Source organism: Bordetella bronchialis, from assembly GCF_001676705.1.
GTDB lineage: Bacteria > Pseudomonadota > Gammaproteobacteria > Burkholderiales > Burkholderiaceae_B > Bordetella_C > Bordetella_C bronchialis.
This window is the reverse complement of sequence record NZ_CP016170.1, coordinates 57,672-113,459: the sequence shown is the minus strand read 5'-3', so window position 1 is coordinate 113,459 and position 55,788 is coordinate 57,672. Positions and strand designations below refer to the sequence as shown.

General features: G+C 67.9%; 53 protein-coding genes and 1 riboswitch (2 of these 54 running past the window's edge). Of the genes, 30 read left to right on the top strand and 23 right to left on the bottom strand.

Going from position 1 to position 55,788, the window contains the following annotated elements; translation table 11 throughout:
* Positions 1–911, bottom strand: partial view of an acetylornithine transaminase gene (locus BAU06_RS00505; RefSeq protein WP_066342758.1) — the 5' portion only. Its footprint begins 280 nt before the window's first position; 911 of the gene's 1,191 nt are visible here — the first part of the coding sequence; it begins with the start codon at positions 909–911; the stop codon falls past the left edge of the window.
* A gap of 391 nt (positions 912–1,302) precedes the next feature.
* Here BAU06_RS00505 and BAU06_RS00500 point away from each other — a divergent pair, with 391 nt between their 5' ends.
* The gene (locus tag BAU06_RS00500; protein WP_066357594.1) at positions 1,303–2,580 is read left to right on the top strand and encodes an allantoate amidohydrolase; all 1,278 of its coding nucleotides are present in this window, start codon (positions 1,303–1,305) and stop codon (positions 2,578–2,580) included.
* Here BAU06_RS00500 and BAU06_RS00495 read toward each other — a convergent pair.
* A complete protein-coding gene (locus tag BAU06_RS00495) occupies positions 2,577–3,863 on the bottom strand; it encodes a M20/M25/M40 family metallo-hydrolase (protein WP_066342755.1) in 1,287 nt (428 codons plus the stop codon). The two genes, BAU06_RS00500 and BAU06_RS00495, sit on opposite strands and share 4 nt — an antisense overlap.
* A 106-nt stretch (positions 3,864–3,969) precedes the next feature.
* Between BAU06_RS00495 and BAU06_RS00490 the strand changes: the two genes are divergently transcribed.
* The 6 genes from BAU06_RS00490 to BAU06_RS00465 all read left to right on the top strand — a co-directional run bounded on the left by BAU06_RS00490 (position 3,970) and on the right by BAU06_RS00465 (position 9,146).
* Positions 3,970–4,656, top strand: coding sequence for a GntR family transcriptional regulator (locus BAU06_RS00490; protein ID WP_066342753.1), 687 nt, complete (start codon positions 3,970–3,972; stop codon positions 4,654–4,656).
* 350 nt (positions 4,657–5,006) lie between these two features.
* Positions 5,007–6,023, top strand: a complete 1,017-nt coding sequence (locus tag BAU06_RS27240; RefSeq protein ID WP_066342751.1) for a methyl-accepting chemotaxis protein — start codon at positions 5,007–5,009, stop codon at positions 6,021–6,023.
* 300 nt (positions 6,024–6,323) lie between these two features.
* Positions 6,324–7,106: a transporter substrate-binding domain-containing protein gene (locus BAU06_RS00480; RefSeq protein WP_066342749.1), complete on the top strand. Its 783-nt coding sequence runs from the start codon at positions 6,324–6,326 to the stop codon at positions 7,104–7,106.
* Between the two features lie 6 nt (positions 7,107–7,112).
* Entirely contained in the window at positions 7,113–7,781 is a 669-nt protein-coding gene (locus tag BAU06_RS00475; protein ID WP_066342739.1) for an amino acid ABC transporter permease, read from the top strand.
* The gene (locus BAU06_RS00470) at positions 7,778–8,434 is read left to right on the top strand and encodes an amino acid ABC transporter permease (protein ID WP_066342736.1); all 657 of its coding nucleotides are present in this window, start codon (positions 7,778–7,780) and stop codon (positions 8,432–8,434) included. The genes BAU06_RS00475 and BAU06_RS00470 overlap by 4 nt, the downstream gene beginning before the upstream one ends.
* Entirely contained in the window at positions 8,415–9,146 is a 732-nt protein-coding gene (locus BAU06_RS00465; RefSeq protein ID WP_066342734.1) for an amino acid ABC transporter ATP-binding protein, read from the top strand. Before BAU06_RS00470 ends, BAU06_RS00465 begins: the two co-directional genes overlap by 20 nt.
* A gap of 11 nt (positions 9,147–9,157) precedes the next feature.
* Here the strand turns inward: BAU06_RS00465 and BAU06_RS00460 are convergent, their stop codons facing one another.
* A complete protein-coding gene (locus BAU06_RS00460) occupies positions 9,158–10,171 on the bottom strand; it encodes a DSD1 family PLP-dependent enzyme (RefSeq protein ID WP_335617500.1) in 1,014 nt (337 codons plus the stop codon).
* Positions 10,172–10,567: 396 nt separating this feature from the next.
* Here BAU06_RS00460 and BAU06_RS00455 point away from each other — a divergent pair, with 396 nt between their 5' ends.
* Positions 10,568–11,029: a Smg family protein gene (locus BAU06_RS00455; protein ID WP_066342731.1), complete on the top strand. Its 462-nt coding sequence runs from the start codon at positions 10,568–10,570 to the stop codon at positions 11,027–11,029.
* Positions 11,030–11,104: 75 nt separating this feature from the next.
* Positions 11,105–11,998, top strand: coding sequence for a tRNA glutamyl-Q(34) synthetase GluQRS (gene gluQRS, locus BAU06_RS00450; protein ID WP_066342725.1), 894 nt, complete (start codon positions 11,105–11,107; stop codon positions 11,996–11,998).
* On the opposite strand, the gene BAU06_RS00445 is transcribed toward gluQRS, so the two are convergent.
* Positions 11,986–14,724: a GDYXXLXY domain-containing protein gene (locus tag BAU06_RS00445; protein ID WP_066342723.1), complete on the bottom strand. Its 2,739-nt coding sequence runs from the start codon at positions 14,722–14,724 to the stop codon at positions 11,986–11,988. The two genes, gluQRS and BAU06_RS00445, sit on opposite strands and share 13 nt — an antisense overlap.
* A 61-nt stretch (positions 14,725–14,785) precedes the next feature.
* On the opposite strand from BAU06_RS00445, the gene BAU06_RS00440 reads away from it, so the two are divergent.
* Entirely contained in the window at positions 14,786–17,494 is a 2,709-nt protein-coding gene (locus BAU06_RS00440; protein ID WP_066342721.1) for a DNA topoisomerase III, read from the top strand.
* A gap of 44 nt (positions 17,495–17,538) precedes the next feature.
* Positions 17,539–18,972, top strand: coding sequence for an aldehyde dehydrogenase family protein (locus BAU06_RS00435; RefSeq protein ID WP_066342720.1), 1,434 nt, complete (start codon positions 17,539–17,541; stop codon positions 18,970–18,972).
* Positions 18,973–19,107: 135 nt separating this feature from the next.
* Here BAU06_RS00435 and ilvB read toward each other — a convergent pair whose 3' ends face one another.
* Positions 19,108–20,922, bottom strand: coding sequence for a biosynthetic-type acetolactate synthase large subunit (gene ilvB, locus BAU06_RS00430; RefSeq protein WP_066342719.1), 1,815 nt, complete (start codon positions 20,920–20,922; stop codon positions 19,108–19,110).
* Between the two features lie 104 nt (positions 20,923–21,026).
* On the opposite strand from ilvB, the gene BAU06_RS00425 reads away from it, so the two are divergent.
* The 4 genes from BAU06_RS00425 (at position 21,027) to ribB (ending at position 24,859) form a co-directional block, all read left to right on the top strand.
* Complete coding sequence (locus BAU06_RS00425; protein WP_066342718.1) at positions 21,027–21,500, top strand: Lrp/AsnC family transcriptional regulator; 474 nt, start codon at positions 21,027–21,029, stop codon at positions 21,498–21,500.
* Positions 21,501–21,579: 79 nt separating this feature from the next.
* Positions 21,580–22,071: an SET domain-containing protein gene (locus BAU06_RS00420; RefSeq protein WP_066342715.1), complete on the top strand. Its 492-nt coding sequence runs from the start codon at positions 21,580–21,582 to the stop codon at positions 22,069–22,071.
* A 241-nt stretch (positions 22,072–22,312) separates the two neighbouring features.
* Positions 22,313–23,629 carry an FG-GAP repeat domain-containing protein gene (locus tag BAU06_RS00415; RefSeq protein ID WP_066342714.1) on the top strand — a complete coding sequence of 439 codons (1,317 nt, stop codon included), beginning with the start codon at positions 22,313–22,315 and terminating at the stop codon, positions 23,627–23,629.
* 253 nt (positions 23,630–23,882) lie between these two features.
* Positions 23,883–24,038: riboswitch (FMN riboswitch) on the top strand.
* 104 nt (positions 24,039–24,142) lie between these two features.
* Positions 24,143–24,859: a 3,4-dihydroxy-2-butanone-4-phosphate synthase gene (ribB, locus tag BAU06_RS00410; RefSeq protein ID WP_066342712.1), complete on the top strand. Its 717-nt coding sequence runs from the start codon at positions 24,143–24,145 to the stop codon at positions 24,857–24,859.
* 81 nt (positions 24,860–24,940) lie between these two features.
* Here ribB and BAU06_RS00405 read toward each other — a convergent pair whose 3' ends face one another.
* From BAU06_RS00405 to panE, 3 genes are all read right to left on the bottom strand, one after another.
* Positions 24,941–25,471, bottom strand: a complete 531-nt coding sequence (locus BAU06_RS00405; RefSeq protein WP_066342710.1) for a nucleoside 2-deoxyribosyltransferase — start codon at positions 25,469–25,471, stop codon at positions 24,941–24,943.
* 55 nt (positions 25,472–25,526) lie between these two features.
* A complete protein-coding gene (locus BAU06_RS00400; RefSeq protein ID WP_066342709.1) occupies positions 25,527–25,976 on the bottom strand; it encodes a nuclear transport factor 2 family protein in 450 nt (149 codons plus the stop codon).
* Between the two features lie 71 nt (positions 25,977–26,047).
* On the bottom strand, positions 26,048–26,980 hold the full coding sequence (gene panE / locus BAU06_RS00395) for a 2-dehydropantoate 2-reductase (RefSeq protein ID WP_066342708.1): 933 nt from the start codon (positions 26,978–26,980) through the stop codon (positions 26,048–26,050).
* 230 nt (positions 26,981–27,210) lie between these two features.
* Here panE and BAU06_RS00390 point away from each other — a divergent pair, with 230 nt between their 5' ends.
* Complete coding sequence (locus tag BAU06_RS00390; RefSeq protein ID WP_066357581.1) at positions 27,211–27,627, top strand: VOC family protein; 417 nt, start codon at positions 27,211–27,213, stop codon at positions 27,625–27,627.
* A gap of 36 nt (positions 27,628–27,663) precedes the next feature.
* Here the strand turns inward: BAU06_RS00390 and BAU06_RS00385 are convergent, their stop codons facing one another.
* The 3 genes from BAU06_RS00385 to BAU06_RS00375 form a co-directional block, all read right to left on the bottom strand.
* Positions 27,664–27,960, bottom strand: coding sequence for a TFIIB-type zinc ribbon-containing protein (locus tag BAU06_RS00385; RefSeq protein ID WP_066342707.1), 297 nt, complete (start codon positions 27,958–27,960; stop codon positions 27,664–27,666).
* A gap of 133 nt (positions 27,961–28,093) precedes the next feature.
* Positions 28,094–28,996 carry a phytanoyl-CoA dioxygenase family protein gene (locus BAU06_RS00380; protein ID WP_066342706.1) on the bottom strand — a complete coding sequence of 301 codons (903 nt, stop codon included), beginning with the start codon at positions 28,994–28,996 and terminating at the stop codon, positions 28,094–28,096.
* 203 nt (positions 28,997–29,199) lie between these two features.
* Positions 29,200–30,072, bottom strand: a complete 873-nt coding sequence (locus BAU06_RS00375; protein WP_066342704.1) for an alpha/beta hydrolase — start codon at positions 30,070–30,072, stop codon at positions 29,200–29,202.
* 190 nt (positions 30,073–30,262) lie between these two features.
* Between BAU06_RS00375 and BAU06_RS00370 the strand changes: the two genes are divergently transcribed.
* On the top strand, positions 30,263–30,547 hold the full coding sequence (locus BAU06_RS00370) for an acylphosphatase (RefSeq protein WP_066342703.1): 285 nt from the start codon (positions 30,263–30,265) through the stop codon (positions 30,545–30,547).
* On the opposite strand, the gene BAU06_RS00365 is transcribed toward BAU06_RS00370, so the two are convergent.
* Positions 30,535–31,473, bottom strand: coding sequence for a LysR family transcriptional regulator (locus BAU06_RS00365; RefSeq protein WP_066342702.1), 939 nt, complete (start codon positions 31,471–31,473; stop codon positions 30,535–30,537). The two genes, BAU06_RS00370 and BAU06_RS00365, sit on opposite strands and share 13 nt — an antisense overlap.
* Positions 31,474–31,632: 159 nt before the next feature.
* Between BAU06_RS00365 and BAU06_RS00360 the strand changes: the two genes are divergently transcribed.
* The 7 genes from BAU06_RS00360 to BAU06_RS00330 all read left to right on the top strand — a co-directional run bounded on the left by BAU06_RS00360 (position 31,633) and on the right by BAU06_RS00330 (position 39,576).
* Positions 31,633–32,754 carry a mandelate racemase/muconate lactonizing enzyme family protein gene (locus tag BAU06_RS00360; RefSeq protein ID WP_066342701.1) on the top strand — a complete coding sequence of 374 codons (1,122 nt, stop codon included), beginning with the start codon at positions 31,633–31,635 and terminating at the stop codon, positions 32,752–32,754.
* Positions 32,751–33,842, top strand: coding sequence for a mandelate racemase/muconate lactonizing enzyme family protein (locus tag BAU06_RS00355; protein ID WP_066342700.1), 1,092 nt, complete (start codon positions 32,751–32,753; stop codon positions 33,840–33,842). The genes BAU06_RS00360 and BAU06_RS00355 overlap by 4 nt, the downstream gene beginning before the upstream one ends.
* A gap of 63 nt (positions 33,843–33,905) precedes the next feature.
* A complete protein-coding gene (locus tag BAU06_RS00350; RefSeq protein WP_197509400.1) occupies positions 33,906–35,096 on the top strand; it encodes an ABC transporter substrate-binding protein in 1,191 nt (396 codons plus the stop codon).
* Positions 35,097–35,111: 15 nt separating this feature from the next.
* Positions 35,112–35,969, top strand: coding sequence for a branched-chain amino acid ABC transporter permease (locus BAU06_RS00345; RefSeq protein ID WP_066342698.1), 858 nt, complete (start codon positions 35,112–35,114; stop codon positions 35,967–35,969).
* On the top strand, positions 35,969–37,846 hold the full coding sequence (locus BAU06_RS00340; RefSeq protein ID WP_197509398.1) for a branched-chain amino acid ABC transporter ATP-binding protein/permease: 1,878 nt from the start codon (positions 35,969–35,971) through the stop codon (positions 37,844–37,846). Before BAU06_RS00345 ends, BAU06_RS00340 begins: the two co-directional genes overlap by 1 nt.
* On the top strand, positions 37,827–38,648 hold the full coding sequence (locus BAU06_RS00335; RefSeq protein WP_082987887.1) for an ABC transporter ATP-binding protein: 822 nt from the start codon (positions 37,827–37,829) through the stop codon (positions 38,646–38,648). Before BAU06_RS00340 ends, BAU06_RS00335 begins: the two co-directional genes overlap by 20 nt.
* Positions 38,626–39,576: an SMP-30/gluconolactonase/LRE family protein gene (locus BAU06_RS00330; protein WP_066342697.1), complete on the top strand. Its 951-nt coding sequence runs from the start codon at positions 38,626–38,628 to the stop codon at positions 39,574–39,576. The genes BAU06_RS00335 and BAU06_RS00330 overlap by 23 nt, the downstream gene beginning before the upstream one ends.
* Before the next feature lie 283 nt (positions 39,577–39,859).
* Here the strand turns inward: BAU06_RS00330 and BAU06_RS00325 are convergent, their stop codons facing one another.
* From BAU06_RS00325 to BAU06_RS00310, 4 genes are all read right to left on the bottom strand, one after another.
* The gene (locus BAU06_RS00325; RefSeq protein ID WP_082993459.1) at positions 39,860–42,271 is read right to left on the bottom strand and encodes a xanthine dehydrogenase family protein molybdopterin-binding subunit; all 2,412 of its coding nucleotides are present in this window, start codon (positions 42,269–42,271) and stop codon (positions 39,860–39,862) included.
* A complete protein-coding gene (locus tag BAU06_RS00320) occupies positions 42,268–42,774 on the bottom strand; it encodes a (2Fe-2S)-binding protein (RefSeq protein WP_066342695.1) in 507 nt (168 codons plus the stop codon). Before BAU06_RS00320 ends, BAU06_RS00325 begins: the two co-directional genes overlap by 4 nt.
* 66 nt (positions 42,775–42,840) lie before the next feature.
* Positions 42,841–43,731 carry an FAD binding domain-containing protein gene (locus tag BAU06_RS00315; RefSeq protein ID WP_066342694.1) on the bottom strand — a complete coding sequence of 297 codons (891 nt, stop codon included), beginning with the start codon at positions 43,729–43,731 and terminating at the stop codon, positions 42,841–42,843.
* A gap of 126 nt (positions 43,732–43,857) precedes the next feature.
* Positions 43,858–44,859: a tripartite tricarboxylate transporter substrate binding protein gene (locus BAU06_RS00310; RefSeq protein WP_066342691.1), complete on the bottom strand. Its 1,002-nt coding sequence runs from the start codon at positions 44,857–44,859 to the stop codon at positions 43,858–43,860.
* Between the two features lie 274 nt (positions 44,860–45,133).
* On the opposite strand from BAU06_RS00310, the gene BAU06_RS00305 reads away from it, so the two are divergent.
* Positions 45,134–45,832, top strand: a complete 699-nt coding sequence (locus BAU06_RS00305; RefSeq protein WP_066342689.1) for a UdgX family uracil-DNA binding protein — start codon at positions 45,134–45,136, stop codon at positions 45,830–45,832.
* Between the two features lie 136 nt (positions 45,833–45,968).
* Here the strand turns inward: BAU06_RS00305 and BAU06_RS00300 are convergent, their stop codons facing one another.
* The 5 genes from BAU06_RS00300 to BAU06_RS00280 form a co-directional block, all read right to left on the bottom strand.
* Positions 45,969–46,298, bottom strand: coding sequence for a DUF4148 domain-containing protein (locus tag BAU06_RS00300; protein WP_066342683.1), 330 nt, complete (start codon positions 46,296–46,298; stop codon positions 45,969–45,971).
* A gap of 620 nt (positions 46,299–46,918) precedes the next feature.
* On the bottom strand, positions 46,919–47,242 hold the full coding sequence (locus BAU06_RS00295) for a DUF4148 domain-containing protein (protein WP_066342596.1): 324 nt from the start codon (positions 47,240–47,242) through the stop codon (positions 46,919–46,921).
* Positions 47,243–47,572: 330 nt separating this feature from the next.
* Entirely contained in the window at positions 47,573–47,875 is a 303-nt protein-coding gene (locus BAU06_RS00290; RefSeq protein ID WP_066342681.1) for a DUF4148 domain-containing protein, read from the bottom strand.
* A gap of 237 nt (positions 47,876–48,112) precedes the next feature.
* Positions 48,113–49,582, bottom strand: a complete 1,470-nt coding sequence (locus BAU06_RS00285) for a heavy metal sensor histidine kinase (protein ID WP_066342680.1) — start codon at positions 49,580–49,582, stop codon at positions 48,113–48,115.
* Entirely contained in the window at positions 49,555–50,250 is a 696-nt protein-coding gene (locus BAU06_RS00280) for a heavy metal response regulator transcription factor (protein WP_066342679.1), read from the bottom strand. The genes BAU06_RS00285 and BAU06_RS00280 overlap by 28 nt, the downstream gene beginning before the upstream one ends.
* 178 nt (positions 50,251–50,428) lie before the next feature.
* Between BAU06_RS00280 and BAU06_RS00275 the strand changes: the two genes are divergently transcribed.
* From BAU06_RS00275 to BAU06_RS00255, 5 genes are all read left to right on the top strand, one after another.
* Positions 50,429–51,055: a hypothetical protein gene (locus BAU06_RS00275; protein WP_066342677.1), complete on the top strand. Its 627-nt coding sequence runs from the start codon at positions 50,429–50,431 to the stop codon at positions 51,053–51,055.
* Between the two features lie 239 nt (positions 51,056–51,294).
* Positions 51,295–51,840 (top strand): cytochrome b/b6 domain-containing protein, encoded by a 546-nt coding sequence (locus BAU06_RS00270; protein WP_231934139.1) that lies wholly within the window; start codon positions 51,295–51,297, stop codon positions 51,838–51,840.
* Positions 51,833–52,594, top strand: coding sequence for a molybdopterin-dependent oxidoreductase (locus BAU06_RS00265; protein WP_066342676.1), 762 nt, complete (start codon positions 51,833–51,835; stop codon positions 52,592–52,594). Before BAU06_RS00270 ends, BAU06_RS00265 begins: the two co-directional genes overlap by 8 nt.
* Positions 52,595–52,902: 308 nt before the next feature.
* Positions 52,903–53,208 carry a DUF4148 domain-containing protein gene (locus BAU06_RS00260; protein ID WP_066342674.1) on the top strand — a complete coding sequence of 102 codons (306 nt, stop codon included), beginning with the start codon at positions 52,903–52,905 and terminating at the stop codon, positions 53,206–53,208.
* Between the two features lie 303 nt (positions 53,209–53,511).
* Positions 53,512–54,504, top strand: a complete 993-nt coding sequence (locus BAU06_RS00255) for an XdhC family protein (protein WP_066357569.1) — start codon at positions 53,512–53,514, stop codon at positions 54,502–54,504.
* Positions 54,505–54,523: 19 nt separating this feature from the next.
* On the opposite strand, the gene BAU06_RS00250 is transcribed toward BAU06_RS00255, so the two are convergent.
* Together BAU06_RS00250 and BAU06_RS00245 are read right to left on the bottom strand one after the other, a co-directional pair.
* The gene (locus BAU06_RS00250; RefSeq protein ID WP_066357568.1) at positions 54,524–55,423 is read right to left on the bottom strand and encodes a polysaccharide deacetylase family protein; all 900 of its coding nucleotides are present in this window, start codon (positions 55,421–55,423) and stop codon (positions 54,524–54,526) included.
* Between the two features lie 92 nt (positions 55,424–55,515).
* On the bottom strand, positions 55,516–55,788 hold the 3' end of the coding sequence (locus BAU06_RS00245; protein ID WP_066342672.1) for an ABC transporter ATP-binding protein. The gene runs 438 nt beyond the window's last position; the window shows 273 of its 711 coding nt (coding positions 439–711); the start codon falls outside the window, past its right edge — the gene reads right to left on this strand; it ends in the stop codon at positions 55,516–55,518.

The following is a 55,788-nucleotide window of genomic DNA, read 5'->3' as shown; positions in this document are numbered from 1 at the left end:
TGGACGGTATCCAGGAAGCCCGGGGCATTGAGCACGTCGAACACCGCCACGCCCACGGCCGTCATCAGCGGGTTGCCGTTGTAGGTGCCGCCTTGTTCGCCATGCGAGAACACGCTGATATCCTGGCGCGCCAGCAGGGCCGCCAGCGGCACGCCGCCGCCGATGCCCTTGCCCAGCGTCATGATGTCCGGCGTGATGCCGTACTGCTGGTAGCCGAACATGGTGCCGATGCGGCCCATGCCGGTCTGCACTTCATCGACGATCAGCAGGATGCCGTGCTGGTCGGCCAGCTTGCGCAGGCCTTGCATGAATTCCACGGTGGCCGGGATGACGCCGCCTTCGCCCTGCACGGGTTCCAGCATGACGGCCACGGTCTGCGCGTCGATCAGCTTGCGCACCGATTCCAGGTCGTTCAATTCGCCCTTGGGAAAGCCGTCCACCTGCGGGGCGAACATCTTGTCCCAGCCGGGCTTGCCCGAGGCCGACATGGTCGCCAGCGTGCGGCCATGGAAGCTGTGGTTCATCGTGATGATTTTGTAGGCGCCGTTGCGGTTCACGCGGCCCCACTTGCGCGCCAGCTTGATGGCGCCTTCGTTGGCCTCCGCGCCGCTGTTGGCGAAAAAGACGCGATCGAACACCGACGCCTTGGTCAGGCGCTGCGCCAGCTGCAGGGACGGTTCGTTGTAGTAGGCGGGCGAAGGATTGATCAGCTTCGCCCCTTGCTCGTTCAGGGCGCGCAGCATTTCCGGCGCGCCGTGGCCCAGGCAGTTCACCGCCCAGCCCTGGATGAAGTCCAGGTATCGCTTGCCCGTGTTGTCCTCCAGCCAGGATCCCTCGCCTCGCACGAACACGAGGTCCGGGCGGGAGGTGATCTCCATGAGGGTGTTGACGTTGTACTGGCTGAATTCCATGGCGGTTCCTGGTTGAAGGAAGGGAAAAGTTGCCGGCCGCGGGGTATGCGACGGGCAAGGGAGTAAATTTATCACCCACGGGCGACGCGATAGGGATCCGGGCCCCGGGAATTTGAGGCGGCGCGGTAAAAATGCATCAGCGCGCGGCCGGCCGGCCGTAGGCGCCAGCGCATGCCGCGCGCCCGTTGCGCATCGGCGGGCGCCGGCGGGGGCGAGGCGGCCGCGAGCTTCTGTATACAAATTTTGTGTAATAGCGTTAAATCTGCGCTTTGCCGCCGCGGCGCGGCCACGGCGGCGATGCGGATTCGGGCGCGCCATGCGGGGCCGGATCCCGACGCGGATCCCGCCGCGGCGCGCCACCGATCGATTCCTTCCTTACGCGGAGCCCGACATGTCCCCTATCGCTTTACCCGCGCGCGGCGAGCGCGTCCTGCGTTGGGCCGATGCGCTGGCACGGCATTCCGATCACGCGGAACACCTGACCTGCGCCTATATGACGCCCGCCCATCGCGCGGTCGCCGCCCTGCTCGAGACCTGGATGCGCGAAGCGGGTTTCGACGAAGTGCGCCACGATGCGGTGGGCAATGTCATCGGCCGCTACCGCGCGGCGCCGGGCCAGCGCGACGCCATGCTGGTCGCGACCGGCAGCCACTACGACACCGTCCGCAACGGCGGCCGCTACGATGGCCGCCTGGGCATCCTGCTGCCCATCGCCATCGTCGCGGACCTGCACGCGCAGGGGCGCCGCCTGCCCTTCGACCTGGAGGTGATCGGCTTCGCCGAGGAAGAAGGCCTGCGCTTCGGCGGCAGTTTCCTGGGATCCTCGGCCTATGTCGGCCGCTTCGACCCCGGCGTGCTCGACCATGCCGATGCCGACGGCGTGCCGCTGCGCGAGGCGCTGCGCCAGGCCGGCTTCGATCCGGCCCGGGCGGGCGCGCCGGCCGAGCCGCCGGCCGGGCTGGTCCACTATTTCGAAATCCATATCGAGCAGGGCCCGGTGCTGCTGGACCGCGGCCTGGCGGTGGGCGTGGTCAGCGCCATCGCGGGCAGCGTGCGGCGCCTGTTGACGCTGCATGGCCGCGCCAGCCACGCGGGTACCACGCCCATGGGGCTGCGCCACGACGCCGCCTGCGCCGCCGCGGAGATCGTCCTGGCGGTGGAGCGGCGCTGCGGGCGTACCGAGGGCCTGGTAGGCACCGTGGGCCGCCTGGAAGTGCCCAACGGCTCCATCAATGTCATCCCCGGATGCTGCCAGCTTTCGCTGGACGTCCGTGCCCCGGACGACAAGGTGCGCGATGCCGCACTGGCCGATATCGACGCCGAGATCGCCGCCATCTGCCACCGGCGCGGCGTGCGCCATGCGATGGAGGAGATCATGCGCGTTCCCGCCACGCCCTGCGCGCCGGCCCAGCGGGCGCTGTGGTCCGCGGCGATCGCCGCGCACGGCGTGCCGGTGCATGAGCTGCCGTCCGGCGCCGGCCACGACGCCATGATGGTGGCCAATGTGGCGCCCGTCAGCATGCTGTTCGTGCGCTGCGGCAATGGCGGCATCAGCCACAACCCGCTGGAAAGCGTGACCTCGGAAGACGTGCAGCTGGCGGGGCAGGTCGCCGAGACCTTCCTGCTGGGCCTGGCGCGGGTGCTGGAACAGCCGGCGCGTCAGGCCTAGTCCCGCGCCGCGCCGTCCAGCAATTCGTCCAGCGCCAGCGCCACCACCCGGGTGGCCTTGCGCAGGTCTTCCAGGCGCAGGTTTTCGTCGGCGTTATGGCCGCCGGCCTCGATCAGCGTGCGCGGACCGGCGCCGTACAGCACCGTGGGGATGCCGCGCTCGGAATAATGCCGGGCGTCGGTATATAGCGGCACGCCATGCACGGGAATCTCGGCGTCCATCGCCGCCCGCGCGTGGCGCCGCAACGGTTCGATCAAACGTTCGGCCCCCGCCAGCTGGGTCAGTGGCCGCGCCAGCATGATGCGGCGCAGCTCGGCCGCGCATCCCGGCCGGCTGGCGATAGCGGTCTCGACGACATGGCGCAGCTCGGCCTCGGCATCGAGGTCTGCCTCTTCGGGAATCATGCGCCGGTCGACGCGGAAGACGACGCGGTCGGGCACGACGTTGGTGTTGATGCCGCCCTCGATCAGGCCGACGTTCAGTGTGGGCCAGCCGATGCCCGGCGTGGCCGAACGGCGCCGCGCCAGTTCGGCGCGAAAGGCGTACAGCACCTGCAGCACGTGGGTGGCGGCCTCCAGGGCGTCGGCGCCGGTTTCCGGCATGGCGGCGTGCGCTTGCCGGCCCCGCACGCGGATCTCCACGTGCAGACAGCCATTGTGCGCGGACGTGATGGCGTAGCCGAAGCCGGCGGACAAGGCATAGTCGGGCCGGCTATGGCCTTGCTCCAGCAGCCAGCGCGGGCCGATGTCGCCACCGGCTTCCTCGTCGAAGGTGAAGTGCAGCTCGACCGCGCCGCGATAGGCGGCGCCCTGGCGCTGCGCCTCGCGCAGCGCGAGCAGCGCCCAGGTATAGGTCGCGAAGTCCGACTTGGAAACCGCCACGCCACGGCCGTACATGACCGGGCCGTGGCGCGGGTCGGTTTCGATCTCCGCGCCGTAGGGATCGCGCGTCCAGCCTTCGCCTGGGGGCACCACGTCGCCATGGGCGTTCATGGCGATGACGGGCCCCTCGGCGGCAAAACGGTGCCGCACGATCAGGTTCACCGCCGACCGCATGCCGTTCGCCCGCACCTGCCCGGCCGGTACTTCGTAGGCTTCCACCTGCAATCCCAGCGCTTCCAGCAGGGCTTGCGCGCGCCGCGCGATGGGCGCGCAGTCGCCGGGCGGATTGTCGGAGGGCACGCGCACGAGTTCGCGCAGGAAGGCGATCTGGTCGGCGTGCCGGTCGTCCAGGAAGGCGGAAAGCAGGGCAGCATGGGCGGTCATGCGGGCACTGTAATGCATGTAAATTTTGTATGCAATCTCTGTCGCCTGGAATTGGTTAGACTCTTGCTTTACCCATCCGCCCCGGTCGACGCCGGCCCGGCACTCCACTTCCAGCACACGCGCAATGCCCGCAGCGACCCCCGCCGACACCAGCACCGAGCACATCGCCCGCGATATCGCCGCGGCCATCGTCTCGCACCGGCTGCCGCCCGGCACCCGCCTGCGCGAAGAAGCCCTGGCGCGCGCCTATGGCGTGAGCCGCACCAAGATACGCGCCGCGCTGCTGATGCTGTCCAAGGACAAACTGATCCGCACCGTGCCGGACAAGGGCGCTTTCGTCAGCAAGCCCAGCGCGGCAGAGGCGCGCGAGATCTTTTCGGTGCGACGCATCCTGGAAACCGCCATGGCCCGCGAGTTCGTGGCGCGTGCGCGGCCGGCGGACTACAAGCGCATCGAGCAGCACCTGAAGCAGGAGCGCAAGGCAATCGCGGGCAACGATGTGCAGCTGCGCAACCGCCTGCTGGGCGACTTCCATATCCTGCTGGCGGAAGTGGCCGGCAATTCGGTGCTGACCGAAATGCTGCGCGAGCTATCGGCGCGCAGCGCCATCATCACCGTGCTGTACCAGTCCAACGTGGATGCGGCCTGTTCCTCGGACGAACATCACGCCTTCCTGGATGCGGCGCGCAAGGGCGATGTGGAAACGGCCTGCAAGCTCATGGTGGAGCACCTGGATCACGTCGAGCAGGGGCTGGACTTCGCCGCGGAAGCCGACGGCGACGGCGACTTGGTCGCGGCCCTGCTGACCTGACGGGCCGGACGAAGGCGGCGCCGGCCGGCCGACCAGCCCGGCAGCCGCCGTCCCGCGCACCGAACCCGTGCAAACGCCGCACCATCCCGGCGCCGCGGCCCTCCCGGGACCCACGTTTCCGCCATGTCCTCGGCGCTTTTGCAAAAAAGTTCTATCCTGTCACAACTTTCTTTCATAGTATTTCCGGCTATGCGGGCGCGCGCATGCGGCAGGATGGCCGCGCGCAGCCACGCCGCGTGACCGGTCGCGCCATTCCACCGGTTTCCCCACCCGGGATCCGGCCGTCGCCGCCGCGCGGACATCGCATCCGCGCCGCGTGCCCGGCCCGCCCGTCATTGTTCGGATGCACCATGGAAGAAGCGCAGACCATCGCCGACCTGTCCCAGTGGATAGGCCGGATCACCAGCGGAAAGATCCGCGACATCAAGGAAATCACGCTGGAAACGCGCCTGCTCGGCTTGAATGCCGCCATCGAGGCATCGCACGTCGGCGAGGCCGGGCGCGGCTTCGCCATCGTCGCGGGCCGGGTACGCGAGGTATCCGAGCGCGTCGAAGCCCTGGCGAACTCGCTGCAAAGCGAATTGCGCGAGCTCGCCGACAGCGTCACGAATGAACTGCGCCGCAGCCGGGGCCAGCGCCTGGCCGATCTGGCCCTGAACGCCATCGAGACCATAGACCGCAATCTGTACGAACGCACCTGCGATGTGCGGTGGTGGGCCGCCGATACGGCGGTCAGGCAGGCGCTGTGCGAACCGGGCCCGGACACGGCAGGCCACGCCAGCGAACGCCTGGGCATCATCCTGGACACCTATACGGTCTATCTGGACATCTGGATCGTCGATCCTTCCGGACGCGTGCTGTGCAACGGGCGGCCGCAGGCGTATCCCGACGCCGTCCACCGCGACGTTTCCTCCGCCGTCTGGTTCCGCCAGGCCATGGCCTGCGCCGGACCGGAGGAATACGCCAGCTGCGATATCGAATGCGTGCCCGCGCTGGGCGGTGCCCAGGCGGCCATCTACGCCGCGGGCGTCTACGAAGGCGGCGAAGGCAGGCGCGCGCCGGCCGGCGTGCTGGCGGTGTTCTTCGACTGGCGCAAACAGGCGGCTGGCGTATTGGCCAATGTGCGCCTCGCGCCGGAGCCGGGCAGGGCGGTGCGCTGCATGATCGTCGACGCACGCGGACGCGTGATCGCCAGCACCGACGGCAAGGGCCTGCTCACGGACCGCTTCGAACTCCGTGCGCAGGACGGCGACGGCAGCGGCTACTACCGCGATGGCGATACCTTGTGCGGCTACGCCCTGACCCCTGGCTATGAGACCTACCCAGGCATGGGGTGGCACGGCGTGGTAGTCGACAAGCCGGCGTAGAGGCCGGCGTAGAGGCCGCCGCGCCAGCACGGTGCGGCACAGCTCGGATCCGGCGGCGCGTTCTTCGCTGTCCACCTGACGTAATTTCCCAACACGCGCCCGGCCGGCGCCACGCCGCACAAGCGTGGCGCGCGCGCGCACCCATGCGGTGCGTCGCACCGCCCGGCGCGGGGCCGGCGCGTCCGTCTCCCCTCTGTAGTCGCCGTGCCGGGCAATGGCATGCATCTTGCATTGACCAGTTTTGTATACCGATTTGGTGTGCAAAGAGACCCCGCCCGCGGGCGGCATCCGGAGAACTCCATGAACCGTAGACACCTTTTGCTGGCGCTGTGCGCCGCCGCGACCGTGCTGGGCGCGGGCTCCGCGCGCGCCGACGCGCTGCAGGACATCCAGAAAGCCGGCGTCATCCGCGTGGCGGTACCGCAGGATTTCCCGCCGTTCGGATCCGTGGGCCCGGACCTGAAACCGGTGGGCTACGACATCGACACCGCGAAGCTGGTCGCCAGCCGCCTGGGCGTCACGGTCGAACTGGTCCCGGTGACCAGCGCCAACCGCATCGCCTATCTGCAGACCAGCAAGGTGGACCTGGTCATCTCCAGCATGGGCAAGAACGCCGAGCGCGAGAAGGTCATCGATTTCTCGGTCGCCTATGCGCCCTTTTTCAATGGCGTGTTCGGTCCGGCCAGCATCAAGGCCGCCAAGCCCGAGGACCTGGACGGCAAGACCGTAGGCGTGACGCGCGGCGCGGTGGAAGACATCGAACTGAGCAAGATCGCGCCTTCCGGGGCGACCATCAAGCGCTACGAAGACAACAATGGCACGATCTCGGCCTTCCTGTCGGGGCAGGTGCAGCTGATCGCCACCGGCAACGTCGTGGCCGCCGCCATCCTGGCGAAGAACCCGCCCAAGAAGCCGGAAACCAAATTCCTGATCAAGAACTCGCCCTGCTACATCGGCTTGAACAAGAATGAGCCGGCGCTGAAGGCCAGGCTGGACGCCATCCTGGCGGAAGCGAAACAGGACGGTTCGCTCAACGCCATCTCGCGCAAGTGGCTGGGTACCGACGTACCGGCCGGACTGTAGCCGCCCATGGCCTACCGCTTCGATTTCCTGGCGGTCGCCGACTATGCGCCAGTCCTCTTGAGAGGACTGGCCGTGACCGTCGAACTGATCGCCGTGGGCGCGGTGGCCGGCGTGGCGATCGGCATCGCCTGCGCGTGGGCAAGCACGCAGGGGCCGCGCTGGACGCGGCTGCCGGTCACGGCCTATGTCGAATCGATCCGCAACACGCCCTTCCTGATCCAGCTTTTCTTCATCTTCTTCGGCCTGCCGTCCATCGGCGTGCAACTGGGCGAGATGCAGGCCGCCTGCCTGGCCATGGCGATCAACCTGGGCGCCTATAGCACGGAGATCATACGCGCCGGCATAGACGCCACCCCGCGCGGCCAATACGAGGCCGGCATGAGCCTGGCCATGAGCCGCATGCAGGTATTCCGCCACGTCGTGCTGCGGCCGGCCCTGGCGCGCATCTGGCCGGCCCTGGCTTCGCAGATCGTGATCGTGATGCTGGGTTCGGCCGTGTGCTCGCAGATCGCCGCGGAAGACCTGTCCTTCGCGGCCAACTTCATCCAGTCGCGCAATTTCCGGCCTTTCGAGGTCTACATCGTCACCACGGCGATTTACCTGCTGCTGGCCATCCTGCTGCGGCAGATCCTGCGCATGGCGGGGCGACGCATTTTCGGCAGGAGCGCGCGATGATCGAATTCTCGCTATGGGATATCGTGCGCAACCTGCTGCTGGCGGCGCGCTGGACCGTGGTGCTGGCGGTCGTCGCGTTCGCCGGCGGCGCCATCCTGGGACTGGCCGTGCTGATGATGCGGACGGCGCGGTCGCGCTGGCCGCGCCGCATCGCCTGGGCCTATATCGAACTGTTCCAGGGCACGCCGCTGCTGATGCAGCTGTTCCTGGCCTTCTTCGGGCTGGCGCTGGCCGGCCTGGACGTGCCCGCGTGGCTGGCCGCCGGCACGGCGCTCGTCCTGTGGTCGGCCGCCTTCCTGGCCGAGATCTGGCGCGGCTGCGTGGACGCCATCCCGCGCGGCCAGTGGGAAGCCTCATCCAGCCTGGCGATGGGCTACGCCCAGCAGATGCGCCACGTCATCCTGCCGCAGGCCATGCGCATCGCCGTGGCGCCCACCGTCGGTTTCACGGTGCAGATCGTCAAGAGCACGGCGTTGACCTCCATCATCGGATTCACGGAGCTGTCCAAGGCCAGCACCATCATCACCAATGCCACCTTCAGCCCCTTCACCGTCTACGCGGTGGCGGCGCTTATTTACTTCGTGCTGTGCTGGCCCCTGTCGCGCGCCAGCCGCAAACTGGAAAGGAAGCTGCATGCCGCTCATCGCGCTTGAAGACATACGTAAGCGCTTCGGATCCAACGAAGTGCTGAAAGGCGTCACGCTGCGCGTGGAGCCGGGAGAAGTCGTCGCCATCATCGGCAAGAGCGGGTCCGGCAAGAGCACGCTGCTACGCTGCATCAACGGGCTGGAAACGATAGACCACGGTTCCATCATGGTGGCCGACGCGCAGATGGTGAACGACGACCTGCACTTGCGCGCGCTGCGGCTGAAGGTCGGCATGATCTTCCAGCAGTTCAATCTTTTCCCGCACCTGACCGCCGGCCGCAATGTCATGCTGTCGCCCATGGTCACGCGCAAAATGCCGGAGGCCGAAGCGCAGGCGCTGGCGCGGCTGATGCTGGAGCGCGTGGGGCTGGGACACAAGTTCGACGCCTGGCCGGACCAATTGTCCGGTGGCCAGCAGCAGCGCGTCGCCATCGCGCGGGCGCTGGCCATGCAGCCCATCGCGCTGCTATGCGACGAGATCACCTCCGCCCTCGATCCCGAACTGGTCAACGAGGTCCTGGCCGTGGTCCGGGAGCTGGCCGCCGACGGCATGACGCTGCTGATGGTGACGCACGAAATGCGCTTCGCCCGCGAAGTCTGCGACCGGGTCGTCTTCATGCACGAAGGCCGCGTGCATGAAACCGGCGACCCGGAAACCGTCTTCGGCAATCCACGCACGCCCGAACTGCGGCATTTCCTGGGCATGGCGGCCGCCTAGCGCGGCGGGCTTCAGCGGCTCAGGCCCCGCGCCGCGATGGGCCAGATGCCTTCCACCACCCCGCCCCGCAGCGCCACCAGCGTGTCGTGCAGATTCATGGTGGGATCGCAATGCGAAGGCACCAGCAGCAGCTTGCTGCCCAGCGCCGGCGTGGCGGTGCCCGCCGCCACCCGCACCACGCCGTGCTCGTCGTTGGCCGCCACGTAGCTGAGCCCGGGCTGCCGGTACAGGCGGGGCAGTCCGCATTCGATCGTGGTGGACTTCAATCCCGCATCGAGCACGATGCGATCGGCCGACGGCGTGCTCATCACCGTGCTGAGCAGGAACAGGCTGTTGCGCAGGCGCAGTTCGCCGGCCCACTCGTTGTCGCCGTAGTCGCCGTCCATGAAGGCATAGGTGCCGGCCTGCAGCTCGGTGTAGACGCCGCCCGGCGCGTCGAATTCCGCCGTGCCCGTGCCGGACCCGGTGACGATGGGGCAGGCGTAGTCATGCTCGGCCAGGATGCGCGCGCACTCCTTGGCGCGCGCGGCCGTCTCGCGGCAGGCGGCGGCGCGCTCGGCATGGCCGCGCCGGTGTTGCAGCGAACCGTGGTACGCCTGCAGGCCGGCGAAGCGCAGGCCCGGCAGGCTTTCGATGCGCCGGGCCAGCTCCAGCGCCGCGGTCGGCGAGGAGACACCGCATCGGCCCTGGCCAACGTCCAGCTCCACGAGCACATCGATGCGCGCGCCATGCCGGGATGCGGCGCGCGACAGGTCCGCGACATTGTCCACGTGGTCCACGCAGACGCTGATCCTGGCCTGCCGGGCCAGCGCGGCCAACAGGTCCAGCTTGGCGGCGCCGACGACCTCGTTGCTAATGTGGATATCCCGTATTCCGGCGGCAACGAAGGGCAGCGCCTCGCTGACCTTCTGCACGCATATGCCGCGCGCGCCCGCCGCCGCCTGGCGCAGCGCGACCTCCGGGCACTTGTGCGCCTTGGCATGTGGACGCAGCGCGACATCCCAGCGGTCGGCCCAGTCCTGCATGCTGCGCAGATTGTGCTCGAAGGCGTCCAGGTCGAGCACCAGGCAAGGCGTGTCCACCTGGTCCAGCGCGTCCCCGATCCGCGCCGGCGCGGGCAGCTCCGGCAAGGGGATGCCGTCCCCCGTCACGTCCAATTCGGTATTCTCCAAAAAGCTCTCCTTTATGCCGGCTTGACCGGCGTATCGCCCCTCGCGCGGCCACTGCCGCGGCCCTTGCGCCTGACTTCAGCCTGAACGGCATGCACCATAACGGCGCGCGGCGAACGCCGCCGTCGCGTCCATATAACATCCGCGGCAGAGCGGTTGCCCCGGACCTTGAATAAGCGTAAAGTCAATTTATGTTTGCTGGTTTGCCGATGAGCGGGCCGACTGGGCAAACTGGCACAAACGCTGCGCCCTATGTTCGATATCCTGGTCTATCTTTTTGAAAATTACTACACGCCGCAAGCCTGTCCTGCGGCGGATGTACTGGCGAAACGTCTGGCGGCGGCGGGCTTCGAACACGAAGACATCGACGATGCGCTGGGCTGGCTGTACGGCCTGGCCGAGACCACCGAGCGCTGCGTGGATCTCGCGCAGCAGCCGGCCACCGGCACGCGCATCTACACCGACAGCGAATACCGCCAGCTGGGCAGCGAGGCCATCGGCTTCATCACCTTCCTGGAATCCGCCGGGGTGCTGCCCGCGCCGCTGCGCGAAATCGTCATCGATCGCGCGCTGGCCGCGCCGGAATCCCCCGTCCCCCTGTCCAAGCTCAAGATCACGGCGCTCATGGTGCTGTGGAGCCAAGAGGCGGACATCGATAACCTCGTGCTGGAAGAACTGCTGGACGACGACGGCGACGTCCGCTGCCTGCACTGACACCGCGCGGTCCCGCAATCGACGGCCGGCCCCTGGGGCCGGCTTTCCTTTGGCGCGCCGGATATCGGCTTTTCCATGACCTACATCGGCCGTTTCGCTCCCAGTCCCAGCGGACCGCTGCATGCCGGCTCGCTGGTCGCCGCGCTGGCCAGCTATCTGGACGCGCGCGCCCATGGCGGCCAGTGGCTGCTGCGTATCGAGGACATCGACACGCCGCGCACGGTTCCCGGCGCCGATCGGGCGATCATGCGCCAGCTGCAGACGCTGGGCCTGCATTGGGACGGCCAGGTCCTGTGGCAATCCCATCGCGACGCGGCCTACCGCCAGGCACTGGAGGACCTGACCGCGCGCGGGCTGGTCTACGGTTGCGCCTGCACGCGCCGGGAAATCATCGAGAACCACGCCGCGCTCGAACAGGCGCGCGGCCAGCGCCTGGCCTTGCTGGACGGCGAACGGCCGTATGTCGGGACTTGCCGCAACGGGCTGCCGCCCGGCAGGCAGCCGCGCGCCTGGCGCCTGCGCGTACCGCCCGGCGAGGAAACCTTCACCGATCGCTGGCTGGGCCCGCAACGGCAGGACGTGGCGCAGGCCGTGGGCGATTTCGTACTGCGTCGTGCCGACGGCATGTGGGCCTATCAATTGGCCGTGGTGGTGGACGATGCGGCGCAAGGGGTCACCGATGTCGTCCGCGGCGCCGACCTGCTCAGCTCGACGGCGCGCCAGCGCGTGCTGGCCCGGCTGATCGGCGCGCGGCCGCCCCGCGTCATGCATGTGCCACTGGTCCTGGACCCCGCGACGGGGCTGAAACTGTCCAAGCAGAATCACGCACCGGCGCTGGATCTTGCGCGGCCCGTGGAGCAACTGGCGCTGGCCTGGCGGACGCTGGGCTTCGGACCCATCGCGGCCGACACGCCGGATGCTTTCCTGGCCCAGGCCGTGGCGCAATGGGCGCGCCGCTATAAAGGCTGAAGGTCGGCATTCAGCAGGCGTACCAGCAGCCCCGTGCCATCGTCCCCCACCCGGAACTCGCCGTAGCGGGCCTGCTCATATCGCGCCCCCTCGCCCTCCGGGAAGAAATACGCATTGGTGACCAGGCGCACGCCGTCGGCGCGCACGCGGTAGCGCAATACGACCTCCGCCGGGTCGTGGGGCTGGGGATCGGCCTGCACGCGCAAGGGCTGCGCCACGCCTTGGGCATCGGGCTTCAGGACCAGGTAGCCATCGGTGCGCGGCCCGCCCCACAGGCCCGCCACGGCGGGCGGCTGGCCGTCCTGCAGCCGGGCGATGTCCTGCGCGGCGGCGAAACGCAGCGCCATATAGTCGCCCTGCATGAAGGCGCGGGGGTCGACGGGCGCCAATGCCAGCCGGACCACGTGCCCGGCGGCAAGCAACTGCTCGCGTTGCCAGATACCGGTGTTGACCACGGCCAGGACCGCCGCCAGTCCGGCGACCATCACGGCCGCCCACAGCGGCCGGCGCGGCGAAAAAGGGGTGGCGGGCGCGACCGGCGCGACGCCTTCCAGCAGGCGCGGCAGGCGCCACGCGACCAGCCGCATCGCCAGCAGCAGCACGCCGGCGACCGCCAGCCAGACCGACTTCTGCAGCAGCGGTACGGCCAGCTGGTAGTAATACAGGACCAGATATATAAGCAGCACGGTCTGGCCGAACCGGCGCAGGCGCGGCCGTCCCAGGCCGAAGCCCAGCAGTATCCAGGCCAGGGCGAAGGCGATGCCCGGCGCGGGCATCCAACACACCGCCAGGACCAGCAGGCCCAGGGGCACGCCGGCACGGACGCTGGCAGGCAGGATGCCGCGCCGGGTCCGCATCAGCGCCCAGCCCACCGCCACGGGCAGCAGGGCGGCCAGCACCAGGAAAGCGGCCCCGGGCGGATGCAAGGCCCACAGTGGGCCCAGTTCCCACACCGGAACGCCCGTGGCCTGCAGCGCGCCCAGTTGCGCCGCCAGGGCGAAAGCCCACGCCAGCGGCTGCAGCATGTCGCGGCGGGCGGCCTGCATGCGTTCCCGGGCCAGGAAGGCCGCGGCCGCCAGCCAGGCTCCGCACACGCAGGCGGGCAGCCACACGGTCAGGCCGCGCACCATGTCGAAGCCCATCCAGCTCATCACGTTCTCGTACAGCGCCTCTGTGCCCGCTGAAAAGGACGTCAATATGAACAGGGCCAGCGCCATCATGAGGCCGCTGAGGAAACGCAGGATGGCGTCGGGCGCAAGGACGTAGACGGCGATGGCCAGCACCAGGATGAGCAGGGCGGCGCCCGTGGCCGAGTTGGATACCGACAGTCCCGCCACCACCAGGATCTGCCCGCAAAAGGCCAGCGCCGTCGCGCACTGGCGCCAGAACAGCTGCTGCGCGTTGCGCGCCACCGCGACACCGGCCACGCAGAGCACCAGCCCCAGCACCAGGGCCGCGGACGTAGTCTGGACGATGCCCGAGGCCACCAGGAAGAGCAGCAGCAGCAGGGTGGCGATCCAGGCGCTCAAGCCCAGCAGGCCCTGCACATACCAGGGCGTGGCGGTGCGGCGGGCGGCCTGCGGGCCCAGCTGTACCACCGCCCCGGCGGCGGGCTCCACCGCGCCGCCGGCCGATGCCGCGGTCTCGGGCGCGGCGGCCGGTGCCGCGGCGGCGGCATCCGCGGCGGCCGGCGAACCGGCGGCCGGCGTACCGGCGGCCGGCTCCGCGACGGGCGCGGTGGCGGGCGCCGCCGAGGCCGCCGGGACTTCGGCAGCGGCCGCCGTGCCGGTGCCGGCGGCCGCGACAGCCGTGCCGGCCGCCAGGCGGCGCAACCAGCGCGCGGCGATGACGGCCTCGCCCATCAGCAGCGCGGCCAGTGGCAAGGCCACCCAGACGCCGGGGTCGATGCGCAGCAGCCATTCGCCGACCACGCGCAGCGACACGCAGATCACGCCGGCGGCGAGCAGCGCCAGGATCACCAGGTCCAGGCGGATGCGGGTGTAGAAATATCCCAGGACCAGCGTCACGCCTACCCAGGCCAGGCCGGTATAGGTGCCCAGCCCCTCGACCACGGACTCGCCGAAGACCAGCGCCAGCGCCAGCACGCCGACCGCCAGCAGGGCCAGCACGCGCGGCCCGACGCCGGTGCGCGCATGCCAGCGGCGTGCGCACAATTCCCAGACCGCTAGCATCAGCAGGTCGGCCGCGCTGACCACCAGGCTGGGGAAGCCGGGGCCATCGAACACCGCCCACCAGGACAGCACTCTTTCGCCGAGCAGCAATGCGAGCGCGATGTTGGCCAGTATGATCCACAATAGCCACACGCCCTGGCTGCGCGCGGCCACGGCCCAGGGCAGCAGCAGCACCGTCCACAGCGCGAACAATTCCCAGGTGTCGGCGCCGGTCTGGTAGGTCTGGCCCACCAGGGCCAGCAGCGCCCCCAGCAGCACGCTTGCCAGGCCCACCACGCAGGCGCGGCCGTGCGCGGCGACGGCGGTGCGCGCGGGCCGCGCATACAGCCAGGCGGCGAGCAAGGCGCTTGCTGCCAGCAGTGCCTGCGCCCCCGCCAGGCGCTGGATCTTGCTCATGCCATCCCAGTTGGCGGCCACCCAGCAGACCGCCGCGCTGGCCAGGAGCAGGAGCCCGAGCGCCAGCGTCGCACGACCCAGGAACGCGCGCCAAGCGTGCAATTCCGATCCTGCCGGCGTACGGGTATCGACTTGCATGTGGCGATTCTCCCCTCTTATCATCCGCGCTATTGCGGCGGCCCGCCGCCATTGGATACTCATGAGCAAAACGTTGATTATTGCCGAGAAGCCCTCGGTCGCCCTGGATATATCACGCGCCCTGGGAGGCTTCGCGCGTGAGGGGGAATACTTTGAAAGCGAACGTTACGTCTTGGCGTCCAGTGTCGGCCATTTGCTGAGCCTGGTGGCGCCCAACGATCCCGTCAAGGGGAAATGGAGCTTCGCCCACCTGCCGGTGATCCCGCCCAAATTCGAATTGGATCCGACCGACAAGCGGTCGAACGAGCGCTTGAAACTGCTGGTCCGCCTGGCCAAGCGCAAGGATGTGGACAGCATCATCAACGCGTGTGACGCGGGCCGCGAAGGCGAGCTGATCTTTCGTTACATCATTCAATACGCGGGGGTCAACAAGCCCATACGGCGCCTGTGGCTGCAGTCCATGACGCAGGCGGCCATACGCGAAGCCTTCGCCAATCTGCGCGACGACACCGCGATGAAACCGCTGGAGGCCGCCGCCCGTTCCCGCGCGGAAGCCGACTGGCTGGTCGGCATCAACGGCACCCGCGCCATGACGGCCTTCAACAGCAAGGACGGCGGCTTCTTCAAAACGCCGGTCGGGCGCGTGCAGACGCCCACGCTGGCCATCGTGCACGAGCGCGAGAACCGCATCCGCGCCTTCGTTTCGCGCGACTATTGGGAAGTGCGCGCCACCTTCGTGGCGGCGGCCGGCTTGTACGAAGGCCGCTGGATCGACCCCGATTTCAAGAAGGACGAGCGCGATCCCGAGAAACGCGAATCGCGGCTGTGGTCGCTGGCGGCGGCGCAAAGCGTGGTCGCGGCCTGCCGCGAGCAGACCGGCACCGTCACGGAGGAATCCAAGCCTTCGACGCAGCTGTCGCCCGCCCTGTACGACCTGACCTCGCTGCAGCGCGAGGCAAATGGCCGCTTCGGCTTCTCCGCCAAAACCACGCTTGCCCTGGCACAGACCCTGTACGAGCGCCACAAGGCGCTGACCTATCCGCGTACCGATTCGCGCTATCTGCCCGAGGACTACATCAACACGGTGCGCGATACCATGCGCGTCCTGGCCGACGCCCAGGGCGGACCGGCGGGTGCCACGGCGCGCCACGCGGCGCAGATCGTCGCGCAGAACTGGGTCAAGCCGAACCGGCGCATCTTCGACAATAAGAAGGTATCGGACCACTTCGCCATCATCCCCACTTTGCAGGTGCCGCGCGATCTCAGCGAAGCCGAAGCCAAGCTCTATGACCTGGTGCTCAAGCGCTTCCTGGCGGTGTTCTTCCCGGCCGCCGAGTACCGCGTGACGACGCGCATGACGGAGGTGCAGGGCCACCGCTTCCGTACCGACGGCAAGGTGCTGGTGGCGCCCGGATGGCTGGCCGTCTACGGCAAGGAGGCCCAGGACGAGGACGCCAACCTGGTGCCCGTGGCCGACGGCGAAAAAGTCCGCACGGAAGAAGTCGAGGCAGTCGGCATGGCGACCAAGCCGCCGCCCCGCTACAACGAAGCCACGCTGCTGTCCGCCATGGAAGGCGCCGGCAAGCTGGTGGAAGACGAAGAACTGCGCGAAGCCATGTCCGAGCGCGGCCTGGGCACCCCGGCCACCCGCGCGGCCATCATCGAAGGCCTGCTCAACGAAGGCTACCTGCGCCGCGAAGGCCGCGACCTGGTGCCCACCGCCAAGGCGCGCCAGCTGATGACGCTGCTGTCGGGCCTGGATGTCACCGAACTGACATCGCCGGAGCTGACCGGCGAATGGGAACACAAGCTCAAGCAGATCGAACAGGGCGGTCTGCAGCGCGATGCCTTCATGCGCGAGATCGCGCAGATGACGCAGGTCATCGTCAAGCGCGCCAAGGAATACGAACGCGATACCGTGCCGGGCGACTACGCGACCCTGCGCACGCCGTGCCCGAAGTGCGGCGGCGTGGTCAAGGAAAACTACCGCCGCTACGCCTGCACCAACTGCGACTTTTCCATCGGCAAGCATCCGGGCGGGCGCACCTTCGAACTGCCCGAAGTCGAGGAATTGCTGGCCAAGCGCGAAATCGGCCCCTTGCAGGGCTTCATCAGCAAGATGGGCCGGCCCTTCGCCGCTATCCTGCGCATCACCGACGACTACAAGCTGGAATTCGACTTCGGCCAGAGCAACGACGAGGACAACGAACCCGTCGACTTCTCCGGCCAGACGCCCGTGGGGCCCTGCCCGATATGCCGTTCGCGGGTTTTCGAATACGGCATGAGCTACGTGTGCGAGAAATCCGTCGGACCGGAAAAGACCTGCAGCTTCCGTTCGGGCAAGGTCATCCTGCAGCAGGAAATCACGCGCGCCCAGATGGAAAAACTCCTGAACGAGGGCCGCACGGACCTGCTGGACGGCTTCGTTTCGAGCCGCACCAATCGCAAGTTCAAGGCCTACCTGGTGCGCCAGCCCGACGGCAAGATCGGCTTTGAATTCGAGCCGCGCGGCGACAAGCCGGGGGCCAGGACGGCTGGCAGGACGGCGGCCAAGACGGCGGCCAAAACCGCGGGCAAGACCGCGGGCAAGACCGCCACGAAGCGCGCGGCCAAGACGGCGACGCGTGTCGCCGGCAGCGATGGCGAGGCCGCCGGGGACGAGGCCGCCGCGCCGGCCGCCAAGAAGGCGCCCGCCAGGAAAACCGCGGCCCGCAAGGCACCCGCCAAGAAAGCCGCCGCCAGGAAGACCGCGACCAAGACAGCAGCCTGACCGGAAATTCCGGGGCAGATAAAACAGGAAGGAGACCGAGCACCATGCAGCAGCATTTCATCGACAATCGCCCCGTACCGTCCTCCAACGGCGAGTTCATCCCCGTCATCGACCCGTCCACGGGACGCGAATTCGACGCCATCCCGCGCGGCAACGCCAACGATATCGACCTGGCCGTGAAGGCGGCGCGGCGCGCCTACGAAGGCGCCTGGGGCGCCTTGACGGCCGCCGAGCGGGGGCGGTTGCTGCTGAAACTGTCGCTGCGGGTCATGGACCATTTCGACGAACTGGCCGCCCTGGAATCGCGCGATTGCGGCAAGCCCACCAGGCAGGCGCGCGCCGACGTCACGGCCATCGCCCGCTATTTCGAGTTCTACGGCGGCGCGGCGGACAAGCTGCATGGCGAAACGCTGCCCTACCAGAACGGCTATACCGTCCTGACGCTGCGCGAGCCGCATGGCGTGACGGGACACATCGTGCCGTGGAACTATCCGCTGCAGATCTTCGGCCGCAGCGTGGGCGGCGCCCTGGCCGCCGGCAACGCCTGCGTGGTCAAGCCGGCCGAGGACGCCTGCCTGTCGGTACTGCGCATCGCCGAGCTGGCCGCCGAAGTCGGGTTCCCGCCCGGCGCCATCAATGTGGTCACCGGATACGGCCATGAAGCGGGCGACGCGTTGGCGCGGCATCCCGGCATCGACCATATTTCCTTTACCGGATCGCCCGCCATCGGCATCCTGGTGACGCAGACGGCGGCGGCCAACCACACGCCGGTCACCACAGAGCTGGGCGGAAAATCGCCGCAAATCGTCTTCGCCGACGCGGACTTCGACGCCATGCTGCCCGTGGTGCTCAACGCCATCGTGCAGAACGCGGGCCAGACCTGCTCCGCCGGCAGCCGCCTGCTGGTGCAGCGCAGCGTGTACGAACAAGTGCTGGAGAAAGTCGGCGCCGCCTTTGCCAGCCTGCGTACCGGCCCGGCGGAGGCCGACCTGGACTGCGGCCCGCTGATCCGCAAGACCCAGCAGGCGCGCGTCGCCGATTTCCTGGCGCAGGCTGGCGCCGACGGCATCGCCACCGTGGCGCAGGGCAAGCTGAGCGACGGCGCCCCGGCGGGCGGTTTCTACCAGGTCCCGACGCTATTGCGCGACGTGCCGCTGGACCATCGCCTGGCGCGCGACGAAGTGTTCGGGCCGGTGCTGGCGGCCATTCCCTTCGAGGACGAGGCGGATGCCGTGCGCATCGCCAACGCCACGGATTACGGCCTGGTGGCCAGCGTGTGGACCCGCGACGGCGGCCGCCAGCTGCGCATGGCGCGCAAGGTGCGGGCGGGACAGGTCTTCATCAATAACTACGGCGCGGGCGGCGGCATCGAGCTGCCCTTCGGCGGCGTGAAGGCCAGCGGCCACGGCCGCGAAAAAGGCTTCGAGGCGCTGTACGGCTTTACCGTGCTGAAGACCATTTCGATCAAGCACGACTGAGCCTGGAGGACCCCGGGGGCGCGGCGCGGAGAGCCGCCGTCCCTGCATCGCTGGCGGTGTCGTGAACGGCCTGCGCGCCGCGGCGGCAATGGCACGCGCGGCGGTGCCCGCATCGCCGATATGCCGCGATGCGGATCAGGCCTCGTCCTCGTACCAGACCCCGCCGGCCAGCATCATGCGGTGATGGCCGTATCCCGCCGGCATCATGGGATAGCAGTTTTCCTGCTCCGCCACGCAGACGTCCAGGAAGTACGGGCCGCGGCTGTCCAGGCATTGCGCCAGGGCGTCATCCAGCCGCGCGGGATCGGTCACGCGGGCGGCATTCCAGCCGAAGGCCTTGGCCACGGCGACGAAGTCCGGCAGCGACGCGTTGTAGCTGTGGCTGTAGCGCCCGCCGTGGATCAGCTCCTGCCATTGGCGCACCATGCCCATGTAGCCGTTATTGCACAGCACGACCTTGACCGGCGCATCGTGCTGCACGGCCGTGGACAGCTCCTGGATATTCATCAGCACCGAGGCATCCCCGCTGACGCAGACCACCGTGCGTTCCGGATGGGCGATCTGCGCGCCAATCGCCGCGGGCAGGCCATAGCCCATCGTGCCGGCGCCGCCGGAGGTCAACCAGCGGTTGGGCGCATCGAATTTCAGGTATTGGGCGGCCCACATCTGGTGCTGCCCCACGTCGGTGGAGACGACCGCGTCGCGGCCCGCCAAGGCGGCATCCAGGCGCGACATCAGCTGCTGCGGCAGGATGGCGTCATCGCGCGGCGCCACGCGCAGGCAATCCTTGGCGCGCCAGCGCTCGATGCGATGCCACCAGGTTTCCAGCTGCGCGGCCGGCGGCGCGCGGTCCGCCAGCGCCTGCCGCAAGGCATCGACCAGCGGCAGGCAATCGCCCACCATCGCCACGTCCACCCGCACCACCTTGTTGATGGACGCCGGGTCGATATCGATATGGATTTTGCGGGCGTGCGGGCAAAAGTCCGCCAGGCGCCCCGTGATGCGGTCGTCGAACCGTGCCCCCACGCAAACGATCAGGTCGGCGTGATGCATGGCCAGGTTGGCCTCCAGCGTGCCGTGCATGCCCAGCATGCCCAGGAATCGATGATCCGAGGCCGGGAACGCACCCAGGCCCATCAAGGTCAGGGTGCAGGGCGCGCCGGTCTGCCGCACCAGGTCCGTGAAGGCCGCGCAGGCCTCGGGGCCCGCATTGATCAGCCCGCCGCCGCCGTAGAACACCGGCCGCCGTGCCTGCGCGATCAGGTCGGCGGCGCGGCGCACGGCGCTTTGCGGCACCTTGAAGCTGGCCTTGGCGGCCTGGCGCCGCGCCCGCAAGGCCGTCACGCCATGGCGCTCGTCGGCCGGCAGCGTCTCGTCCTGGTCGGCGGGCAGGGCCAGTTGCACATCCTTGGGAAAGTCGACCAATACGGGCCCCGGACGGCCCTGGCGCGTCAACGTCAAGGCACGGGCCACCGTATCGGCTACCGCGTCCACGCGCATGATCTGCGTATTCCATTTGGTGACCGGCCGCGAAATACCGATGGCATCGCATTCCTGGAATGCGTCCGTGCCGATGGCCGCCGTGGCGACCTGGCCGCTGATGCACAGCACGGGGATGGAGTCGCACATCGCATCCAGCAAGCCCGAAGTGGTATTGGCCATGCCGGGCCCGGAGGTGACCAGCACCACGCCGGTGCGGCCGGTACTGCGGGCGTAGCCTTCGGCCGCATGCACGGCCGCCTGCTCATGGCGAACCAGCACGTGGCGCAAGCGCGGCTCGGCGTACAGGGCGTCGTACAGCGGCAGCAGCGCCCCTCCCGGATAGCCGAAGATCGTATCGACCCCGTGGGCGATAAGCGTTTCCAGCAGGATGCGGGCGCCGTTGGCCACAGGAGGAGTGCCGCCGGCGTCGGCACCAGTCAAAGCCCGGGAAGGAAGACGGTCGTTCATAGGACATCATCTTAGGGAAGATTCGTCGGAATTTTTATCTTGTTTTTCTAGCTTTGGCGCAAAAACGCAGTAAATTCGTCCTATAAATCGAAGGATCGAAGAAAATGCGTCTGGACAAATTCGACTTGGCCATTCTGCGGGTGCTGCAGGACAACGCCCGCGCCAGTCTCAACGAAATCGGCGCCGCGGTCGGGCTGTCGTCCACGCCATGCTGGAATCGCATCAAGCGGATGGAAACCGCGGGTGTCATCCGCGGCTATACGGTCAATATCGACCCCGCGGCGCTCGGCTTCATGGACACGGTCATCGTCCATGTCACCCTGGAAAGCCACAGCGAGGAAACCCTGTACGAGTTCGGCCGCGCGCTGGCCCGCATACCGGAGGTGCTGGAAGCCTTCCTGGTGTCCGGCGACTACGACTACTCCATCCGCATAGCCGTGCGCGATACGCGCGACTACGAGCGCCTGCTGCGCGAGCAGCTCTACCGCATACCCGGCATAAGGCACAGCAAGTCCAGTTTCGTCCTGCGCCGCCTGAAGGAATCCATGCTGCCGCTGACGCCGCCCGCGCCGATATAATCCCCCGTCACTTCGACCGATCGCACCTTCCGCGAGCGGCTACCCCCTTACCGCGCCGGCGCGCGGAACCTGGCTGGACATGACCGAAGCAACCCCCAAACCCTGGCACGTCGTGCGGCGTTCCAAGCTGCACGGCAACGGCGTCTTCGCGGCGCGCAAGATACCCGCCGGCACCCGCATCCTGGAATACGGTGGCAAGCGCATCAGCGCCAAGGAAGCGGACCGCCGCCATCCGACCAACCCGGACGATCCTTTCCACACGTTCTTTTTCTCGCTGTCCTCCGGCAAGGTGATCGACGGGGGCGACCATGGCAACGACGCCCGCTGGATCAACCACAGCTGCGCGCCCAACTGCGAGTCGCAGGAAGGCAGCGGCGGCAAGCGCGTCTATATCCATGCCCTGCGCGACATCAAGCGCGGCGAAGAGCTCTTCTACGACTATGGGCTGGTGCTGGACGGCAAGATCACCAAGGCCATGAAGGAAGGCTACAAATGCCTGTGCGGCGCGCCGGAATGCCGGGGCACCATGCTGGCCCTGCCTGAAAAGAAAAAGAAGAAAAAGAAAGACTAGGCCGCGGACCGCCTGTCTTCTTGCATGGCGAAGGCCGAAACCAGCGCGCCATGCGGTCTGCCGGGATGCGCCGGCGGGCCGGCCGCGGCCCCACCCGGGCCAGCCGGGCCACCCGTAAATCAAAACCGATCGCCGGAAAAGTAGAAGTACCCGAAGCGCGACGCCCCTACCATGCGACGGTCAGCATGGGGGCGCCGCGGCGGCATCCCGCCATGCCCGCACCCATCGGGAGACAGCAGACATGGCGAGCGATCACCACCGGTCGGTCAAGGATGCCGGCGCCAACCCACCCTCGACGTCCACGCGGCTCATCCAATCGCCCGACATGGGCGAGGGCCCGAATGCCGTCAGCTGGCTGGTCGGCGATGTCAATGGCGATGGCAAGGCCGAGATCTGCCAGCAATACACGAACAGCAATGGCAAGCTCGGGATAATCGTCTACGGCTGGAACGGCACCGACATGGTCGTGCTGAAGCAGAACGACGACATGGGCCAGGGGCCCAACGCCATCAACTGGCTGATCGGCGATGTCAATGGCGACGGCAAGGCCGAGATCTGCCAGCAATACAAGAACGGCAATGGCAAGCTCGGGATGGTCGTCTACGGCTGGAACGGCACCGACATGGCCGTGCTGAAGCAGAACGACGACATGGGCCAGGGGCCCAACGCCGTCAGCTGGCTGATCGGCGACGTCAACGGCGATGGCAAGGCCGAGATCTGCCAACAATACAAGAACGCCGACAACGGCAACCTGGGCATGATCGTCTACGGCTGGGACGACCACGACATAAAAAAGATATGGACGATATGGCAGCAGGACGATATGGGGCAGGGTCCCAATGCCCTGACGTGGCTGATCGGCGACGTCAACGGCGATGGCAAGGCCGAGATCTGCCAGCTATGGGATAACGGCGGCAAGCTGGCCATCATCTTCTATATGTGGGCGGAAGATGGCATGCATACAACCGTACCGACGTACCCGGGTTGGTTCATGGATGCGGAAGCCTCCACGGCGGGCTCGGGCTGGTTCATCGGAGATGTCAATGAAGATGGCTGGACCGAGATGTGCCACTGGTGGAGCGACAGCAGCAGCGTAGGGGCCTCGCTGTACGAATACTTCGCGGGCAAATGCGCACGCGGCCCGGGCGCGCGCAGGTACTACGTCTCGAGCACCCCGCCGCCGCCCGTCGGTTTCGTGCTGGGGGATTTCCGCGGCAAGGGCCGCAAGGAATTGTGCGAAGCCTACGCGACGGGCGGCGCGCTCGGCATGATGCTTTTCACGTTCTTCAAGGGCAGCACCCTGAAGGGGAAAGCGGAATGGGGCAGGGACAACATGAATCAGGGTCCGAACGCCATCGCATGGCTGGCGGGGAACTTCATGGGCCCCATCCAGGACGGCCAGACCACGGTTCAGCGTGAGCAAATCTGCCAACTATGGGACAACAACGGCAAGCTGGACATGATCGTCTACGGTTGGAAGGGGGGCAGCGACGGCTTCCAGGATGGCGACTACGGAGACGGGGACGGCGGTATTACGGTGTTGTGGCCCACCGCATAGCCGGCATGCCGGCGAATGGAGGGTCGCGCGCCATGAATATCGCTTATCCGGGCTTGCGCCGTTGCCTGTGGACGATCGCCGCATGCCTGCCGCTGCTATGCCCGCCGCCCGGGATTTCAATCTCCTGCCAAACGCGCCGGAACGCCGTTAGGGCGCGTTCCGCCGCCCTTACCCCTCGGCACAGTGCGGCCTTCCGCGGACCTTGCGCATGCGATGGCATACAATGCGGCCATGCCGCTACCCGCGGCATGCAGTACGTCTTCAGGGCGGGGTGAAATTCCCCACCGGCGGTAGGCCATGCAAAGTGGCAAGCCCGCGAGCGCCCGCGGTCCGGCAACGGTCGGCGGGGTCAGCAGATCTGGTCAGATTCCAGAGCCGACGGTCATAGTCCGGATGAGAGAAGATGTGCCGGCACACTTCCGTACCCCGCGCGCCGAGGCGCGCACGCGGTTTTGCGTTTGGCTCCATAGCCCTGGAACGTTTTTCGCCCAACTTTTCCGCGAGAGCGTTTCAATGTCCCAAGCATCGTCCTACCCCACCGCCGCCAACCGGCACGCACCGTCCATCTTCGCGCAACCCTTCCCCATGCGGCTGGCGCGCGCCCTGCACCATATGCGCCTGGGCCGTCCCGTCATCCTGCTGGATGACGACGACCGCGAGAACGAGGCGGATCTTATCGTCGCCGCCGACAAGATCACGGTCCCCGTCATGGCCCAGCTGATCCGCGATTGCAGCGGCATCGTCTGCCTGTGCCTGAACGACGAAACCCTGGACCGCCTGGCGCTGCCGCCCATGACGGCCCGCAACGAAAGCCGCCACGGCACCGCCTTCACGGTCTCCATCGAGGCGCGCGATGGCGTCAGCACCGGCGTTTCCGCCAGGGACCGCGTCACCACGATACGCGCGGCCATCGCCCCGCAGGCCCGGGCCGGCGATGTCGTCAGCCCCGGCCACGTCTTCCCGCTGCGCGCCCAGCCGGGCGGCGTCCTGGCCCGTCGCGGCCACACCGAAGGCTCCGTCGACCTGGCCATCCTGGCCGGCCTGCGTCCCGCCGCCGTGCTGTGCGAACTGATGAACGACGACGGCACGATGACGCGGGGCGAGGCCATCGACCGCTATGCCGCCAGGCATGGCCTGGTCGCGCTGACCATCGCCGAACTGGCGGACTACCGCCGCGGCCTGGAAACGCAGGAAGCGCCGTCGATGGAACTGGAATCGCAGGCGGCCTGAGCGCGGTCCCGGGGGGCGACGAACCGCCGTCCTCCGCTTTCCCATCCGCGGGATCGCCGCATAGGGCGCCATGCCGCCAGATCAGGACCGCGAGGCCAGGTCCCGCGCGACGCGGGCCAGGCAGGCCGCCACGTCGCCCACCACGACGGTCGCGCTGCAAGCCAGCATCAGGTTGAGGTTCATGCCGAAGTCTTCGACGGTATCGCCACGCGCATCGATGTGCGCATGGCCGTCCGCGGATTTGCCCACGGCCACCTGCTCGACGATGGAGCTTTCGACAGACGTATACGCCCACACCGGCTTGCCCAGCGCGATCGCATAGCCGACCTCGAAGGCGGTGCCGGAGTCCGGTTCCGCCCCGCGGAAGGGGTTGAGGTTCGCGAGCACGCCGTCGGCGCGGCCTATCAAGGCGATGTTGGCGCGATAGATCCAGGCCGCCAGATGGCGCCCGCTCAAGTGCGCGGGGCCGGCCTTGTCCAGGGGATACAAGCCCTGCAGGCCATGTTCGGCGCACAGGGCCTTCAGGCGCTCGCCATGGGCCACGGCATCCGGCCGGAATACGTCGGGCCCGGCCAGGTACAGGGAAAACGGTCGCGCGGGAGAAGCCGGCATGCCTTGCATTCCATGGTGGTTGGCGCGCCGTGGCGGTGCCGGCGCGGCGCCGCGGCTAGAACATCGTGTTCCGGTTGGCGGGGTTTTCCGGGATGTCCTGGCTGACGTCCCAGTGTTCGACGATCTTGCCGTCGCGCAGGCGGAAGATATCGACCACGGCTTGGCCCGTGTCCTCCGGCGATTCCTTCCACAGCGAATGCACCACGACCAGATCGTCTTCCGCGATCATGCGCTTGATATCCGCCGTGGCCATCGGATGCTGTTCCAGGTACGGCCCGTAGAAGTCGGCCATGGCCGAGGCGCCGTCCGGCAGATAGGGGTCGTGCTGGATCAGGTTCTTGTCGACATAGGTCTGCAGCGCCTTGTCGACGTTCTTGTCCTGGAACAGCATGCGGAAGAACGCCGTCACCACCGCCTTGTTGTCGGCCGGCGCCGATTGCGCGGTGGCGCACAGGCATGCGGCCGCGCAGAACAGGAAAGTGGCGGCGAAAGGTTTGAGCTTCATGCTGGTTCCGGACTGATAAAAACGGGCGGACGGGCCTGCGGCGCGCCCGCGGCGTGCCAGTGTAAACAAACTCAGGCGGCCTGGGCCTCCCGCTGCTGCTGGTAGACCTGCAGATGCGAGTAAGCCACGCGCAAATAAGGCGTGGCGATGCCGCGGGCGGCGCCACGGGCGATCATATCGCCGACGATGTGGTCGGCCTCCACGCGCAGCCCCTGCCGCAGGTCGCGGAACATGGACGCGGTGACCGGCGACGCGGTGTCGGTGAACAGCTTGCGCGCCGCGCCATCGGCCTGCGGCCGCACCCGGTAGCCGGCCGCGGCCGACACCGCCTGCGCTTCGGCGAGCAGGTTCAGCATGATGGCCTGGCCATCCGCCGTCGAGGCGATCTCGCCCACCGAGCCGCGCATCAGGCAGGTGCCGGCCGCTAGCGAGCAGAGGAACACGTATTTTTCCCAGCAATCCTGATGGATGGTCTCGCTCAGGCGCGCCGAAAAATCGGCGCGCGACAGGGCCTGCTCGACCGCCACGCAGCGCTCGCTGCGCGGGTCGCCCGCCCGCTCGCCGAACAGGAAACTGGCGTGGGCGCCCATATGGACGATTTCGCCTTCCGGCCCCAGCGTGGCGCTGATCTGGCACAGCCCGCCCAGCACCCGGTGGGCGCCGAAGGTATGGTCCAGCACGTCGTAGTGCGCCATGCCGTTCATGATGGGCAGCACCGCGGAACCGGGCCCCACGGCGGGCCTGATGGCGGTGACGGCGCTGCCCAGGTCGTAGGCCTTGCAACTGAGCACGATCACGTCGTAATGGCCGTCGAGGTCGTTGATCGTAGCGACCTTGGGGCGGATCGTGGCATCGCCACGGGGGCTGCGCAGGCGTAGGCCGTGCTCGCGCAGCGACGCCGCGCGCGCATCGCGCACCAGGAAGGTGACGTCGACGCCGGCCTGTGCCGCGCGTCCGCCGAAATAGCCGCCGGTACCGCCGGCGCCCAGGAACAACATCCGCATCTTTATCTCCATCTGCCCGCGGCCCGTCGCCCGCCGCCAGCCCCGCATTATGCGCCGAGATGGCATGGGGGCGCGACGCCCGCCCGGGCCGGAAAGGTCACATCGCGGGGGCCTGCCCCCGCGCGGCCTGCCTGCTACGATGCGCCGGCAGCCTTGACGCCTCGCTGAAAGCCGGTGACGGCCGCCGTGTCGCCATCGAGCCGCACTTTCCGCCCTATCGGGAGACGCGCGTGGATCTTCTCATCAATATCGACGTCGACGACATCGCCCTTGCAGAGGCCTTCTACCGCGACGCCTTCGGACTGCGGCCGGGACGGCGCTTCGGCGAAGACGGCGTGGAGATGCTGGGAGCCGCCGTGCCGATCTATCTCTTGCGCAAGCAGGCCGGCACCCGCCCGGCGCCGCAAGCCACGGGCGCGCGGCACTATGGCCGGCACTGGACGCCAGTCCATCTGGACATTGTGGTCACGGATTGCGACGCGGCGGTGGCGCGGGCAGTGGCGGCCGGCGCCACGCTGGAGACGCCCGCCACCACCCATCCCTGGGGCCGGATCGCCGGCCTGGCCGATCCCTTCGGCCACGGCCTGTGCATCCTGCAATTCCTGGGGCGCGGCTACGATGCCATAGCCGGGCAGGCGGACGGCTGAGCGCGGCCCCGGGATCCGGCCACAGGCCAGGGGCCATCAATCGAAGATTTCGTGCCAGAAGGATTTCTTGCGGTAGCCACGGTCGTAGCCACGGTCGCCGTAGTGGAGCTCGCGGTCGTCGTGGCCATAAGGGCGCCCGGCCGGCTGTTGCGGCGGCTGCGGCGGGGGCGCCGACGCCTGCGACATGCCGCTTTCCTGGACGCTGCGCTCGATCAGCTTGTCCAGTTCGCCGCGGTCCAGCCATACGCCCCGGCATTGGGGGCAATAGTCGATCTCGATGTTCTGCCGCGACGACATGACCAGATCGGGTTCTCGGCAGGTAGGGCACTTCATGGCGGTCTCCTTACGTTTTCCTGAACGAAGGTAGACCGCCCGGCGCCGGGATGGTTCCCCGGCATCGTCGGCCGCCACCGGCGCCCCTCGCCGCGGAGCCCGCGGCTATCCGCGTGGCCCCGCTGGCACGCGGTCAGCGCGGCCGGTGCCAGACCTTGCTGACCGCCCGGATCGCCGCCCAGGCCATCCAGCGGCCGTTGGTCAGCCGCGCCCGGGGCAGGCGGCGCATGACTTCGATGGCGAAGCCGCCACGGCGATGCCATTCGCGCTTGCGGACCTGGCTATCGGTCCGGCGGCCTTCCAGCCAGTCGAACTTGCGCAGCCCCGGCTTGTAGACCGGCGGGATGTTGAAGATCAGGATGTAGGCCAGCCGCGGCGCATCCGACGTGTTCGGGCCGGTGTAGTGCAGGGTCCGCATATCGTGGACGGTGCAGCCGCCGGCCGGTAGGGGCACGGCCACTGCCTTGTCGCGCGGGAATTCGTCGCAGCATTCCAGCGGATGCAAGGTCTTGTCGTAGCCCGGCGAACGATGCTTGAGCACGTCGTAGCGGTGCGACCCGGGAATGAACTGCATGCAGCCATTGACCTCGCCCACGGGTTGCAAGGGCAGCCAGATACTGAGTTCGCGGTACTCGAAGTCCGGCGAGCGAAAGGCCTCGTCCTGGTGCCACGGCGTCTCCGGTCCGACGCGCGCCGGCTTGAGCAGGGCGTGTTCGCCGTACAGCGCGGCGTCCTCGCCCAGCAGTTGGCGCGCGATGGCCAAGGCGCGGCGGTGATAGGTCGTCTTCAGCAGTTCCGGGGCGTAGTGCGAAGGGTCGTGCAGGCTGGGAAAGGTTTGCGGCTTGTCGGGATCGTCGCGGCTGGCGAAGTCGTATTGCGCGCCCTCCTCATAGCCCACCTTGTTCTCGAACATGCGCATCAGCGTCTGCCGTATCTGCGCCACCTCATCGGGGGGGCAGATCTCTTCCAGGGAGATATACCCCCGGGCCTTGTATTCAAGCGTCGTTTCTTCCGGAAGGAGATAATCCTGGCTCACATCGCGCTCCGCACTGGTCAGATACCCCGCCGCGAACCGAACCGTTAGCGGCTATGTACGGCGTAAGGTATCTTTTCAAAAGCGCAGCAACTATCGCTCATCCTTCCTAGGACGGAAGCGGCGCGCGGCTCAACCGTTGAGCGGAAAAGGATGGGCAGCCGGCGGGCGCCGCGCGTGGCGCCGCTACCGGTTCGACCGAGACGCTAAAGCTGAGCAGCTTGTCCCGCACCCCCCGGATGGGTGACCAGGAAGCTGAAGAGACGGGCCCGCACGGCGTCCAGTTCGACCGCGTCCGCCGGCGCCGCGCCGAGCCGCTGCGCGCCCCAGTCGATGGCATGATCGCGGGCCTCGCGGATGACCGCCACGCCGGCCGCGCGCAGGCGGCTGGCATAGGCCCGGCCCTCGTCGCGCAGCGGGTCGTCGGGGCCGCTCAGCAGCAGCAGCGGCGGCAAACCGGCCAGGCGGGTACCGGCCATCGGGGTGGCGTAAGGATGGCTGGCATCGCAGGGACAGGACAGATAGCCGCGCCAGCCGCCGGCCCATTGCGCGCCGGCGGGCGTGCCTTGGGCCGCGCGCACGGAGGCCGTGCCCATGCTGGCATCCAGCATGGGCGAGAACAGGATCTGGCCGTCCACGGGCGGCCCCAGGCGGTCGCGCGCCATCAGGGCGACCGCGGCGGCAATACAGCCGCCGGCTTCCTCGCCCGCGACGAATAGCGCGGCGCCCCTGCCGGCCAGTTGCTGGCGATGCTGGTGGGCCCATCGCAGCGTCGCATAGGCGGCTTCCACCGCGGACGGGAAAGGATGGTCGGGCGCCAGCGGGTAATCCACCGATAGGACGATGGCGCCGGCGTCGGCCAGCAGTTGCGCCACGGTGGAGGGCTGGTCCACGGAACCGGACACGAAAGCGCCGCCGTGGAAGTGCACCGCCAGCGGCGTGGCGGCGCCTTGGGCGCGGCGGCCGTAGAAGCGCACGCGGTGCGGAGGCAGTACATCGGCAGGCGCGGAGCCGGCCGGTGAAGCAGCGGCGCCCGCGGGCAAGGGCCGCGGCGCGGCAATATCGGGATGGCAGGACATGACTATCGACCGGTGCCCCGCCGGGTGCGGACGGGGCGTATCTACGATGCGCTAAGCATAGAAAATGCCCGCGCCCGGATAAACCAGCCCGCCATGACTTAATAAGTTACCCGTTACGACTAATGCACGTGCATGACGCGCCGTCGCCTATGAAAAAATAGCCGGTCCGAAAACCACTACCGCGATACCTATGGCAGACCCCCACATCGAAACCGTCTTCGTGCAGATCCGCGGCAAGGTACAGGGCGTGGGCTTTCGCATGGCGACCGTGCGGCGCGCGCATATGCTGGGTGCGACCGGCTGGGTGCAGAATGCCGCCGACGGCTCGGTGGAAGCCCTGGTGCAGGGTACGCCGGACCAGGTGGACCAGATGCTGGAATGGCTGGGCCGCGGCCCGCCGGGCGCGCTGGTCCGCGAAGTGACGTCGCGCCGCGAATTCATCGACAAGCGCTACGGCAGTTTTCAGCAGCTGTAGGGCTGCGACTCCGCCGCCGCGCCGCGTTCGCGCACCGTGCGGCGCAGGGCGGAAACGAACAGCTGGGCCGAGCGAGACAACGGCGTATTGTTGGGCAGCAGCATCTGCGCCTTCACTTCCGTGCGCGGCCGGTAGGGCAGCGTCACGACGCCACGGTCGCGCGGGGCCCACAGATGGAAGGGATCGATGATGGCCGCGCCCGCGCCGGAACGCGCCAGCGAGCACGCTACCGAGGTCAGCGTGACTTCCATGGCGATGCGCCGCACCACGCCGGCGCGGCGGAAGCTGTCTTCGATCAGCGCGCCCAGTGGCTGCGTCTTGCCGAAAGAGATGAGCGGATAGGGGGCCAGGTCCGCCGGCGTGACCGACTCGCGGGCCGCCAGCGGGCTGTCGGGGTGCACCACGCAAACCAGCTCCGCGGCGCAGATGTCGCTGATACGTCCCTTGACCATGCGGCCGTCGCGATGATGCAGCGGCGACAGCCCCAGGCCGAAATCCACGCGCTCCTGCACGACGTTCTCGAACACACCCAGATTGTCGACCGTGAAGACGGAAATCTGGATGTGCGGCCAGGATCGCTGGAATTCCGCGATGGTGGGCGACAGCAGATTGTCAGCCAGCGTCGGCACCGACGCCACCTGCACCGTGCCCACCGTCATTTCCCGCATGTCGTCCATCAGACGGTTGACCCGCTCGATGCTGTCGAAAATGCGGTTCAGCTCCGCCAGGATCACTTGCGTTTCCCGCGTGGCCTGCAGGCGTCCGTGCTTGCGCACGAAAAAAGGAAAGCCCGCCTGTGTGGCGCAGTCGCGCAGCATCAGGCTGATGGCGGGCTGCGAAATACCCAGCGCGGCGGCGGCCTCGGTCACGGAGCCGTGCACGCTGACGGCGCGGATGACTTCCAACTGGCGGACGGTAAGCGACATCCTGTCTCCTCCTGCATAAGGCTGGCTTATGTGGAAATTAGTCGGCCTCAATTGATTTTATCTACCTGCCTCCCTATCCTGGCTTGCAGAACAAGGCCCCGACAAAAAAAACGGCAGGCCGCCAGGAGACAACATGACGAACCCAACGGGGTGCGGCGCATGAATATCGTGTCCGTCGCATCCGAAGTCGTGTCGCTGCCCTTCGACATGGGCGGCCCCTACCAGCGCTTCGCCGGCGCCCTGTGGGACCGGCTGGACATCCTGCTGGTACGCGTGGAAACCGAGGACGGCCTGGTGGGTTGGGGCGAGGCCTTCGGCCACGCCGCCATCCCCTCCACGCGCGCCGCCCTCGACACCATCGTCGCGCCGCTGGTCATCGGCCGCGACGCCGGCGACATCGCCGGCATGACCCGCGCGGTGCTGCACGCGACCCACCTGCTGGGCCGCAACGGCGCCTACGTCTTCGCGTGGTCGGGCGTGGAGATCGCCCTGTGGGACCTGCTGGGCAAGCGCACCGGCCTGCCCGTGCATCGCCTGCTGGGCGCGGCGCCCTGCGCCGACCTGCCGGCCTATTCCAGCCTGCTGAACTACAGCGACGACGCCCTGGTGGCGCGCAATACCGCGGCCGCCGTGGAGCAGGGCTACCGGCACGTCAAGCTGCACGAAGTCACGCGCAGCGCGGTGCGGGCCGCGCAGGCGGCGGGGGGCCCGGAAACCGCCATCATGCTGGACACCAACTGCGCCTGGGACGTGCCCACGGCGCTGGCCATGGCCGACAGCCTGCGCGGCGACGGCATGTACTGGCTGGAAGAGCCGGTGTGGCCGCCGGAAGACACGCTGGGCCTGGCCCGCGTGCGGCAGCGCGGCATTCCCATCGCCGCGGGCGAAAACGTCGCCGGCCCGCAGGGTTTCCAGCGCCTGCTGGAAGCCCAGGCGCTGGACATCGCGCAACCCAGCGTCACCAAGATCGGCGGCATCGGCGAGGCCATGCGCGTGGCCACGCTGTGCCAGGTGCATGGCGTGCAGACGGTGCCGCATTCACCCTACTTCGGCCCGGGCTTCGTCGCCACGCTGCACATCGCCGCGGCGCTGCCCGCCAAGCCGCTGATCGAAGTCCTGTGGCTGGACATGGAAGCCAATCCCTTCGATCCCTGGGTGCGCGCGCGCGACGGCCGCGTCGCGGTGCCGCAGGGACCGGGCCTGGGTTGCGATCCCGATCCAGAAGTGCTGGCGCGCTACCGCGTCGGCGAACGCCACGTTACCCGGGAGAAGCACGCATGAAGATAGAACGCCTGGAAACCCGCGCCCTGTCGCTGCCGCTGGACCGGCCCATCGAAAGCGCGCTGGGATCGATACGCGGCTGCGGCGTGGTACTGGTGTATGCCTATACCGATGCCGGCATCGTCGGCGAGAACCTGGTCTTCACGCTCAACGACCGGCGCACCGGCGTGCTGCAGCGCATGGTGGACGAACTGGCCGACCTGGTGGTGGGCCGCGATGCCGGACACATCGCCGGCTTCTGGGCGCGCGCGTGGAAGGACATCAACTTCTTCGGCCACAAGGGCGTGCCGGTGATGGGCATCTCCGCCATCGACGGCGCGCTGTGGGACATCGCCGGCAAGGCCGCCGGCATGCCGCTGTACCGCCTGCTGGGCGGCGCGCGCGACCGGCTGCCGGCCTATCACAGCGGCGGCCTGTGGCTGGACCGCGATATCGACGGCCTGGCGCGCGAGGCCCAGGACATGGTGCGGCAAGGCTTCAAGGCCGTGAAAATGCGCCTGGGCATGCCGGACCCGCGCCAGGACGCCGAGCGCGTGCGCGCCGTGCGCCAGGCCATCGGTCCCGGAATCCGCCTGATGGCCGATGCCAACCAGGGCTTGAACGAAGCGCAGGCGATACGGCTGGGCCGCATGCTGGAGGAATACGACCTGACGTGGTTCGAGGAGCCGCTGCCGGCCTGGGACCTGGAGGGCGTCGCGCGCGTGGCCGCCGCGCTGGACACGCCGATCGCCAGCGGGGAAACCGAGTACACGCGCTACGGCTTCCGCACGATGCTGGGGCTGCGCAGCGCCGACATCCTGATGCCGGACCTGCAGCGCGTAGGCGGCGTCAGCGAATTCATGCGCGTGGGCCACATGGCGGAAAGCCACGACGTGCCGGTGTCCAGCCATCTTTTCCCCGAGACCAGCATCCAGGTCCTGGGCGCGCTGGCCAATGCCATCTATCTGGAATACATGCCCTGGTTTTCGTCGCTATACCAGGAGCGGCTGGAATTCGTCGATGGCGATGCCGTGGTGCCGGAAAGGCCGGGCTGGGGCTTCACGCTCGATCCGCGCCGCATCGCCGAGCTGCAAAACGCGCGCCGCTGAGCCAGCCGCGCGCGCCACGTTCGTGCCACCTCTCCGTCTGGCTATTCTCTTCAAGGAAAGACCATGCCTTTATCGCGTCGGAATTTCGTCCTGGGCACCACCGGGATACTGGGTGCGTCGGCCATCGGCGCGCCACGCTTCGCCAGGGCGGCCGACGAGCCGCTGCGCATCGGCTGGCTGGCGGCATTGACCGGGCCGAGTTCGGCGCCGGGCGTGGGCTTCGACCGCGGCGTCAAGTTCGCCGCGGAAACCCTGAACGCCGCGGGCGGCGTCAAGGGCCGCAAGATCGAGATCATCACGCGCGACACCCAGGGCGATCCCACCAAGGCGGTCAACGCCACGCAGGAGATGATCAACTCCATCAAGGTGGACGCGATCTGGGGCCCGACCAATTCCGGCGAGTCGCTGGCCGTCACGCCCATCATGGCGCGCGCCCGCATGCCGAATATCCATCCCTGCGTGATCGACAGCCTGATCGATCCCAAGAAATTCCCCAATGCCTTCCGCATCGCGCCGTCCAACGAACAATGGGACGACGCCACGCGCAACTATTGCCTGCAGGTGCTGAAGGTAAAGAAGGTCGCGGTGATCGGCGACACCACCGGCTACGGCGTCAGCGCGCTGAAAACCAGCGTCGCGAACTTCAAGCGCGACGGCGCGGAGGTGGTCTACAGCAACAACATCGACGCGACGCAACCCGACATGACGCCCGACATGACGCGCGCCCGCAATGCCGGCGCGGAGGTCATCGTCATCTGGAGCGTGTCCACCGGCATGGAAGCACGCCTGTTCAATGCGCGCGCCGAGATGGGATGGGACGTGATCTTCGCCGGCCATCCCTCCATGGCCTCGGGCGAGATCCGCGGCCTGCTCAGCAAGCCGCAGAACTGGGACAAGGTCTATGCGGTGGGCTACCGCAGCTGCAGCTACGACGCGAATGGCAAGTTGCCCGCGCGCTCGCAGGAATTCGTCGACAAGGTGAAGGGCAAGGTCAACCTGGACGACACGCTGTTCTGGTGGGTGACGGCCGGCTACGACGCGGTGCAGATGGTGGCCAAGGCGGTGCAGGAAAGCGGCGCGTCGTCCAAGGAAATCATCGCCTACTGGAACAGCCTGAACCCCTACCAGGGCTACTTCGGCAACTACACCTATACGCCCGACCAGCATAACGGCTATCCGACGGCCGACGTCGTCATGTCGGCCGCGAACTCGGCCAAGCACGGCACCTTCGCGCTGGCGCCCGGCTACGCCTGACCCGAAGGAGCAACGATGCTCGGTTCCATCATCGCATCCGGCCTGGCGATGGGCGCGGTCTACGCGCTCATCGGCATCACCTACAACACCATGTTCGCCACCTCGCGCGTCATGAGCTTCACCGCGGGGCAGCTGGGCATGCTGGGCGGCGTGCTGGGCTCGCTGTTCATCCTTAAGCTGGGCCTGCCGCCCTGGCTGGGTTTTCTCGCCACGCTGGCCGGATGCGCCGCGATGGGCGTGATCACCGAACTGGTGGCCGTACGGCCCGTCCTCAAAAGCCTGGACCAGCATCTTTACGTGCTGTCCACCCTGGCATTGGCTTTGATGGTGCAGCAGGTCACCGCGATCGAATGGGGCACGGAACCGCAGCCCTTTCCACGCCTGTTCGGCCTGGGTTCGGGCGTGACGGACGAAAAGTTCTGGCTGCCCGTCATCGCCTGCGCCCTGGTGGTGCTGGGCCTGGAATACCTGTACCGCCGCACCCTGGTGGGCATGGCCTTCCTGGCGGTGGCGGAAGACAACTTCGCCGCCCGCGCGCTGGGCCTGCCCGAGCGGCGCCTGCGCGTGTGGAGCTACGTGCTGGCGGCGGTCATCGGCGGCATCGCGGGCTTCGCCAGCGGCCAGCTGATGCTGGCCTTCTTCGCCAACGGCACGCTGCTGAACTTCTACGGCTTCGTGCCGGTGGCGCTGGGCGGCCTGGGCAACAACCGGGGCGCCCTGGTGGGCGGCCTGGCGCTGGGCCTGTTCCAGCAGGCGGCCAACTTCACGGTGGGCGGCGTGTTCGCCTCCATCGCCGTGTTCGTCTTGTTCATCGTCGTACTGCTGGCGGTGCCGCAAGGCCTGTTCGGCAGCTCGACCGCGCGGAGGGTGTAATGGCGGCCGACAGCGAACTGCAGGGTCATCGGCCCGCGGGCATGATGGCGCCCGGCGCCCATCCCGCCGCTGGAGATGCGGCGACACGCGCCGCCCGGGGGCCGACGGCGCACCCGCACGGCTCCGCCCATGCGCTGGGTGCCGCATGGCCCTTCCTGGCCATCTTCGCGCTGGCCGCATTGCTGCCGGTCAGCGGCAACACCTACTGGACCGTCATCGCCACGCGCGCGGCCATCTACTGGATCCTGGTATCCGGCCTGAACCTGGTGGTCGGCTACGCCGGCCAGCTGGCCATCGGCTATGTCGCCTTGCTGACCCTGGGCGCCTATATCACCAGCGTGCTGGCCGCCGGCAACGTCCTGCCCGCCCTGCCGCCCTTTGTCGCGCTGGCCTGCGCGGGCGTGGGCGGCGGCCTCTTCGGCCTGATCGTCGGCTTGCCGGCGCTAAGGCTGCGGACCTTCTATTTCGCCATGACGACGCTGGGCTTCGCCACCATCGTGACGCAGATCGCCCTGGCATGGCAGGATGTCACCGGCGGCGGCATAGGCCTTTCCGGGCCCGCGCTGCCGGCGCCCTTCGATACGGAGCTGGGCCTGTACTACCTGTGCCTGGCGATCGCCGCGCTGTGCACGCTGCTGACCGCCAACGTCGCCCACAGCCGCCATGGCCGCGGCCTGATCGCCGTGCGCGATGCCGAAGTCGCGGCCGAGGCCAGCGGTATCTCCAAGGTCAGGCTGCTATCGCTGATCTTCGTGCTGGCGGGCGTGCTGGCGGCCATCGCGGGCGGCCTGTTCGCCTCGCTGCAGACCTACATCACGCCGGACGCCTTCACTTTCGAACTGTCGGTGCTGTTCTTCATCTCCATCCTGATCGGCGGACGCGGCTCCATCCTGGGACCGCTGCTGGGCACGGTCATCCTGACGGTGCTTCCGGAGATCGCCGCGCCGCTGGCCGCATGGTCGAACTTCCTCTACGCGCTCATGCTGCTGGTCATCGTCCTGGCCGCGCCCGGCGGCCTCGCCGCGCTGCTGGACTTCCGCAACCGCCGTCCGCTGCCGGCCAATCGCGCCATCGCCCCCGATCCGGCGCCGCTGGAACGGCTGCTGACCGCGGCGCCCGCGCACGGCGGCATCGCGCTGGAGGACATCGTGCTGAGCTTCGGCGGCGTGCGCGCCATCGACGGCCTGAGCCTGGCCATCGCGCCCGGACGCATACACGGACTGATAGGCCCCAACGGCAGCGGCAAGACCACGACGCTGAACGTGATCTCCGGCTATTGCACGCCCGAGGCCGGCACGCTGACGCTGGACGGCGCGCCGCTGCCGCCGGGCAAGCCCCTGCTGCGCGCGCCCCGCGGCATCGCACGCACCTACCAGACCCCGCGCATCATCGGCGAGGCCTCGGTGCTGCAGAACGTGATGATAGGCGGCACCCTGCAAGGCCACGCGTCATTCCTGGAAACCCTGCTGCACCTGCCGCGCCATGGCCGCGACGAAACCACGCTGCGCGACATGGCCCGCACCGCGCTGCGCGTCGTCGGCCTGGAGGCGGTGGCGGATGCGCGCGCCGACCGCCTGCAGCACAGCGAACTGCGCTTCCTGGAGATCGCCCGCGCGCTGATGCTGCGGCCGTCCTTCCTGCTGCTGGACGAACCGGCGGCCGGCCTGGCCGCGGAGGAAATCCGCCGTCTGGGCGACCTGATCCGCCACATCAGCCGGCACGGTACCGGGGTATTGCTCGTGGAGCACCATGCCGACCTGATCTTCGACATCTGCGATCACGTCACCGTACTGAACCTGGGCCGCAAGCTGGCCGACGGCACGCCGGCGCAGGTGCGCGAACACAAGGAGGTGGTCAGTGCATACCTTGGCGGATGATGGACGGACGGCGCCCGCCGCGCCCGCGGATACGCCGGCCGGCGCGGCGCTCCACGACGCAAGCGCGCGCGCCACGCCGCTGCTATCGGTACGCGGCCTGGACGCCGGCTATGGCAAGATCGGCATCCTGCACGGCATCGACCTGGACGTGAACGCCGGCGAAATCGTCGCCATCCTGGGCCCGAACGGCGCCGGCAAAAGCACGCTGATGCGCGCCATCTCCGGCCTGCTGCCCCTGACGGCCGGCAGCGTCTCCTTCAACGGCGCGGACCTGAGCCGCGCCACGCCGCGCGACGCGGCCCGCGCCGGCCTGGTGCACGTGATCGAGGGACACCGCGTCTTCACCCAGCAAAGCGTGATCGACAACATGATGCTGGCGGGCTACGATGCGCCGCGAGCGGAGCGCCGGACGCGCGTGGAGGAAGCCTTGGCGTTCTTCCCCGAAATCGCGGCCAAGCGCCATGACCGCGCCGGGGCCCTGAGCGGCGGCCAGCAGCAGATGCTGGTCGTGGCCCAGGGCTTGGTGAAGCGGCCCCGCTTGCTTATCCTGGACGAACCGTCCGCCGGCTTGTCGCCTGTCCTGGTCGACCGCGTACTGACCGTCGCCGGACAGCTGCGGCAGCAAGGCACGGCCATCGTGCTCGTGGAACAGCTGGTCGAAAAAGCGCTGGCCCTGGCCGACCGCGTGTACGCCGTGGCGCAGGGCCGTATCGCCATGCAGGCCGGCACCCGCGAACCCGACCTGGCCGCGCGCCTGGAGCGGGCCTATTTTGGAGACCATGGCCGTGTGGCAGCCCAGTGAACGCTATCCCGACCCGCGCATCGAAGTCATCGATCCGCGGTTTTCCCGCTACGTGATTTTTTCCGCCGCCGTCGAAAAACTGGGCGAGGGCATGCGCTGGGCCGAAGGGCCGGTATGGTTCGGCGACGGCCGCTACCTGCTGGTCAGCGACATCCCCAACAACCGCATCATGCGCTGGGACGAAGCCACGGGCGCCTTCAGCACCTTCCGCCAGCCGTCGCGCAATGCCAATGGCAACACGCGCGACCTGCAAGGCCGCCTGATCACCTGCGAACACGAAGGCCGCCGCGTCACGCGGACCGAACACGACGGCAGCATCACGGTGCTGGCCGACAGCTACCAGGGCAAGCGCCTGAACTCGCCCAACGATGTCGTCGTCAAATCCGACGGCTCGGTCTGGTTCACCGACCCGCCATTCGGCATCGGCGGCTGGTACGAGGGCCTGCCCGGCAAGCAGGAACTGCCCGCCCAGGTCTATCGCTGGGATCCCGACACGGGCGCGCTGACGGTGGTGATCGAGGGCGCCCACGGGCCCAACGGCCTGTGTTTCTCGCCCGACGAAAGCGTCCTGTACCTGGTGCAATCGCGCGCCACGCCGCACCGCCTGATCACCGCCCACGACGTCTCCGCCGACGGCCGCTCGGTGGGCGAGGGGCGGGTGCATATCGATTGCGGGCCCGGCACGTCGGACGGCATACGCTGCGATGTGGACGGCAATCTGTGGTGCGGCTGGGGCATGGGGTCGGAGGAACTCGACGGCGTGGCGATCTTCGCGCCCGACGGCCAGCGCATCGGCCACATTCACCTGCCGGAACGCTGCGCCAACCTGTGCTTCGGCGGCTTGCACCGCAACCGCTTGTTCATGGCGGCCGGGAAGTCGCTGTACGCGGTGTATGTCAATACGCAGGGCGCCACACCCATGCGGTAACCCCCCACCGTGCCAGCGACCGCGAATAAGAGACGCCGCAGTCCGGCGGGGGCGAGGCCTGTCGGCGCCGGCCCATCGGAGGCCGCGCGAGGGCTTCCGTACGGAGGTCGGCCGGGCAAAAAAGCCGCAAGAACCCCACGGCCGCTTCGGCCGCCGGAGGAGGAAGACGAAGCGGAAGTCCAGCGCGAAGGCGCTGGACCGGCTGACTGGGCCGGCGCCGACAGGCCTCGCCCCCGCCGGACGGCAATAGCAACACGCCCATCGACAAGCACCGCCCCGGAATTCAACCCTGCAAAGCCTGCAACAGATCCACAGGCGATATCGGCACCCGGCAAATATGCACGCCCGTGCCTTCCAGCGCGTTATCCACCGCCGATGCGACCGCCGCCGTGATAGGCAGCACGCCAGCCTCGCCGACCCCCTTCACGCCCAGCTCATTCAGCGGCGTCGGCGATTCCAGATGCGTCAGCACGATCTCCGGCATCTCCGTCGCCGTCACCAGCAGATACTCCGCCAGATTCGTCGTCACCGGCTGCGCGTTCTCGTCATACCCCATGCGCTCGAACAGCGCATTCCCCACGCCGTGCGCGATACCGCCCAGCAGCTGGCCTTCCACGATCTTGGGATGGATCACCCGGCCGCAATCGTGCGCGAACACGATCTGCCGCAGCGTCACCTCGCCGGTCTCCACATCGACCTCGACCTCGGCAACCGCCGTCGCATTGCCGTAGGCCATATCGTTGATGATCACCTGCTCCGTCGCTTCCAGCCCCGGCGTCGCGCCCGGCATCATGAACCCCGGCAGCCCCACGGCCGCGCGCGCCAGCTCGCCCAGGCCAGCCTTGGCGTCCGACCCGCGCGCCACCACATGCCGGCCCTCGATATCCAGCGCATCCACGGGCAGGCGCATCACCGAGGCAGCCACCTCCAGCACCTGCCGCCGCACCGCCAGCGCCGCCTTGTGCGCCGAGCTGCCCGCCATCACCGCCTGGCGGCTATTGAAGCCGCCGAAACCCTGCACCGCCGACTGGCTATCCCCCGCCGTCACGTGCACATTGTCCATATCGCCGCCCAGCTGCTCGGCCACCACCTGCGCCAGCATCGTGCGCGTACTCTGGCCCATCGCCGCCGCCGCGGAATGCACGTGCACCGTACCCTGCGTCGTAACCCGCACGCGTATCTGCTCGTACGGCCCGCGCCCCGTGCCCTCCACCGAATTGGCCAGCCCGATGCCCAGGCGCTTGCCCTGGCCGCGCGCGATCGCCTGCCGCGCAGGGAAGCCGTTCCAGTCCGCGCGTTCCAGCGCCATCGCCTGGCAGCGCGGGAAATCGCCGCTGTCCAGCACCACCTGCATGCCGCCGCGCGTCTTCATCGGCGTCGCGTACGGCATCAGCTCCGCCGGCACCAGATTGCGCCGCCGCACCTCCGCCCGGTCCATGCCGAACTCGCGGGCCACGCGGTCCAGCAGGCGCTCCATCGCGAACACCCCCTGGGGCTGTCCGGCGCCCCGCACCGGCGTCACCGGCACGCGGTTGGTCGCCACGCACTTGATATCCAGCCGGTAGGCCGGCACGCGATAGGCCAGCGTCATCGCCGCCCCCGCGCCATAGGGTACGTTCGTACCGCGCACGTTGTAGGCGCCGTGATCGTGCAGCAGCGTGCCGCGCACGCCGAGAATGCGCGCCTCGTCGTCGACCGCGATCTCCACATCCCAGACCTGATCGCGTTCCTGCGTCGTCGATATGAAATGTTCGCGGCGGTCCTCGATCCACTTCACCGGCCGCCGCAGCATCAACGCCGCCACCGCCACCACCGCTTCCTCGGGATAGAACACCAGCTTCGGACCGAAACCGCCGCCCACATCGGGCGTAATCACGCGCACCTGGTCCGGCCCGCGTCCCAGCAGATCGCACAGGATCTGGCGCGCGGGCAGCGGCGTCTGCGTGGAACTCCACACCGTCAGCACATCGTCCAGCGCGTCATAACGCGCCACCACGCCACGGCACTCGATGGAATGGCTGCCGCCGCGATGCTGCAGCAGCGACTCGGCGTACACGTGCGGCGCCGTCGCGAATACCGCATCGACATCCCCGTAGGAAAGATCGAATTCCGCGACCAGATTGTGCGGGGCGCTGCGGTGCACCGTGGGCGAGCCCTCCTGCAGCGCGGTACGGCAATCCGCCACCGCCGGCAGCGGATCGTAGTCCACTTGCACCAGCGCGGCGGCATCCTCGGCCAGGTACCGGTCTTCAGCGATCACGACCGCGATGGCTTCGCCCACGTAGGCCGCTTCGGTCGAGGCCAGCACGGGACGATGCAGGTTCATCCGGAAACTGGGGCTGGGCAAGGCCGTCACCAGCTCCGCGCTGGTCAGATAAGGCATCAGGTCCGCCAGCGTCAGCACGGCATGCACGCCGGGGGCGGCCGCCGCCGCGGCCGTATCGATACCGCGTATCGCCGCATGGGCGTTATCGCTGCGCACGAACGCGGCATGCAGCATGCCGGGCGCGTCGATATCGTCCACGAAGCGCGCGGTGCCCGTCAGCAGCGCGTGATCCTCCACCCGCGGCACGTTCACGCCGAACGTCTTGCCGCCCAGCGGCCGCGCGTGTTCCGCGGGCGCGGCTTTTTCGGCCGGACGGTCGGCGGGCTGGACCTCCGGAAAGTCCAGGCGGGGGCTGTCCGCGGGGCTCATGCCTGCGCTCCCGTCTGGCGCAGGCGTTCGGCCGCCGCCAGCGTGGCCTTCACGATGCCGTCGTAGCCGGTGCAGCGGCACAGGTTGCCGGAAATCGCCACGCGGATCTCCGCTTCGGTCGGGTGCGGGTTGCTATTCAGCAGCTCCGTCAACGTCGTCAGCATGCCCGGCGTGCAGAAGCCGCACTGCAGGCCGTGCTCGTCCTTGAAGGCCTGCTGGATGGGGTGCAGGCGGCCCTCGCGGGCCAGGCCTTCCACCGTGGTGATGTCGTGGCCGTCCGCCTGCACCGCCAGTGTCAGGCACGCGCGCACGGATAGTCCGTCCATCAGCACCGTACAGGCGCCGCACACGCCGTGCTCGCAACCCACATGGGTGCCGGTCAGCCTTAGCTGGTGGCGCAGGAAGTCCGCCAGCGTCAGGCGCACGCGGACTTCGGATGTGTATTCCTGGCCATTGACGCGGACGGCGATCTGGCGGGTCTGTTCGTTGACTTCAGTCGTCATGGCGATACCTTGGTACGACAGGGCGGTACGCAGCGGCGGCGCTCGTCGCCCCGTCGCGCACCATGTTCATGCGGGAATTCCGGCCTGGGGCAGCGGCGCGCCCGCGCGGGCACAGGCGGTGAGCAGCGCGCGCCGGGCCATCACGACGGCAAGGCTTTGCCGGTAGGTGGCCGGCACCAGTGCGTCGTCCAGGGCTTCCACGCCGCGGCAATGCTCGGACGCCTGGCGCACCAGCTCGGCCGTCGGTGCGTTGCCCGCCAGCATGCCTTCGACTTCGTCCATGCGCAGCGGCACCGGGCCCACGCCGCCCAGCACCAGCGCGCTGCGCGCGATGCGCCCCCCGGCGTCCAGCGCAATCAGCGCCGCGGCCGACACGATGGCGAAATCGCCGTGCCGGCGCGCGAATTCGAAGAACGCCGCGCCATGGCCACGCGGCCACAGCGGGAAGCGCGCGCCGACGACCAGTTCGTCGGCTTCGACCGACGGCATCATGAAGCCCAGCGGGAACTCGGCAAACGGAATATCCCGGCGGCCGTTCGGGCCGGCGACCTCGACCACCGCATCGCAGGCGGCGGCCACCGCGACCAGCTCCGCCGCGGGATCCAGATGGCAGAGCGATCCGCCCAGCGTGCCCCGGTTGCGCGTCTGCCGATGCCCCACGTGCAGCAGCGCCTCGCTCATCAACGGGATGCGGGCGCCGATCAGCGCGGAGAACTCCAGGTCGCGCTGGCGCGTCATCGCGCCAATGCGGATCTCATCCGCGGCTTCCGCGATGCCGGCCAGCTCGCCGACCTTGTTGAGATCCACCAGGTGATCGGGCTGCACGAAACGCATATTGATCATCGCCATCAGCGATTGACCGCCGGCCAGCGCGCGGGCGTTGTCCAATCGTCCGAGCAGGCCGACCGCGTCGTCGATGGTGTGGGGATCGTGATAAGTGAAAACCGAGGGTTTCATGCCGCCAGGGTACGAGGGTAACGCTGGCGCGGGATCACCATGACCCCTCGCCTCGATGTATTTTTAATGGGATGCTATACAAATTTTGGTACGCCCGCAATGCGCGCCCGGCGCCGCGCCAAGGCCTCAGTCCACCTTGATATTGGCGTCCTTCACCACCGTCGCCCACATCCTGCTTTCGGACTGCACGAACTCCTGGCTCTGCGCGGACGTCATCGCCGGCGCGGGCGTCTCGCCTATCTTCTTCAACGCTTCCTGCGCCTCTTCGCTTTGCCAAACCTTGGCCACGGCGTCGTTCAGTTTCTGGATGACGTCGGGCGGCGTTTGCGCGGGCACGAACAACCCCGTCCAGAACAGCACCTTGAAGCCGGGCACGGTTTCGGCCACTGTCGGAAGCTGCGGCCAGTCGGGGCTGCGCTTCTCGCCCGTGGTGGCCAGCGCGCGTATCTTGCCCGCGGTCACGAAGGGCGAGGCCGCCGCGATCGTGGAGAAAGAAAACTGCACCTGGCCGGAGATCAGGTCGGTCATGGCCGGTCCCGAGCCCTTGTACGGCACGTGGATGAAATTCCCTTGCGTCTTCAACTTGAAAAGTTCGCCGGCCATGTGCGGCGTCGTGCCGATGCCGGCCGAGGCGAAACTCAGCCCCTGGCCGCCCGACTTGGCCAGCCCTTGAAGTTCCGCCACGCTCTTGGCGGGCAGGCTGTTGGTTACCGACAGCATCAGCGGCGAGATGGTCAGCATGGATACCGCCTTGAAGTCGACCAGGGGGTCGTAAGGCAGGCTGGCCATCAGGCTGGGATTGATGATGAGCGCGGGGTCCACCACCATGACCGTATAGCCATCGGCGGCCGCGCGTTTCACGTAGCCCGCGCCCACGGTGGCGCCAGCCCCGGGGCGGTTTTCCACGACCACGGACTGGTTCAGCTCCTTGGCCAGGCCGCGGCTCAGGATGCGGCCCACGGAATCCACGCCGCCACCCGGGGCATAGGGCACCACCAGGGTGATCTGGTGGTCGGGATAGGCGGCTGCCGCCGCGCCCGCCGCCAGCGCGAAGGCACCGGCGCATACCGCCGCGGAGGTGAGCTGCAAGGCGCGGCGCAGGGCGCGTGCGTGATATGGCTGCGTCATCGTGGAAATCCCCTTGGACCCCGAATTACGGGTTATGCCGCGCACGATACCATTTTTGGTGTGCGTACCATATTTGGTACTTACCCTAGAACGCTAGGGCATGGGAGGAAGCGGGTGCGGTTCTTGCACGCGCGGGGCTGTCGGCAGTCGTCCGGCGCGCGGCGCTTTGCCCGTCGCCCCGTCGCCCCTGTTTGTCATCCCTGTTTACCGCCCTTGTTTGCCGTCCTTGTTTGCCGCCCATGTTTGCCACCCTTGTTCGCCGCCTGAATCCGCCATGACTGCTCGCCACCGGAATCCGTCGCCTGCATCCCGCCGCCCGGCCCGCCCGACTGCCGGCGCCGATGCCCAGACCGAGCCGGGCGGGGAAGACCGTGTCCAGCCCGACCAGCGACCGGCCACCCTGGACGAATGCCGGCGCTGCGCGCTCTGGCATGACGCCACCCAGCCGGTGCCGGGACGCGGCCCGCGCCGCGCCGCCATCCTGCTGGTCGGGGAACAGCCGGGCGACCAGGAAGACAAGGCCGGCGAACCTTTCGTCGGTCCGGCGGGCGGCCTGCTGGATCGCGCGCTCGTAGAGGCCGACGTCCGCCGCGACGACGTATTCGTGACCAACGCGGTGAAGCACTTCAAATGGTTCCCCCGCGGCAAGCGGCGCATGCACAAGACGCCGGCGCAACGCGAAGTGATGGCCTGCCATTACTGGCTGGAAAAGGAGCTTGCGTCCGTGCGGCCACGCGTCGCCGTGGCACTGGGCGCGACGGCGCTGCGGGCGCTGATGCAGCGTGCCGACGTGCGCCTGACCGCCAACCTGGGCCAGCCGATGCAGGCAGGCGACCTGACGGTGGTACCGACCTACCACCCTTCTTTCATCCTGCGCGCGCCGGACGAGGCATCGCGCCAGATGGCCTACGCCGCGCTGGTCCAGGCGCTGCGGTTAGCCGGACGCATCGCCGAAAAGACATCGGCCCCGTGAGGGCGGGGCCGATGGGTACTGCACCGAGAGGAGCACCGGAAGACGCCCCGCCTCTCTTCGGGGCCGCCACCCTGCCTTGTGAGCGAGTGGCCGGTCTGGTCGGCCGGCGTGTCCGCCGGCGCCCGGCCGTTCCGGCTTAGACGCCTTGGAACGGCTGGTTATCGATGTCGCCGAAGGCGACGTCGCCGTGCACGCTGCCGCTTTGCGCAACGGCCGGCGCGGAGGGCGCTTCCGCCTGGGCGGTGAAGGGCGCGTTGTCCACGTCGTCGTTGCCGGTCAGGCCGGCCGCCCGGGCTTGTTGCAGCTGGGCAACCACGTCGGCACGGCTGGCGGCATTGCTGTCCACCTGGCCATAGACGCCTTGGAACGGGATGTTGTCCGTATCGCCACGGGGAGTACCCGCTTGCGCACCGGCCACCAGGGCCAGGGACAGGGCGACGGAAGAAACAATGGTCTGGATTTTCATGGCACTTCTCCAATAGTCGATTGAGGGGATGGCGGTTCTGTGTTTTGCGCTCGTCCCCGACACGTGACTATTGTGCGCCGGAGAATCATAGGGATAAACCCTAGTCATGCGAATATACTTTTCCAAATAGCGGACTAATGGACAAATGTTACGGTGTGAATAACCATTAATCGATAGTGTCGTGCTATGTAGCGCGCTGTGTCATTTACGATTGCCCAGGTCTCCCAACCGGCCAGGAGACGGGAGCACGCCCGGGAGCTGGTCGGCGGACCTGCCGCGATATGAGCGAGAAGCGCCGAATCAGCGCGCGCAAGACTGGGCCGCCGCCAAACAAATCGGCCCCCGTAAGGGGGCCGACCGTACTGCACCGAGAGGACTGCCAACACAGCATCCCCCGCCTCTCGCCGGGGGAACCGTTCACCCTTGCTGGCATGAACGGCAGGACTTCCTGGTGGCGTGTCCGGCCTTCGCGGCCGGTGTGGCGTCACGCCACGCTTGCTACTTCAATGTCTTGCTACTTCATTCGGCCCTTCCAGGCGCCAGCCTGGAAGGGCCTGCTTGTTTCATCGCCCTTCCAGCTCGACGCGGCAAGGGCTGGGCCATCCCGGCCCCTTCCGGGCTTAGCCTTGGAAGGGCTGGTTGTCGATGTCGCCGAAGGCCAGGTCGCCATGCACGCCACCGCCTTGCGCGACAGCGGGGATGGAGGGCGTATCGGCCTGGGCGGTAAACGGCGCGTTGTCGCTGTCGGCGTTACCCGTCAGGCCCGCGGCGCGCGCTTGTTCCAGCTGCGCAACCACTTGGTCGCGGCTCACGCTGCTGGCTTGCTGGCCGTACACGCCTTGGAACGGCGTGTTGTCCGAATCGCCGCGCGGGGTGCCCGCTTGGGCCGCGCCGATGGCGGCGAACGAAAGAATCAGAGCGGAAACGATGGTCTTGGCTTTCATGGCAGTACTCCTAGTCCTGGTTAAGTGATTCGGGCCGTGCATCGCGATCTGCTTGCTTGGGAAAGTTCGCGATGTCCGTTGCTGTTCCCGATGAAACGCATTCTGCGCCGCCCAAGCCTAGGGATAAACCCTGATCCGAGAAAATCATCTTTCCAATTTCTGGAGCAATCCAGATTTATTCCATCATCGTCGCTATCGGCACCATCGAAGCAAACTATTAACGGGGTTGCCGGCATAGGATGGGGCTCATCGAATGGAGCGTCGGCCGAGCCGTGACCGGCGGATCCATTCCTGGCGCGGGAATGGCCCCCGAAGTCACGTGTCTCGCGGTCAGAAGCCGGCGTCTCCAGATCCGGAATCCCCTTGCCCGAGGGGTAGTTCATCGAAGGGGCCGGGACGGGGGGCGTCGCGCAACTCGGCCAGGACTTGCTCCCGTGTCAGGCCGCTTTCCGCCTGGCCCGGCATGCCGCCGAAGGGGATGTTGTTCAAGTCCTCGCTGGAGGTGCGGCCATCGCTGGCATAGGTATGCACCGGGGGCCGCCCGAGCCCCACATCGGGTGCGGCCTCGGCACGGACGGCGCCGAGGCCGGCGAAAGAAAGAATCAAAGAAGAAATGACGGTCTTGGTATACACGGCGGTACTTCCACTGCGGTTGAATCGGCTCGGGCCGTGTGCGGCCTGTACGTCGCGTACCGGCCGCACCGCGATACTCCCGAGGTCGTGCGTATGCGCCGGCCATGATTCGGGAAGACCCTTAGTCATGGTTATGTAGCTTCTATTTATCGGACGAAACTGAGGGATGGAAAAATATCGCCGTGCAACGACGGGCGATTCGCCCCTGCCGACAGGAACGTACCTACCGCGGCGTGCTCACACGCGCGTCGCGTTGGCGGGACCCACCACCTGCGGCGGCACCGCCTGTGACGCTGTCGCCTCGGCCCGAGCCGGATAGCGCAAGGTGAAGCGGATATGGCCTTCTTCGGTCGACCGCGCTCCCGCACTGCCACCGTGCAGCCCCATGATGGCGCGGACGATCGCCAGCCCCAGGCCACTGGCATCCGAACCGGCGCTGCGCGACACATCGGCACGATAGAAGCGATCGAATAGCTTGTGCACCCGATCGGCCGGTATGGGCGCGCCGCGGTTGTCCACATGCACGTGGATTTCGTCCTCAAGGGCTTGGGCCGACAGCGTGACGACGCTGTCCGCGTCGGCGTAGCGCACGGCATTGGCGACCAGGTTGCCCAAGGCACGGCGAAACAGGATGGCGTCCGCGCACAGGCCGCCGGGTGCGTCGCACACGCACTGCAAGCGGATGCCGCGCTCCTCCGCCAGGCCTTCGAAATATTCCGCCACGCGGCGCAGCTCCGCATCCAGGTCGAGCTGCGTGTAATCCAGGGCGGACTGCGCATTGTCCGCACGGGCCAGGAACAGGATGTTCTCCACCAGCCGCGACAGCCGCTCCAGTTCTTCCAGGCTGGAGGCGAGCACGCTTTCATACTCGGCCGGCGCGCGGCGCTGGTACAGGGCCACCTGGCAATTGCCCATGAGGGCGCCGATGGGCGTGCGGATTTCATGGGCCAGGTCGGCGGAAAACTGCGTCAGGCGTTGATAGCCGTCCGCCAGCCGGTCCAGCATCGCGTTGAAGGACGCGGTCAGCTCGCGCAGCTCATACGGCGTATCCGACAGATTCAGGCGCTGGTCCAGGCTGGCCGGCGTGATGCGCGCCGCCTGCGACGCCATGGCGCGCAGCGGGCGCAAGCCGCGCCGCAATGCCAGGTAGCCGAGCACCGCGATGGAAACGAAGGCAAGCGCCACGGCCAGCGCGATCTGGTTGCGGTAGACCCGCAGCATGCGCGTTTCGTTCAGCAGCAGATGCGCGGCCTGGACCTCCACGGCCTGGCCGTCCAGCGTCCGGGTCATCGCGGCCACGACGCGCATGCCGCCGCCCTGCGCCGTGCTGGCCACGTGCACGTCATCGGGCGTCAGCGGCCGGTCGCCCGCCACGGGCGTCACGGCGGGCAATACCTGGCGGCTGGGGTTGATGTCCATCACCGCCTGCGCGTCCGGCATGCGGAAGACCAGGACGTCCCGTTCGTTGCCCAGCATGTTCTCGAACAGCGCGGGCCGCGCGCGGATTTCGTCCAGCGTCAGCGTGTCGCGCAACAAGGTGCGAAAACGGTCGACGCGGCCGATCAGGCCGGCATCGCTGCGCGCGATCATGCTGGCCTCCATGGACTTGTACAGGTACATGCCCGCCATGCTGACGACCAGCGCCGCCAGCAGCGCGAAGAGCAGGGCGGTGTGCAGCGTCAGGGAGCGTCGCCATTGTCCGCGCATGCGCGCACCTCGCAGACGTAGCCTATGCCGCGTACGGTATGGATGAGCTTGGGCTCGAAGGGGCGGTCTATCTTGGCCCGCAAGCGCTTGATGGCGACGTCCACCACATTGGTGTCGCTATCGAAATTCATATCCCAGACCTCGGACGCGATGATGGCGCGCGACAGGACCTCGCCCTCGCGCCGCGCCAGCAGGTGCAGCAGCGTGAATTCCTTGGTGGTCAGGGCGATGGCGGTATTCATGCGCGTGACACGCCGTCGCAGCACGTCGATGTGCAGGTCCGCCAGGCGCAGATGATCGGCTTCGCGCACCACGCCCCGGCGCAGCAGTGTCCGTATGCGCAGCACCAGTTCGGTAAAGGAAAAAGGCTTGACCAGGTAGTCGTCGGCGCCGAGCTCGAGGCCGCGGATGCGGTCCTGCAGGTGATCGCGCGCCGTCAGGAACAGGACCGGCACGTCCTGGCGCTTGCGCAGGGTTTCCATGATCTGCCAGCCGTTGATGCCGGGCAGCATGACATCCAGCACGATCAAGTCGTAGCGCTGTTCCAGCGCCAGGTGCAGGCCGTCGACGCCGTGGCGCGCCAGATCCACCGCGTAGCCCGATTCGCCCAGCCCTTTTTTCAGGTATTCGCCGGTTTTGAGGTCATCCTCGACCACCAGTATGCGCACACGACACCTCTATCGCTTCTCCGCGATTCTATCCATTCGCGTGCGCGGGTTCATGACATTATTGTCATCCGCGCGTCATGTTTCCGTCCCCCCGCGCAAGGCAGGATAGCCCGGCGACCCTGCAAGGGTCTTCCGGCCGGTCCGATCAACGGCCCGGCACAGCCTGACGGAGAAACGGATGAACAAGCGTTATCGGATTGGAGCATGGTGCGCCGGCTTGCTGCTGGCGGGCGGCATGGCGGCGGCACAAGCGCAGCAACCGCCGGCCAACCGGCTGGCGGTACGCGGCAAGATCGAGCAGGTCACCGACACGACCCTGCTGATCAAGGCACGCAACGGCAAGGACATCAGCCTGGCGATACCGGCCGACGCCGCGGTACGCGCCGTGTCGCTCGCCAAGCTGAGCGATATCAAGCCCGACAGTTTCATCGGCACCGCCGCCACGCCGCAGCCCGATGGCACCCTGAAGGCGCTCGAGGTGCACGTCTTCGCCGCATCCCTGCGCGGCTCCGGCGAGGGCAATCGCCCGTGGCTGGGCGCCGACGGCAAGACCGGCCAGATGACCAACGGTACCGTTGGCAGCCTGGTCGGCACCAACGGCACGACCATGAAGGTGAAGTACAAGGACGGCGAGAAAACCGTGGTGGTGCCGCCCGACGTTCCCATCGTGTACATGGAGCCCGGCGACCGCGGCATGCTCAAGGCCGGTGTGCCGGTACTCGTGTTCCCGACCAAGAACGCCGACGGCAGCCTGACGGCAAGCACCATCATCGCCGGCAAGGACGGCACCATCCCGCCCATGTAAGCCAAGCCGCATGCGCATGGGACCGACGCCGCCCGCCGGCGCCGCCGGCCCATGCACGCCACCGTTATGCCGCCACGATGCGCCGCCCCGCGGCCGCATCGGACTTCGGGAGTCCTACCTTGTCCGCACGCACCTTATCCGACGCGGTCCGGCGCGAAGGCGCCGCGCCCGGGCCCCGTGGGCGACCGCGCGTCCATGCCCTGTATGTGCGCATCACCCACTGGCTCAACGTCTACGCCATGGCCTGCATGTTCATGAGCGGGTGGGGCATCTATAACGCATCGCCGATCTTCGGCTTCAGTTTTCCGCAATGGGCCACGCTGGGCGGCTGGCTGGGCGCGGCCACCATCTGGCATTTCGCGGTCATGTGGCTGCTGGTCGGCAATGGCCTGGTCTATGTGATCGGCGGCGTGCTTTCCGGCCACCTGAGGCGCGACCTGATGGACGTGACGCCACGCGCGGTGGCGCACGACGCCGCGGCCGCGCTGCGGCTGCGCCTGCCGCACACCGCCGGCCGCTACAACGCCGTGCAGAAGACGCTCTACCTGGGCGTCCTGCTGTTGGGCGTGCTGATCGTGTCGTCCGGACTGGCGATCTGGAAGCCGGTGCAGCTGAGCGGGCTGACGGACTTCTTCGGCGGCTTCGCGGCGGCGCGGGTCGTGCATTTCTGCGCCATGGCGGGCATAGGCCTGTTCGTCGCGGTGCACCTGTTGCTCGTAATCCTGGTGCCGCGCACCTTGCCGCCCATGATCACCGGCCGCGCCCACGGAGACCGCGATGCCTGAACGCAAATCCGCGCGCCTGGTGCTGGAGCCTGCCCAGCGCAGCGAACTGCATCGCGCGCAGCGACGCCTGCTGCTGCGCGGCGGCCTGTCCCTGGGCGCGCTGGCCATGATGAGCGGCTGCAATATGCAGGACGGCGATACCTTCGACAAGGTCCTGTGGGCGATGTCGCGCTGGAACGACCGCGTCCAGGCATGGCTGTTCAACCAGAACAAGCTCGCGCCCACCTACGCGGCCAGCCAGGTCACCGACCCGTTTCCCTTCAATGCCTACTATCCGGAATACAGCGTGCCGGATATCGACCTGTCCACGTGGCGGCTGGAAGTTTCCGGCATGGTGGCCGACAAGCACACCTGGACGCTGGAGGAACTGCGCCGGCTGCCGCAAGCCAGCCAGATCACCCGGCTCATCTGCATCGAGGGCTGGAGCGCGATAGGCCAATGGAGCGGTATCCCGCTGAAGACCTTCCTGCAGCGGGTGGGCGCCGACCTCACCGCGCGCTATGTGGGCTTCAAATGCGCCGACCGCTACTACGGCAGCATCGACATGCCCACGGCGCTGCATCCGCAGACCATCCTGGCCCTGGACTTCGGCGGCACGGCCTTGCCCGCGGACTACGGACAACCGTTGCGCCTGCGCGTGCCCACCAAGCTCGGTTTCAAGAATCCCAAGCACATCGTCGCGATGTTCGTCACGAACACCTATCCGGGCGGCTATTGGGAGGACCAGGGCTACAACTGGTTCAGCGGCATCTAGGCAGGCGATGCGCAAGGTGCCCTGGGGGATGCCACCGCGCCATGGCTTCCTCGCGCGAGCACGCCGCCGAAGCGCCGCGCCGCCCGGTCAATAGTGCGGGCCAATGAATTCAATAGTCAAAATCGACGAATAATCCGGAATTATTCGCGGATTTGGAAAGATGAATTTCGATAACCAGGGTTTATCCCTAGGCCTGTGCGGCGCAGAATGCGTTTCATCGGGAACAGCAACGGGCATCGCGAACTTTCCCAAGCAAGCAGATCGCGATGCACGGCCCGGACCACTTAACCAGGACTAGGAGTACTGCCATGAAAGCCAAGACCATCGTTTCCGCCGTCATTCTGTCGTTTGCCGCCATCGGCGCGGCCCAGGCGGCCAACAGCGAACCCAATAACGTCCCCTTCCAGGGTGTCTACGGCCAGACCGCCGACAGCGTGAGCCGCGCCCAGGTCGTCGCCGACCTGCAGCAAGCGCGCGCCGCCGGCCTGACCGGCAATGCCGACACCAACAATGCGCCGTTCACCGCGCAAGCCGATAGCGGCGTCAGCCGTGCGCAGATCGCGCTGGGCTCGGACTTCGGCGACTCGAACAACGAGCCCTTCCAGGGCGCGTAAGCATCCAGGGCGTCCAGCCACGGATGACGCGGTCGCACGACGACCGATAGCGATAAATCGGCCCTCCCCGCGAGGGCCGATTTTCTTTTGGCGCGCCACTGGCCAAAACTTGGAGAAGTGCCAAAAATGTTGCACACTCCGCCAGTACCCGCGCGGTCGGCCGGCGGCGGCATGCCGCCGGCGCGCTGGGGTAAAGTACCTTGCGCGGCGCGCGCATGTCGCAGCGCCTTCGGGTGTGCCGCCTTGCCCAGCGCGATGCGGCCGGTTTTCAGGCCCATGGCGGGCCTTCAGGACGGGCGCTTCATGAATTCCCTGGATATCGACGTACTGCAGCATGCTCGCGACTGGGTCGCCGAAGGGCATCGCGTGCACCTGGTCACCGTGGTGCAGACCTGGGGCTCGGCGCCCCGCCAGGCGGGCGCGCTGGCGGCCCTGCGCGGCGACGGCCGGCTGGTCGGCTCCGTATCGGGCGGCTGCGTCGAAGACGACCTGATATCGCGCGCGGTGGCGGGTACGCTGCCCGACGCGGCCGACCGCGTCACCTACGGCATCACCAGCGAAGAAGCGGCGCGTTTCGGCCTGCCCTGCGGCGGCACGCTGCGCCTGGTGGTCGAGCCGCTGCGCGACACGGCGTGGCTGGATCCGGTCCTGCGCGACGTACGCGAACACCGCCTGATCATGCGTACCGTCGATCTGCAGACCGGTACCTGGACATTGGCGCCCGCCACGCCCATCGACGGCCCGGATTTCGATGGCCGCACCTTCCGTTCGGTGTACGGTCCGCACTGGCGTCTGTTGATCATAGGCGCCAACCAGACGGCGCGCGTGCTCGGCGAAATCGCCACCGCCCTGGATTTCCACGTGATGGTGTGCGACCCGCGCGAGGAATTCTTCGCCGACTGGAATATGCCCGGCGTCACCTTGCTGACGTCCATGCCCGACGACACGGTGACGGAAATCGGCACGGACGAACGCACCGCCATCGTCGCCGTCACCCATGACCCCAAGCTTGACGACATGGCCCTGCTGGAAGCGCTGAAATCCCCAGCCTTCTATGTTGGCGCGCTGGGCTCCGCGCCCAACCAGGCCAAGCGGCGCGAACGCCTGCGGATGTTCGACCTGTCCGACGAGGAGATCGCCCGCCTGCACGGGCCGGTGGGCCTGCGCATCGCCAGCCGCACGCCGGCGGAGATCGCCGTGGCCATCGCCGCCGAACTGGTGTGGGTGCGCAACACGCTGGGGGGCGCCGCGGCCTGCGCGCCCAACCCGTCGGCCGCGTCGCGCGAGGGCTCCTGATCCCTAGTGCCTGTTAACGCTAGGGGCGCACCATGACGCCTTCCGGCAGCCCCGCGCAGTGATCGTAGATTTCGCCGGGGCGCGTGAACCAGATCTTGTCGCGCTGCGGGTGTTCGACGATGTACTTCAGCGCCCGGCGCAGCGCCCGCAGGCGATAGGGCTGGCCGACGATCATCGTGTGCAGGGCGATGCCGCACACCAGCGGCTGTTTTTCCGACTGCGCCAGCATCTCCTCGAACTGCTCGACGATCATCTGCTCGAAGTCCTGGGCGGTATGGCGGCGCACCAGCATCTGCGGCGAATCGTTGATCTCCAGCGGATAGGGCACCGACATCAGCGGACCCGAGCGCGTCTTCATCCATACCGGCTGGTCGTCGGCCGGCCAGTCCATCACGAACTTGTAGCCCGTCTCCACCAGCAGTTCAGGCGTCTGCGCGCTTTGCGACATCCACGGCCCCATCCAGCCGCGCACGTCCTGGCCGGCGTGCTTCTTGATCGCATCGCGCACTTCGGTCAACAGGCGTGCTTCGTCGGCGGGCCACAGATGCCCTTGCGCCTCGGCATTGGTGCGGCCGTGGCCGATGATCTCGTCGCCGCGCTTCAGGATGGGCTCCAGGACCTCGGGGCAGTATTCGAACAGCACCGTATTCATCAGGTGCGCGGCCGGCAGGCCCAGTTCGTCGAACAGTTCCAGCAGGCGCCACACGCCCACCCGGTTGCCATAGTCCCGCCAGGCGAAACCGCGCGCATCGGGCTGCGGCAGTTCGGTGCCCAGGTGGTGGCCCTTGCCCGCGCCGAAGGCGAAGTGCTCGATGTTCAGGCCCAGATAGACGGCCAGGCGCTTGCCGCCGGGCCAGCTGTAGTCGGGGCGGCGCGTGATGGCGCTGTACGGATACCGATCGTGATAGGGAAGTAGCATGGGATCCATCCGATTAGGGAAGTCAACGTCAAAAGCGTGGATCCGGCCAGGCAGCGCCCGGCGCGGCATCCACGCGGAATCGCGGCATGGGCCTATACGCCCAGGAAAGCGGTCTGCACCTTCGGGTCTTCGAGCAGCGCGGCGGATTCATCGTCGAACATTTTTTCGCCCAATTGCAGGATGGCGGTGCGCCGCGCCACGCGCATCGCCCAATTGGCGTTCTGTTCGGCAAGCACGAAGGCCAGTCCCTCGCGCTGCTGGATCTCCAGCAGGATATCGCCGATGCGCTCGACGATGATGGGCGCCAGGCCCAGCGACGGCTCGTCCAGCAGGAACAGCCTGGGTCCGCTCATCAGCGCGCGGCC

Coding starts and splice junctions, on each gene's coding strand:
- BAU06_RS00500 (WP_066357594.1), top strand. CDS start 1,303: ATGTCCCCTATCGCTTTACCCGCGCGCGGCGAGCGCGTCCTGCGTTGG.
- BAU06_RS00495 (WP_066342755.1), bottom strand. CDS start 3,863: ATGCATTACAGTGCCCGCATGACCGCCCATGCTGCCCTGCTTTCCGCC.
- BAU06_RS00490 (WP_066342753.1), top strand. CDS start 3,970: ATGCCCGCAGCGACCCCCGCCGACACCAGCACCGAGCACATCGCCCGC.
- BAU06_RS27240 (WP_066342751.1), top strand. CDS start 5,007: ATGGAAGAAGCGCAGACCATCGCCGACCTGTCCCAGTGGATAGGCCGG.
- BAU06_RS00480 (WP_066342749.1), top strand. CDS start 6,324: ATGAACCGTAGACACCTTTTGCTGGCGCTGTGCGCCGCCGCGACCGTG.
- BAU06_RS00475 (WP_066342739.1), top strand. CDS start 7,113: ATGGCCTACCGCTTCGATTTCCTGGCGGTCGCCGACTATGCGCCAGTC.
- BAU06_RS00470 (WP_066342736.1), top strand. CDS start 7,778: ATGATCGAATTCTCGCTATGGGATATCGTGCGCAACCTGCTGCTGGCG.
- BAU06_RS00465 (WP_066342734.1), top strand. CDS start 8,415: ATGCCGCTCATCGCGCTTGAAGACATACGTAAGCGCTTCGGATCCAAC.
- BAU06_RS00460 (WP_335617500.1), bottom strand. CDS start 10,171: ATGCAGGACTGGGCCGACCGCTGGGATGTCGCGCTGCGTCCACATGCC.
- BAU06_RS00455 (WP_066342731.1), top strand. CDS start 10,568: ATGTTCGATATCCTGGTCTATCTTTTTGAAAATTACTACACGCCGCAA.
- gluQRS (WP_066342725.1), top strand. CDS start 11,105: ATGACCTACATCGGCCGTTTCGCTCCCAGTCCCAGCGGACCGCTGCAT.
- BAU06_RS00445 (WP_066342723.1), bottom strand. CDS start 14,724: ATGCAAGTCGATACCCGTACGCCGGCAGGATCGGAATTGCACGCTTGG.
- BAU06_RS00440 (WP_066342721.1), top strand. CDS start 14,786: ATGAGCAAAACGTTGATTATTGCCGAGAAGCCCTCGGTCGCCCTGGAT.
- BAU06_RS00435 (WP_066342720.1), top strand. CDS start 17,539: ATGCAGCAGCATTTCATCGACAATCGCCCCGTACCGTCCTCCAACGGC.
- ilvB (WP_066342719.1), bottom strand. CDS start 20,922: ATGAACGACCGTCTTCCTTCCCGGGCTTTGACTGGTGCCGACGCCGGC.
- BAU06_RS00425 (WP_066342718.1), top strand. CDS start 21,027: ATGCGTCTGGACAAATTCGACTTGGCCATTCTGCGGGTGCTGCAGGAC.
- BAU06_RS00420 (WP_066342715.1), top strand. CDS start 21,580: ATGACCGAAGCAACCCCCAAACCCTGGCACGTCGTGCGGCGTTCCAAG.
- BAU06_RS00415 (WP_066342714.1), top strand. CDS start 22,313: ATGGCGAGCGATCACCACCGGTCGGTCAAGGATGCCGGCGCCAACCCA.
- ribB (WP_066342712.1), top strand. CDS start 24,143: ATGTCCCAAGCATCGTCCTACCCCACCGCCGCCAACCGGCACGCACCG.
- BAU06_RS00405 (WP_066342710.1), bottom strand. CDS start 25,471: ATGCCGGCTTCTCCCGCGCGACCGTTTTCCCTGTACCTGGCCGGGCCC.
- BAU06_RS00400 (WP_066342709.1), bottom strand. CDS start 25,976: ATGAAGCTCAAACCTTTCGCCGCCACTTTCCTGTTCTGCGCGGCCGCA.
- panE (WP_066342708.1), bottom strand. CDS start 26,980: ATGCGGATGTTGTTCCTGGGCGCCGGCGGTACCGGCGGCTATTTCGGC.
- BAU06_RS00385 (WP_066342707.1), bottom strand. CDS start 27,960: ATGAAGTGCCCTACCTGCCGAGAACCCGATCTGGTCATGTCGTCGCGG.
- BAU06_RS00375 (WP_066342704.1), bottom strand. CDS start 30,072: ATGTCCTGCCATCCCGATATTGCCGCGCCGCGGCCCTTGCCCGCGGGC.
- BAU06_RS00370 (WP_066342703.1), top strand. CDS start 30,263: ATGGCAGACCCCCACATCGAAACCGTCTTCGTGCAGATCCGCGGCAAG.
- BAU06_RS00365 (WP_066342702.1), bottom strand. CDS start 31,473: ATGTCGCTTACCGTCCGCCAGTTGGAAGTCATCCGCGCCGTCAGCGTG.
- BAU06_RS00360 (WP_066342701.1), top strand. CDS start 31,633: ATGAATATCGTGTCCGTCGCATCCGAAGTCGTGTCGCTGCCCTTCGAC.
- BAU06_RS00355 (WP_066342700.1), top strand. CDS start 32,751: ATGAAGATAGAACGCCTGGAAACCCGCGCCCTGTCGCTGCCGCTGGAC.
- BAU06_RS00350 (WP_197509400.1), top strand. CDS start 33,906: ATGCCTTTATCGCGTCGGAATTTCGTCCTGGGCACCACCGGGATACTG.
- BAU06_RS00345 (WP_066342698.1), top strand. CDS start 35,112: ATGCTCGGTTCCATCATCGCATCCGGCCTGGCGATGGGCGCGGTCTAC.
- BAU06_RS00340 (WP_197509398.1), top strand. CDS start 35,969: ATGGCGGCCGACAGCGAACTGCAGGGTCATCGGCCCGCGGGCATGATG.
- BAU06_RS00330 (WP_066342697.1), top strand. CDS start 38,626: ATGGCCGTGTGGCAGCCCAGTGAACGCTATCCCGACCCGCGCATCGAA.
- BAU06_RS00325 (WP_082993459.1), bottom strand. CDS start 42,271: ATGAGCCCCGCGGACAGCCCCCGCCTGGACTTTCCGGAGGTCCAGCCC.
- BAU06_RS00320 (WP_066342695.1), bottom strand. CDS start 42,774: ATGACGACTGAAGTCAACGAACAGACCCGCCAGATCGCCGTCCGCGTC.
- BAU06_RS00315 (WP_066342694.1), bottom strand. CDS start 43,731: ATGAAACCCTCGGTTTTCACTTATCACGATCCCCACACCATCGACGAC.
- BAU06_RS00310 (WP_066342691.1), bottom strand. CDS start 44,859: ATGACGCAGCCATATCACGCACGCGCCCTGCGCCGCGCCTTGCAGCTC.
- BAU06_RS00305 (WP_066342689.1), top strand. CDS start 45,134: ATGACTGCTCGCCACCGGAATCCGTCGCCTGCATCCCGCCGCCCGGCC.
- BAU06_RS00300 (WP_066342683.1), bottom strand. CDS start 46,298: ATGAAAATCCAGACCATTGTTTCTTCCGTCGCCCTGTCCCTGGCCCTG.
- BAU06_RS00295 (WP_066342596.1), bottom strand. CDS start 47,242: ATGAAAGCCAAGACCATCGTTTCCGCTCTGATTCTTTCGTTCGCCGCC.
- BAU06_RS00285 (WP_066342680.1), bottom strand. CDS start 49,582: ATGCGCGGACAATGGCGACGCTCCCTGACGCTGCACACCGCCCTGCTC.
- BAU06_RS00275 (WP_066342677.1), top strand. CDS start 50,429: ATGAACAAGCGTTATCGGATTGGAGCATGGTGCGCCGGCTTGCTGCTG.
- BAU06_RS00270 (WP_231934139.1), top strand. CDS start 51,295: ATGGCCTGCATGTTCATGAGCGGGTGGGGCATCTATAACGCATCGCCG.
- BAU06_RS00265 (WP_066342676.1), top strand. CDS start 51,833: ATGCCTGAACGCAAATCCGCGCGCCTGGTGCTGGAGCCTGCCCAGCGC.
- BAU06_RS00260 (WP_066342674.1), top strand. CDS start 52,903: ATGAAAGCCAAGACCATCGTTTCCGCCGTCATTCTGTCGTTTGCCGCC.
- BAU06_RS00255 (WP_066357569.1), top strand. CDS start 53,512: ATGAATTCCCTGGATATCGACGTACTGCAGCATGCTCGCGACTGGGTC.
- BAU06_RS00250 (WP_066357568.1), bottom strand. CDS start 55,423: ATGCTACTTCCCTATCACGATCGGTATCCGTACAGCGCCATCACGCGC.